Origin of the sequence: Caballeronia sp. NCF2, assembly GCF_023631205.1 — a bacterium.
In the GTDB taxonomy this organism is placed as follows: Bacteria; Pseudomonadota; Gammaproteobacteria; order Burkholderiales; family Burkholderiaceae; genus Caballeronia; species Caballeronia zhejiangensis.
The window spans coordinates 1-56962 of the sequence record NZ_JALQDN010000062.1 but is presented as its reverse complement, the minus strand read 5'-3'; the positions used below and the strand labels follow the sequence as shown (position 1 = coordinate 56962).

54 protein-coding genes and 1 pseudogene (1 of these 55 cut by a window edge) are annotated in these 56962 nt (G+C 62.8%); 38 read left to right on the top strand and 17 right to left on the bottom strand.

The features are described from left to right. The 5 genes in view from rbsK to NCS02_RS21120 are tightly spaced (at most 52 nt apart) and all read left to right on the top strand, a layout consistent with a single transcriptional unit that may run on beyond the window. Window positions 1–86: the 3' end of a ribokinase gene (gene rbsK / locus NCS02_RS21140; protein ID WP_250503256.1), read on the top strand. The gene continues 847 nt to the left of window position 1, outside the view; the window shows 86 of its 933 coding nt (coding positions 848–933); its start codon lies off the left edge, out of view; its stop codon occupies window positions 84–86. Continuing rightward, the gene (locus NCS02_RS21135) at window positions 83–1126 is read left to right on the top strand and encodes an ABC transporter permease (RefSeq protein WP_008348180.1); all 1044 of its coding nucleotides are present in this window, start codon (window positions 83–85) and stop codon (window positions 1124–1126) included. The genes rbsK and NCS02_RS21135 overlap by 4 nt, the downstream gene beginning before the upstream one ends. Window positions 1127–1178: 52 nt before the next feature. Next, window positions 1179–2183 (top strand): substrate-binding domain-containing protein, encoded by a 1005-nt coding sequence (locus tag NCS02_RS21130; RefSeq protein WP_250436582.1) that lies wholly within the window; start codon window positions 1179–1181, stop codon window positions 2181–2183. A gap of 47 nt (window positions 2184–2230) precedes the next feature. Then, window positions 2231–3751, top strand: coding sequence for a sugar ABC transporter ATP-binding protein (locus tag NCS02_RS21125; protein WP_250503255.1), 1521 nt, complete (start codon window positions 2231–2233; stop codon window positions 3749–3751). Between the two features lie 38 nt (window positions 3752–3789). Then, complete coding sequence (locus tag NCS02_RS21120) at window positions 3790–4809, top strand: ABC transporter permease (RefSeq protein WP_250503331.1); 1020 nt, start codon at window positions 3790–3792, stop codon at window positions 4807–4809. Window positions 4810–4883: 74 nt separating this feature from the next. Here the strand turns inward: NCS02_RS21120 and NCS02_RS21115 are convergent, their stop codons facing one another. Both NCS02_RS21115 and NCS02_RS21110 read right to left on the bottom strand, forming a co-directional pair. Further along, window positions 4884–5606, bottom strand: coding sequence for a DeoR/GlpR family DNA-binding transcription regulator (locus NCS02_RS21115; RefSeq protein WP_008348173.1), 723 nt, complete (start codon window positions 5604–5606; stop codon window positions 4884–4886). A 112-nt stretch (window positions 5607–5718) separates the two neighbouring features. Then, window positions 5719–6399 carry a dihydrofolate reductase family protein gene (locus NCS02_RS21110; protein ID WP_250503254.1) on the bottom strand — a complete coding sequence of 227 codons (681 nt, stop codon included), beginning with the start codon at window positions 6397–6399 and terminating at the stop codon, window positions 5719–5721. A gap of 125 nt (window positions 6400–6524) precedes the next feature. Here NCS02_RS21110 and NCS02_RS21105 point away from each other — a divergent pair, with 125 nt between their 5' ends. The 5 genes from NCS02_RS21105 to NCS02_RS21085 all read left to right on the top strand — a co-directional run bounded on the left by NCS02_RS21105 (window position 6525) and on the right by NCS02_RS21085 (window position 10538). Next, window positions 6525–7739 (top strand): YeeE/YedE family protein, encoded by a 1215-nt coding sequence (locus NCS02_RS21105; protein ID WP_250503253.1) that lies wholly within the window; start codon window positions 6525–6527, stop codon window positions 7737–7739. A gap of 79 nt (window positions 7740–7818) precedes the next feature. Further along, window positions 7819–8070 carry a hypothetical protein gene (locus tag NCS02_RS21100; RefSeq protein WP_250440998.1) on the top strand — a complete coding sequence of 84 codons (252 nt, stop codon included), beginning with the start codon at window positions 7819–7821 and terminating at the stop codon, window positions 8068–8070. A gap of 262 nt (window positions 8071–8332) precedes the next feature. Further along, on the top strand, window positions 8333–8620 hold the full coding sequence (locus NCS02_RS21095; protein ID WP_175980978.1) for a DUF3649 domain-containing protein: 288 nt from the start codon (window positions 8333–8335) through the stop codon (window positions 8618–8620). Further along, window positions 8587–10245 carry a PepSY-associated TM helix domain-containing protein gene (locus tag NCS02_RS21090; RefSeq protein ID WP_502800891.1) on the top strand — a complete coding sequence of 553 codons (1659 nt, stop codon included), beginning with the start codon at window positions 8587–8589 and terminating at the stop codon, window positions 10243–10245. Before NCS02_RS21095 ends, NCS02_RS21090 begins: the two co-directional genes overlap by 34 nt. Further along, a complete protein-coding gene (locus NCS02_RS21085; protein ID WP_034470898.1) occupies window positions 10242–10538 on the top strand; it encodes a DUF3325 domain-containing protein in 297 nt (98 codons plus the stop codon). Before NCS02_RS21090 ends, NCS02_RS21085 begins: the two co-directional genes overlap by 4 nt. Here the strand turns inward: NCS02_RS21085 and NCS02_RS21080 are convergent. Together NCS02_RS21080 and NCS02_RS21075 are read right to left on the bottom strand one after the other, a co-directional pair. Further along, window positions 10526–11650, bottom strand: coding sequence for a DSD1 family PLP-dependent enzyme (locus NCS02_RS21080; RefSeq protein WP_250503251.1), 1125 nt, complete (start codon window positions 11648–11650; stop codon window positions 10526–10528). The two genes, NCS02_RS21085 and NCS02_RS21080, sit on opposite strands and share 13 nt — an antisense overlap. Window positions 11651–11672: 22 nt before the next feature. Further along, a complete protein-coding gene (locus NCS02_RS21075; protein ID WP_250503250.1) occupies window positions 11673–11969 on the bottom strand; it encodes a hypothetical protein in 297 nt (98 codons plus the stop codon). 166 nt (window positions 11970–12135) lie between these two features. Between NCS02_RS21075 and NCS02_RS21070 the strand changes: the two genes are divergently transcribed. From NCS02_RS21070 to NCS02_RS21010, 13 genes are all read left to right on the top strand, one after another. Beyond that, on the top strand, window positions 12136–12441 hold the full coding sequence (locus NCS02_RS21070) for a non-heme iron oxygenase ferredoxin subunit (RefSeq protein WP_250440994.1): 306 nt from the start codon (window positions 12136–12138) through the stop codon (window positions 12439–12441). 14 nt (window positions 12442–12455) lie between these two features. Then, a complete protein-coding gene (locus NCS02_RS21065) occupies window positions 12456–13700 on the top strand; it encodes an NAD(P)/FAD-dependent oxidoreductase (protein WP_250503249.1) in 1245 nt (414 codons plus the stop codon). Next, a complete protein-coding gene (locus NCS02_RS21060) occupies window positions 13687–14979 on the top strand; it encodes an aromatic ring-hydroxylating dioxygenase subunit alpha (RefSeq protein ID WP_034470908.1) in 1293 nt (430 codons plus the stop codon). Before NCS02_RS21065 ends, NCS02_RS21060 begins: the two co-directional genes overlap by 14 nt. Further along, window positions 14980–15489 carry an aromatic-ring-hydroxylating dioxygenase subunit beta gene (locus NCS02_RS21055; protein ID WP_034470910.1) on the top strand — a complete coding sequence of 170 codons (510 nt, stop codon included), beginning with the start codon at window positions 14980–14982 and terminating at the stop codon, window positions 15487–15489. Window positions 15490–15509: 20 nt separating this feature from the next. Continuing rightward, complete coding sequence (locus NCS02_RS21050; RefSeq protein WP_250503248.1) at window positions 15510–17915, top strand: xanthine dehydrogenase family protein molybdopterin-binding subunit; 2406 nt, start codon at window positions 15510–15512, stop codon at window positions 17913–17915. Next, entirely contained in the window at window positions 17912–18748 is an 837-nt protein-coding gene (locus NCS02_RS21045; protein ID WP_250503247.1) for an FAD binding domain-containing protein, read from the top strand. Before NCS02_RS21050 ends, NCS02_RS21045 begins: the two co-directional genes overlap by 4 nt. A 10-nt stretch (window positions 18749–18758) precedes the next feature. After that, window positions 18759–19949 carry a xanthine dehydrogenase family Fe-S subunit gene (locus NCS02_RS21040; RefSeq protein ID WP_250503246.1) on the top strand — a complete coding sequence of 397 codons (1191 nt, stop codon included), beginning with the start codon at window positions 18759–18761 and terminating at the stop codon, window positions 19947–19949. Window positions 19950–20020: 71 nt separating this feature from the next. Next, complete coding sequence (locus NCS02_RS21035; protein WP_250503245.1) at window positions 20021–20986, top strand: amidohydrolase family protein; 966 nt, start codon at window positions 20021–20023, stop codon at window positions 20984–20986. Between the two features lie 34 nt (window positions 20987–21020). Beyond that, window positions 21021–21773 (top strand): maleate cis-trans isomerase family protein, encoded by a 753-nt coding sequence (locus NCS02_RS21030; RefSeq protein ID WP_034471022.1) that lies wholly within the window; start codon window positions 21021–21023, stop codon window positions 21771–21773. Between the two features lie 11 nt (window positions 21774–21784). Then, window positions 21785–22633, top strand: coding sequence for an alpha/beta fold hydrolase (locus NCS02_RS21025; RefSeq protein ID WP_034470923.1), 849 nt, complete (start codon window positions 21785–21787; stop codon window positions 22631–22633). Further along, a complete protein-coding gene (locus tag NCS02_RS21020) occupies window positions 22620–23654 on the top strand; it encodes a 2,5-dihydroxypyridine 5,6-dioxygenase NicX family protein (RefSeq protein WP_250503244.1) in 1035 nt (344 codons plus the stop codon). The genes NCS02_RS21025 and NCS02_RS21020 overlap by 14 nt, the downstream gene beginning before the upstream one ends. An 18-nt stretch (window positions 23655–23672) precedes the next feature. Further along, a complete protein-coding gene (locus NCS02_RS21015) occupies window positions 23673–24296 on the top strand; it encodes an N-carbamoylsarcosine amidohydrolase (RefSeq protein WP_008348163.1) in 624 nt (207 codons plus the stop codon). 47 nt (window positions 24297–24343) lie between these two features. Then, window positions 24344–25939, top strand: a complete 1596-nt coding sequence (locus NCS02_RS21010; RefSeq protein WP_250503243.1) for an MFS transporter — start codon at window positions 24344–24346, stop codon at window positions 25937–25939. On the opposite strand, the gene NCS02_RS21005 is transcribed toward NCS02_RS21010, so the two are convergent. Further along, on the bottom strand, window positions 25940–26446 hold the full coding sequence (locus tag NCS02_RS21005; RefSeq protein WP_200889168.1) for a MarR family winged helix-turn-helix transcriptional regulator: 507 nt from the start codon (window positions 26444–26446) through the stop codon (window positions 25940–25942). Window positions 26447–26736: 290 nt separating this feature from the next. Between NCS02_RS21005 and NCS02_RS21000 the strand changes: the two genes are divergently transcribed. Beyond that, window positions 26737–28059 (top strand): MFS transporter, encoded by a 1323-nt coding sequence (locus tag NCS02_RS21000; protein ID WP_239294831.1) that lies wholly within the window; start codon window positions 26737–26739, stop codon window positions 28057–28059. A 75-nt stretch (window positions 28060–28134) separates the two neighbouring features. Then, window positions 28135–29343, top strand: coding sequence for a benzoate/H(+) symporter BenE family transporter (locus NCS02_RS20995; protein ID WP_250503242.1), 1209 nt, complete (start codon window positions 28135–28137; stop codon window positions 29341–29343). A 1-nt stretch (window position 29344) separates the two neighbouring features. Here the strand turns inward: NCS02_RS20995 and ptsG are convergent, their stop codons facing one another. Next, on the bottom strand, window positions 29345–31129 hold the full coding sequence (ptsG, locus tag NCS02_RS20990; RefSeq protein ID WP_250503241.1) for a PTS glucose transporter subunit IIBC: 1785 nt from the start codon (window positions 31127–31129) through the stop codon (window positions 29345–29347). A gap of 23 nt (window positions 31130–31152) precedes the next feature. Further along, window positions 31153–33684 carry a phosphoenolpyruvate--protein phosphotransferase gene (ptsP, locus tag NCS02_RS20985; RefSeq protein WP_250519961.1) on the bottom strand — a complete coding sequence of 844 codons (2532 nt, stop codon included), beginning with the start codon at window positions 33682–33684 and terminating at the stop codon, window positions 31153–31155. Between the two features lie 320 nt (window positions 33685–34004). Here ptsP and NCS02_RS20980 point away from each other — a divergent pair, with 320 nt between their 5' ends. Then, entirely contained in the window at window positions 34005–34217 is a 213-nt protein-coding gene (locus NCS02_RS20980) for a DUF6900 domain-containing protein (protein ID WP_250519960.1), read from the top strand. Window positions 34218–34369: 152 nt separating this feature from the next. Beyond that, on the top strand, window positions 34370–35281 hold the full coding sequence (locus NCS02_RS20975; protein WP_008348147.1) for a LysR family transcriptional regulator: 912 nt from the start codon (window positions 34370–34372) through the stop codon (window positions 35279–35281). Window positions 35282–35290: 9 nt separating this feature from the next. Here NCS02_RS20975 and NCS02_RS20970 read toward each other — a convergent pair whose 3' ends face one another. Both NCS02_RS20970 and NCS02_RS20965 read right to left on the bottom strand, forming a co-directional pair. Next, window positions 35291–36595 (bottom strand): MFS transporter, encoded by a 1305-nt coding sequence (locus NCS02_RS20970; protein ID WP_175980928.1) that lies wholly within the window; start codon window positions 36593–36595, stop codon window positions 35291–35293. 100 nt (window positions 36596–36695) lie between these two features. Beyond that, window positions 36696–37505, bottom strand: a complete 810-nt coding sequence (locus NCS02_RS20965; protein WP_250503240.1) for a class II aldolase/adducin family protein — start codon at window positions 37503–37505, stop codon at window positions 36696–36698. Between the two features lie 337 nt (window positions 37506–37842). On the opposite strand from NCS02_RS20965, the gene NCS02_RS20960 reads away from it, so the two are divergent. The 10 genes from NCS02_RS20960 (at window position 37843) to NCS02_RS20915 (ending at window position 47788) form a co-directional block, all read left to right on the top strand. After that, window positions 37843–39075 carry an urea ABC transporter substrate-binding protein gene (locus NCS02_RS20960; protein WP_008348141.1) on the top strand — a complete coding sequence of 411 codons (1233 nt, stop codon included), beginning with the start codon at window positions 37843–37845 and terminating at the stop codon, window positions 39073–39075. 72 nt (window positions 39076–39147) lie between these two features. Further along, window positions 39148–40017 (top strand): ABC transporter permease subunit, encoded by an 870-nt coding sequence (locus NCS02_RS20955; protein ID WP_008348139.1) that lies wholly within the window; start codon window positions 39148–39150, stop codon window positions 40015–40017. 8 nt (window positions 40018–40025) lie between these two features. Continuing rightward, a complete protein-coding gene (locus NCS02_RS20950) occupies window positions 40026–41108 on the top strand; it encodes an ABC transporter permease subunit (protein WP_250519959.1) in 1083 nt (360 codons plus the stop codon). Next, a complete protein-coding gene (locus tag NCS02_RS20945; protein ID WP_008348134.1) occupies window positions 41105–41815 on the top strand; it encodes an ABC transporter ATP-binding protein in 711 nt (236 codons plus the stop codon). Before NCS02_RS20950 ends, NCS02_RS20945 begins: the two co-directional genes overlap by 4 nt. After that, window positions 41812–42519 (top strand): ABC transporter ATP-binding protein, encoded by a 708-nt coding sequence (locus NCS02_RS20940; protein ID WP_250503238.1) that lies wholly within the window; start codon window positions 41812–41814, stop codon window positions 42517–42519. Before NCS02_RS20945 ends, NCS02_RS20940 begins: the two co-directional genes overlap by 4 nt. 12 nt (window positions 42520–42531) lie before the next feature. Continuing rightward, window positions 42532–43518, top strand: coding sequence for an acetamidase/formamidase family protein (locus tag NCS02_RS20935; RefSeq protein WP_008348131.1), 987 nt, complete (start codon window positions 42532–42534; stop codon window positions 43516–43518). A gap of 81 nt (window positions 43519–43599) precedes the next feature. Next, a complete protein-coding gene (locus NCS02_RS20930) occupies window positions 43600–44754 on the top strand; it encodes a transporter substrate-binding domain-containing protein (RefSeq protein WP_008348129.1) in 1155 nt (384 codons plus the stop codon). 1 nt (window position 44755) lies between these two features. After that, entirely contained in the window at window positions 44756–45406 is a 651-nt protein-coding gene (locus tag NCS02_RS20925) for an ANTAR domain-containing response regulator (RefSeq protein WP_008348127.1), read from the top strand. Between the two features lie 46 nt (window positions 45407–45452). Continuing rightward, window positions 45453–46217 carry an SDR family NAD(P)-dependent oxidoreductase gene (locus NCS02_RS20920; RefSeq protein WP_008348126.1) on the top strand — a complete coding sequence of 255 codons (765 nt, stop codon included), beginning with the start codon at window positions 45453–45455 and terminating at the stop codon, window positions 46215–46217. 29 nt (window positions 46218–46246) lie between these two features. Then, window positions 46247–47788, top strand: a complete 1542-nt coding sequence (locus NCS02_RS20915) for an amidase (RefSeq protein ID WP_250503237.1) — start codon at window positions 46247–46249, stop codon at window positions 47786–47788. 63 nt (window positions 47789–47851) lie between these two features. Here NCS02_RS20915 and NCS02_RS20910 read toward each other — a convergent pair whose 3' ends face one another. Further along, complete coding sequence (locus tag NCS02_RS20910; protein ID WP_250503236.1) at window positions 47852–48724, bottom strand: DMT family transporter; 873 nt, start codon at window positions 48722–48724, stop codon at window positions 47852–47854. A gap of 134 nt (window positions 48725–48858) precedes the next feature. On the opposite strand from NCS02_RS20910, the gene NCS02_RS20905 reads away from it, so the two are divergent. Next, complete coding sequence (locus NCS02_RS20905) at window positions 48859–49710, top strand: LysR family transcriptional regulator (RefSeq protein WP_250523279.1); 852 nt, start codon at window positions 48859–48861, stop codon at window positions 49708–49710. Between the two features lie 21 nt (window positions 49711–49731). On the opposite strand, the gene oxlT is transcribed toward NCS02_RS20905, so the two are convergent. The 7 genes and pseudogenes from oxlT to NCS02_RS20870 form a co-directional block, all read right to left on the bottom strand. Next, complete coding sequence (gene oxlT, locus NCS02_RS20900; RefSeq protein WP_175980912.1) at window positions 49732–51012, bottom strand: oxalate/formate MFS antiporter; 1281 nt, start codon at window positions 51010–51012, stop codon at window positions 49732–49734. A 101-nt stretch (window positions 51013–51113) separates the two neighbouring features. Next, window positions 51114–52733, bottom strand: a complete 1620-nt coding sequence (locus NCS02_RS20895) for a gamma-glutamyltransferase family protein (RefSeq protein ID WP_250523278.1) — start codon at window positions 52731–52733, stop codon at window positions 51114–51116. A gap of 134 nt (window positions 52734–52867) precedes the next feature. Then, window positions 52868–53626 (bottom strand): GntR family transcriptional regulator, encoded by a 759-nt coding sequence (locus NCS02_RS20890; RefSeq protein WP_250503233.1) that lies wholly within the window; start codon window positions 53624–53626, stop codon window positions 52868–52870. Window positions 53627–53753: 127 nt separating this feature from the next. Further along, window positions 53754–54209: a RidA family protein gene (locus NCS02_RS20885; RefSeq protein WP_008348110.1), complete on the bottom strand. Its 456-nt coding sequence runs from the start codon at window positions 54207–54209 to the stop codon at window positions 53754–53756. Between the two features lie 105 nt (window positions 54210–54314). Continuing rightward, window positions 54315–55445, bottom strand: coding sequence for an SMP-30/gluconolactonase/LRE family protein (locus NCS02_RS20880; protein ID WP_034470935.1), 1131 nt, complete (start codon window positions 55443–55445; stop codon window positions 54315–54317). A 43-nt stretch (window positions 55446–55488) separates the two neighbouring features. Further along, window positions 55489–56661, bottom strand: a complete 1173-nt coding sequence (locus NCS02_RS20875) for a zinc-dependent alcohol dehydrogenase (protein ID WP_250523277.1) — start codon at window positions 56659–56661, stop codon at window positions 55489–55491. Window positions 56662–56672: 11 nt separating this feature from the next. Next, window positions 56673–56962 (bottom strand): annotated as a pseudogene (locus NCS02_RS20870) (SRPBCC family protein); the annotation flags it as partial.

Sequence of the window (56962 nt, the reverse complement as noted above, 5' to 3'; positions counted from 1 at the left end):
CGGTGACGCGTCCGGGCACCGCGCCGTCGATGCCGCGTCTCGACGAAATCAACGCGCTGCTAGCGGAAAGGAGCGTCACGCAATGAAAGCGTCGAAGTGGCTCGCGGATCGCCAGTTCAACTTTCTGATCGGCGTGAACGTGCTCGTGGTGATCGTCGCAACGTGGATGTCGCACGGCCAGTTCCTCGACATCGACAATCTTCAGTCGATGGGCGGCCAGTTGCCCGAGCTCGGCCTGCTTGCGCTCGGCATCATGCTGTCGATGGTGTCGGGCAACGGCGGCATCGATCTGTCGGGCGTGGGCCTTGCGAATCTCTCCGGCATGGTCGCCGCGATGATGCTGCCGCATATGGTCTCCGCCGACGATTCGCCCGCGCTCTATACCGCGGTATTCGTATGCATCGTCATGGTGATGGGTGCGCTCGGCGGCTTGCTCAATGGCGTCGTCATCGCGAAGCTGAAGCTCACGCCGATTCTCTGCACGCTCGGCACGCAGTTGCTCTTCACCGGCATCGCGGTGGTGTTGAGCAACGGCGCATCCGTGCGCGTGGAATACGTCGATCCGCTGTCGAACATCGGCAACGGCACCTTCCTGCAAGTGCCCATTTCACTGTGGATCTTCATCGCCGCGGTTCTGCTGCTCGGCTGGATTCTGAAGCGTACGCCGTTCGGCCTGCGTCTCTATCTGATGGGCACGAACCCGAAGGCCGCGTTCTACGCGGGCATTCCGCGCGCGCGCATGCTGATTCTCACGTATGGGATGTGCGGCGTGCTCGCCTCGCTCGCGGGTCTCATCAGCGCAACGCATACGTCGAGCGCGAAGTGGGACTACGGCAATTCGTATCTGCTGATCGCGATCCTGATCGCGGTGATGGGCGGCGTGAATCCGGCGGGCGGTTATGGACGCATCGTCTGCGTGTTTCTCGCCGCGACCGTGTTGCAATTTCTGTCGAGCCTCTTCAATCTGCTCGGCGTATCGCAGTTTTTCGGCGATTGCGCTTGGGGCTTCCTGCTGCTCGCATCGCTTGCATTCGCGGGCGGCGATCGCGTGCGCGCGATCTTCGGCATCGGCGGAGCCGCGCCCAAGAGCAATGTTCCACCGCCGCCCGCATCGACCGGACGTTAGTGTTGCGTGTGATGTTCAAAGAGACCAATGGATAGATAAAGGAGACAACGCAATGAAGCTGAGCAAACTGGGCACCGCACTCACCGCGATCGCACTCGCGGCGGGCGCGATCGCAGCGGCGCAGGCCGCGACCAACGAAACCATCGTGACGGTCGTGAAAGTGACCGGCATCAACTGGTTCAATCGCATGGACGAAGGCGTGAAGGAGTTCGGCAAGGAGAATCCGAACATCAACGCATATCAGACGGGTCCGGGCCGCGCCGACGCCGCGCAGCAACTCAAGATCATCGAGGATCTGATCGCGAAGAAGGTCACGGCAATTGCGGTAGTGCCCTACGATCCGCCGACGCTCGAACCCGCCCTCAAGAAAGCGATGGATCGGGGCATCAAGGTTGTCACGCATGAAGCGGACAACGCGAAGAACACGATGGTCGACATCGAAGCCTTCGACAACACCGCATACGGCGCGGGCCTGAACGAGCGTCTCGCGAAGTGCATGAACAATCAGGGCAAGTGGGCGGTGCTGGTCGGCTCGCTCGGCTCGCGCTCGCAGGTGCAATGGGCCGATGGCGGCATCGGCAATGCGAAGGCCAAGTATCCGAAGATGGATCTGGTCGAACCGAAGCTCGAAACGAATAACGATGGCGAGCGCGCGTATCAGGTCGCGAAGGAAGTGCTGCGCAAGCATCCGGATCTGACGGGCTTCCAGGGTTCGTCGTCGCTCGACGTCATCGGTATCGGCCGCGCGGTCGAAGAGGCCGGCAAGGTCGGGAAGATCTGCGTGTACGGCACCGGCTTGCCGACGGAAGCGGCCAAGTTCCTCGAAAGCGGCGCGATCAACGGCATCGCGTTCTGGGATCCGAAGCTCGCCGGTCTCGCGATGAACAAGGTCGCGCAGATGCTCGTCGACGGCAAGGAAGTGCAGAACGGCGCAGACCTCGGCATCACCGGCTATAACAAGGTGACGGTCACGAAGGGCCCGGGCAAGGGCGTGATCGTGCGCGGCACCGGCTGGGTCGATGTCGACAAGTCGAACTACAAGCAATACAACTTCTGATGCCATTCGCGAGGCGCACTGCGGTGTGCCTCGCTCGACTACACGATATGACACCGCTCCTCGAAGTCGTCGATATCCATAAACGTTTCACCGGCGTCTATGCGCTGCGTGGCGTAAGCCTCTCGTTCGAGCGCGGCCAGATCTATCACTTGCTCGGCGAGAACGGTTGCGGCAAGAGCACGCTCATCAAGATCATCTCGGGCGCGCAACCGCCCGATGAAGGCGAGCTCGTGATCGAAGGCGCGCGTCACAAGAAGCTTTCGCCGCTCGAATCGCTTTCAGCGGGCATCGAAACCGTTTATCAGGACTTGTCGCTGCTGCCGAACATGAGCGTCGCGGAGAACGTCGCGCTGACATCCGAACTCGCGGAACATGCGGGCAAGCTCGCGCGCACGTTCGATCGCAAAGCGCTCGCACAAACCGCCGCGCGTGCGCTAGAAGCCGTCGGACTGCCGGGCGACGCGGATTTCCAGAAGACGCTCATCGAGCAACTGCCGCTCGCGACGCGCCAGCTCGTTGCGATCGCGCGCGCCATTGCGAGCGAAGCGAAGTTCGTCATCATGGACGAGCCGACGACATCGCTCACGCAGAAAGAAGTCGATAACCTCATCGCCGTGCTTGCGCGTTTGCGCGCGGATGGCGTCGCCGTGCTGTTCGTGAGTCACAAGCTCGACGAGTGCTATGCGATCGGCGGCGAAGTGATCGTGCTGCGCGACGGCCAGAAGATGGCGCAAGGTCCGATCGAAAACTATACGAAGGCGCAGATCAGCGAGCTCATGACGGGCAAGCATCTGTCGACGGAACGCTATCGCGCGGAAGATGACGGAGCCGCGTCGCAGATCGTGCTCGACGTGCAAGGTCTCGGCCGCAAGGGCCAGTTCGCCGATGTGTCGTTCAAGCTGCACAAGGGCGAGATTCTCGGCGTGACGGGGCTGCTCGATTCGGGCCGCAACGAACTTGCGCGTGCGCTTGCGGGCGTCGCGCCTGCGGACACGGGCACGGTGACGCTCGACGGCATGCGCGTGCGTCTGCATTCGCCCGCGGATGCGAAGGCGCAACGTATCGGCTATGTGCCCGAAGACCGCCTGAACGAAGGGCTTTTTCTCGACAAGCCGATTCGCGACAACGTCGTCACCGCGATGATCGCGAGCCTGCGCGACCGCTTCGGTCAGATCGATCGCAAGCGTGCGCAAGAGCTTGCCGAGCGCACCGTGAAGGACTTGCAGATCGCGACGCCCGATGTTGACAAGCCGGTGCAATCGCTTTCGGGCGGCAACCAGCAGCGCGTGCTGATCGGCCGCTGGCTCGCGATCGATCCGCGCGTGCTGATCCTGCATGGTCCGACCGTGGGCGTCGATGTGGGATCGAAGGACATCATTTATCGCATCATGCAGCGGCTGTCGAAGGAGGGCATCGGCATCATATTGATCAGCGACGACCTGCCCGAACTGCTGCAGAACTGCGACCGTATTCTGATGATGAAGAAAGGCCGCGTCGCGAACGAATATCGCGCGGACCGCTTGAACGAGGCCGATCTTTATCACGCGCTACTTTCAGAGGCAGCATGAGCATGAGCGAATCCATCCGCCGCACGGGAAGCGAGACGATGCCGCAACACGCGGCCCAGGTCGCGCCGCGCGTGCGCAAGGGCAATCTGTATGCGCAACTGATGCGCAATCCGGAGTGGTTCACGGTCGGGCTGATCGTGGTGACGTGTCTCGTCGTGGGCAGCATCAATCCGCGCTTCTTCCAGTTCGCGACACTGTTCGACATGCTCCATTCCGCGACGACGGTCTCGCTCTTCGCGCTCGGCACGCTCGTCGTGCTGGCGTCGGGCGGCATCGACGTGTCGTTCACGGCAATCGCCGCGTTGACGATGTATTCGATCACGAAGGCTGTCTTCGCTTGGTGGCCGGAGTGCCCGTTCGTGCTGATTCTGCTTGCGGGCGCAATCGGCGGCGTGATTCTCGGCGTCATCAACGGCATGCTCGTGCATCGATTGAAAGCGCCTTCGCTGATCGTCACCATCGGCACGCAATATTTGTATCGCGGATTGTTGCTGACGTTCGTCGGCACGCAGTTCTTCATGAACATTCCGCACAGCATGGATACGTTCGGGCGCCTGCCGCTGTTTTTCTATCACACGCCGGATGGCTTGCGCGCGGTTTTGCCGGTGTCCGTGCTCGCGCTCGTGATCGCGGCGATCGTGACCTGGTGGCTGCTCAATCGCACGATGATGGGCCGCGGCGTCTATGCGATGGGCGGCTCGCTCGCCATTGCAGAACGTCTCGGTTATGACTTGCGCGCCATTCATCTTTTCGTGTTCGGCTATACCGGCTTGCTGGCGGGCGTGGCGGGCATCCTGCACGTGTCGACGAACCGGCTTGCGAACCCGTTCGATCTCGTCGGCACGGAACTCGATGTGATCGCGGCGGTGATTCTCGGCGGTGCCCGCATCACGGGCGGTACGGGAACGGTGGTGGGTACGCTTTTGGGCGTCGTGCTGGTGACGCTCATCAATAGCGTGCTGATTCTCATCGGCGTGCCGAGCACCTGGCAGAAGGTCATCATCGGCGCGTTCATTCTCGTTGCGGGGACGTTGTTCGCGCTGGGACGCAGACAGTAACGCCCTTCGAAAAGCGGAACAAAAAAGGCTCGTTCGAAACCTGAACGAGCCTTGCTGATTTTTATCGGAACGATTCAGACGCGTTTGCGGAGCTTCTGACCTTCCTCGGTAATCACCGAATCGAACTCGGAAAGCTGCGAGAAGCGCACGGCCTTGACCTTGCCGAACTTGCTCGCATCGACGACGAGATGACGTTCCACCGAACTCGCCATCGCGGCTTGCTTGATGGCGACTTCATGAAAGTTCCAGCACGTCACGCCGCGCGCTTCATCGACGCCGCCCGCCGACATGAACGCCTTGTTGATGCCCATGCGCCGCAAGGTTTCGACGCTCTCGTCGCTGGCGAACGATTCCGATGACGGCACATAGACGCCGCCGAGCAGGATCATCCGCACGTTGGGCTTGCGCCGCAAAATTTCCGCGACATTGAGCGAATAGCACACGACAGTGAGATGCATCTCCGTGGGAATCTGCCGCGCGAGCGTGGTCAGCGTCGTGCCGCAATCGATGAAGATGGTTTCGCTATCCGCGAGCAGACGCGCCGCGTGATTCGAAGCGACGGCCTTCGCTTGCGCGAAATGGTCTTTCTCTTCCTCGATCGTGTAGCCCGCGTTGGGGACATCGGCGGCGCTGACGATATAGCCGCCGAGATAGGTGAACTGGCCGGGATGCGCGGCGATATCGCGGCGCACCGTCATCTCCGAAACGCCGAGCAGCGCGGCCGCATCGCGCAGACGCATCACGTTCTGTTTTTCGAGCGCGCCGGAAAGGGCACGCAGGCGGTCGTTCTTGGCCATCGGAGCGGCGCGAGGAATGATGTTAGCTTTTATTCGCGGGATGAAAGAATTATAACAATGCAAGCCGCATTTTTAACGGCTTGCATGCGGTGGCGCGGGTAAATCCCGAGGTTCAGGACTTGCGCGTATAGCGCAGCCACACGACGTCGTGTTCCAGTTTTTCGATGGAATCCAGCTTGAGGTAGGCGGGCGTTTTCCACTTGTCCATCGCGACTTCGAACGACGACGTATGCGCTTTGCGTCCATCGACGAGCGGCATGATCAGCACGCTGACTTCATCGGCAAGCTGCGCATTGACGAACGCGCCCGACACATGTCCGCCGCCTTCGACGATCAGCTTCTTGATCTTCAACTCGCGTTCGAGCGTTTCGACGACGCGCTTCAGTTCGATATCGTCCTTGCCGCCGAACACATACGATGCGTCGATCGATTGCAGATACGCGAGGTAATCGTCATCGACGCTCTCGCTCAGCACTTCGACGATATGCGATTCGAGCGCCGTATTGCTCTTCCAGGCGACACGTCCCTTCGGATCGATGGAAATCGCGTACTGGCTCGCGTCGCGTTTCGCGAAATGATCGGTGCGTGGAATCGGACCCTTCGCGAGCCCGCGCGGATAGTCGCGGTCCTTGCCATGCGAGATTTCCTGCATCGTGACGCGGCCGCATACCCACGCATCGGCGTTGAAGCGCGCGGCGGTGTCTTCGTAGGTGGGCGACGCGAAATCGAGGTTCCAGTTGTCGGTGAGACTGCGGCCGTCGATCGACGACATCATGTGACAGACGATATGCATCTTCTTCTCCGTGCAGGAAAGGGCTTCGATGCATCGGCCGATGCAAGCGCTGTGCCGCCTGCGAAGATCAGCCAAACGCGAGAAAATAAGTAGCTCTTCCGCATTTTTTCGAAACGCTTATCGTCATGTCAGATCTCGCTACTCCTCTTGCACGCCGCGCGGATATCGATCCGAAGCCGCTCGGCATCGCCGCGTTGCTGATCGTGCTCGGCGCGGTGTATCTCGGGCAAACCGTCGGCGCGCGCCAGGCTGCGCTTTACGTGGTCGGCGCGCTGCTCGGCGTCTCGCTTTATCACGCGGCGTTCGGTTTCACGTCGGCGTGGCGCGTGTTCATCTCCGATGGCCGCGGCGCCGGGCTGCGCGCGCAAATGCTGATGCTCGCGGTCGGCGTCGCGCTGTTCTTTCCCGCGCTCGCGGCAGGGACGCTGTTCGGTACGCCCGTGACCGGGCTCGTGTCGCCGGTAGGGACGTCGGTGGTCGTGGGCGCGTTCATCTTCGGTATCGGCATGCAACTGGGCGGCGGCTGTGCGTCGGGCACGTTGTACACCGTCGGCGGCGGCAGCACGCGAATGATCGTGACGCTCGCTGCGTTCATCGCGGGTTCCGTCATCGCGACCGCGCACATGCCGTTCTGGACCGCATTGCCGCAAATGCAACCGGTATCGCTCGTGAAGACGCTCGGCGCGGGGCCCGCGCTCGCCGTCAACTGGATCGTGTTCGCGCTGATCGCGGCGGTCACGGTCGTCATCGAGAAGCGCCGTCATGGCAAGCTCGTCGCCGCGCACGTGCAGCCGGCGCATACATCGCCATGGCTGCATGGACCGTGGCCGCTCGTGGCAGGCGGCATCGCCCTCGCCGTGCTCAACTTCGCGACGCTCGCACTGTCCGGGCGTCCGTGGGGCATCACGTCCGCGTTCGCGTTGTGGGGCGCGAAAGCGGCGGCCCTGTTCGGCGTCGATACCGCGAGCTGGCCATACTGGATGAGCAAGGCCAACGCGGCCGCGCTCGCCGCGCCGATTTCTCACGACGTTACATCCGTGATGGATATCGGCATCGTGCTCGGCGCGATGCTCGCCGCCGCGCTCGCGGGCCGCTATGCGCCCGTCTGGCGCGTGCCGATGCGCTCGCTGATCGCGGCGATCGTCGGCGGCTTGCTGCTCGGTTATGGCGCGCGGCTCGCGTACGGCTGCAACATCGGTGCGTATTTCAGCGGCATCGTATCGGGCAGCCTGCATGGCTGGCTGTGGCTCGTCGCGGCCTTCTTCGGCAATGTAGTCGGCACGCGACTGCGTCCGTTTTTCGGACTCGAAGTCGAGCGCGTGCGGCCGACGGCTTGCTGAGAGTTACACCGCGCGTGACACGTTCGTTCCGTTTTTTTGCGGAACGGAGCGGTCCGCGCGATATGCGAAAATCGCCGGCATGAAAAAGACTACCTTGCTCATCGTTCCGGCCTTGCTGATCGCGCTCGGCCCGTTGGCACATGCGAGCGTCGAATCGGGCGCCCATCAGTTCAAGGAAGACGTGAAATCGGCCGGGCGCCAGACCGGACGTGCGGCGCGGGATGCGGCGCACGCCATCGGCGACGGCGCGAAATCGGCCGGACATGCCATCGCCGATACGTCGAAGCGCGGCTATCACGCGACGAAAAAGTGGGTCACGGGCAAAGAATAAACGCCGCCAGTTCGTCCATTTTGTGCTCGCCGATGCGCCACACGCGGATCGCATTCTGTTCGCGCGATCACGCCACAGCGTTCCACTTTTAAGCGTTGCTTGACAAGCTTGCGGAGCGTTATTGATAATTATTATCATTTACGCCGCGCAACGCGCACCTCAACGCGCCTGATTCCGTCTCGTCGTTGCAGACGTGCATCCGGCCAATCTTTCGCATAAGAACGCCTTGAAAGCCTATGACGCGCCGACGCGTACACGACCAATGAGCGCGCTCGTCCGGCACGGCCCGCTCGTCTCTCGCATCGTGGCCGCGATATTCGGCGGATACGCGCTCGCCGCGCTCGCGAGCGTCGCGGCACTCGCCCTGCCGATGAGCAAGCCACAAGCCGTGCTCGCCGGCATGCTCGTGAGCTTCGTCGTCTACGTGTGCGCGGTGATCTGGGTGTTCGCGGTTCGCAGCGCGCGTCGGGCATGGAGCGGGCTCGCGTTCATCGCCGTGCCGCTGTTGATGGCCGCATGGACGGTATGGCCGGGAGGACACGTCTCGTGAGAAGCGCGCGCGATTCCAAAGCGAAAGGCCGCGGCATTCGCCAGAGCATGTCCGATCTGCATACGTGGGCGGGCCTGCTCGCAGGCTGGATTCTCTACGCGATGTTCCTTACCGGGACCGTCAGCTACTTCAAGGACGAAACGTCGCAATGGATGCGGCCCGAGCAAGCGCAGCAGCGCGACATGCCGGATGCGGCGCTCGTCGCGCAACGCGTCGTCGAGACGCTCGGCAAGATCGCGGCGGGCAGTACGCAGTGGAGCTTCGCATTGCCGGACGAACGCACGAGCGTCATCGATTCGTTCTGGCGCACGCCGGGCGCATCCAAGGGCAAGCGCGCATTCGAATCAGCCCGTTTCGATCCGGTCACGGGCGAGCGCACAACCGCGCGCGAGACCCTCGGCGGTGAATTTTTCTATCGCTTTCATTTCCAGTTTTATTACATGCCGGTGTTATGGGGGCGCTGGCTCGCGGGCCTGTGCGCCATGTTCATGCTCGTCGCGATCGTGAGCGGCGTCATTACGCACAAGAAAATTTTCGTCGACTTTTTCACTTTTCGATGGGGCAAGGGTCAGCGTTCTTGGCTCGACGCGCATAACGCGCTGTCGGTATTCGGTCTGCCATTTCACGCGATGATCACCTACACCGGCCTCGTCACGTTGATGGCGATGTACATGCCGTGGGGCGCGCAGACCGCCTTCAGGACACCCGCCGAACGCGCCGCGATGACTTCGCAACTCAGCGCGTTCATTCAGCCTCGCGAGTCTTCCGGACAGAACGCGCCGCTTGCACGCGTCGATGCGATGGTGCGCGAAGCGCAAGCGCGCTGGGGCCGCGACAAGGTCGGTCGCGTGACGATCACCAATCCCGGCGACAGCACCGCGCGCGTGGCTGTTTCGCGAGGTGAGGCGTCGCGCGTGTCGATGAGTCCGCAGTACATGCTCTTCGATGGCGTGACGGGCAAGCTCATCGAAGTGAAGGACAGCGTCGGCGGCGCGGCCGAAACGCGCGGCGTGCTGTATGCGCTGCATCTCGGACGCTTCAGCGATATGCAACTGCGCTGGCTGTACTTCATCGTCAGTCTCGCGGGCACGGCGATGGTCGGCACGGGGCTTGTCATGTGGACGGTCAAGCGCCGTCAGAAGCTGGCCGACCCGGCGCGGCCGTACGTCGGCTTCTGGCTCGTCGAACGTTTGAATATCGCGAGCATCGCGGGACTTTCCATCGCGATGACGAGCTTTCTGTGGGGCAATCGGCTGCTGCCGCTCGGCATCGCCGCGCGTGACGATGCCGAGGTCAATGTTTTCTTCGCGATGTGGGGCGCGACGCTGCTATATGCGTTCGTGCGTCCCGCAAGGCGCGCGTGGATCGAACTGCTTTGGCTCGCCACGACGATGCTCGCGCTCGTGCCGGCGCTCAATGCGCTGACCACGAACCGGCCCTTGTGGCGCAGCATCGCGCAAGGCGATTGGGTGTTCGCCGGCTTCGATCTGATGATGTGGGCATTCGCCCTGCTGCATGCGGCATTGGCGATACGCGTGACACGCCATCGTCCGCGCGCGAAGCCCGTTGGCAAGCGCATCGCGGCGCGTGCCGTCATGCCCGAGCGCGAAAAGGAAAGCGCATGACGCATCTCTTGAGCATCGTTTTCTGCCTGATGGCCTTCGCTTGCCTCGCGGTCTCGATGGATCGTCATCAGATGATGCTATTCGGCCGCGCGCTTCGCGCAGGGCAAACGCGCGGCTTTCGAATAGCAGGATGGTGCGGTCTCGTGCTCGCGCTGCGCTTCATCGTCGACTATCAAGGATGGGCGCTCGGCCTCGTCAGCTATAGCGGCTGCACGAGTGTTTCGGCGGGAATCGTGTTTGGCGGTCTCATCGTTTATGAGCGGCTTTCCGCTCGTCGATCTCACCAGCCGTGAAAGCGCGGCCATGCGATGGTGCTGCCGTCGGCGGCTAACGCCTGGTACTCGGGGTATTGCGCGCCCGTCGCGCATGCATGATTCGGCAGGATGCGCAGCTTCATGCCGATGGGAAACCGCTTCGTGATCTCATCGCCACATTCGACGGCGAGAATGCCGTGCTCCTGATTCGCACCGACGAGTTCGCAGCCTTCGAGAGGCGTACCGTCGAGCGCGCATGCAAGTCCATAACCGTAATCGTGCGTCTGCTTCGACGTGCCGCGGTCGCGGCTCATCGCCATCCATCCCGCATCGACGATGACCCAGCCCTTGTCGGGTTGATGACCGATGACGCTCGTGAGCACGCTCAACGCGACATCGTTTGCATCGCAAACACCGACGTTCGCCATCACGAGATCGAAGAACACATAAACGCCGGCGCGCACTTCGGTGACGCCTTCCAGATGCTTCGCGGCGAGCGCGGTCGGCGTCGAGCCGACGCTCACGGTCCTGCATGCGATGCCCGCAGCGCGAAGCCGTTCGGCCGCGCGCACGCATCCCGCGCGCTCCTGTTCCGCGAGCGCGGCGAGCGCTTCTTGATCGTTCAATTCGTAGCTGGAGCCAGCGTGCGTCATCACGCCGCCGACTTCGATGCCGCGTTCCTGAAGCACGCGGCCGATCTCGATGAGCGCGTCGTCATCGGGCGCGAGGCCTGAACGATGACCATCCGTATCGATTTCGAGCCACACTTCGAATATGTCGTTCGCGTGCTTGCAATACGCGACGATCGCCGATGCCGCCGCCGCGTTGTCGGCGATGATCTTCAGATCGCAGCCTTTTTGCTTGAGGGCCATCGCGCGCGGCAACTTCGCGGGCACGATACCCACCGCGTAGAGAATGTCGTCGATGCCCGCCGCGAAGAATGCTTCCGCTTCTTTCAGCGTGGATACGGTGATGCCTTGCGCGCCTGCTGCAATCTGCGCGCGCACGACGCCGGCGCATTTCGTCGTCTTCACATGCGGCCGGAACTTCACGCCGAGCGCGTTCATGCGCGTCTGCATCCGGTCGATGTTGTGCTGCATTCGCGCGATATCGATGATCGCGGCGGGCGTGTCGAGTGCTTCGAGATTCATGATGTCCTTGGTCGAGCGATGATCAGGCGATCGGTCCCGTCGGCAGCGCTATCGCCGTTGCGTGGCAGCGCCAGGTCTGTCCCCTGAAGCCGAGCCGCTTCACGCGATCGATCAGCGAGCGCTGGCCGACAGCGCACATCGCCACGGGCGGAATCAGGCCGAACAACATGCAAAAGAACGTGAGCTCGTTGGCGGGATAGCGCAGCGCGATGGCTTTCGCGAGCGGATCGACAATTGCGAGGCACAGCATCGATGCAAGGATGAAGCCAATGCTCGCGAGCGGCAGCGGGTTCGTGCGCGTGACGGCGGTGGAAGGCATGACGCTGATCGATGGGACGAATCTTCGAATCATCGCACGAACGCGTTCTTGCCGGATTCTCTACGGGAAAGCCATTATTTTTGATCGGTTGACTCGGCGAAAAGTCCTGCTAGCATACGAACAACAGATTCATCAGCATACTGATCGATTTTCGAAGGGGCGACGAATGGCACTCAAGTTCGCGGCGAAGCTCGCCGATCTAGTGGAAGACGAACCGTTCGGCGTGACGATCGGCGAAGAGCGCATCGCGCTCTATTTGCTCGACGGAGAAGTCCATGCCACGCACAACGTTTGCACGCACCAGTTCGCGCTCTTGAGCGACGGCTATATGGAAGACGGCTGCATCGAATGTCCGCTGCATCAGGGGCGTTTCGATATCCGCACGGGCGCTGCCCTTTGCGCGCCAGTCACGCAACCGATTCGCGTATACGGCGTGCAGGTGGAAGGCGGCGAGATCTACGTCGATCTTTGATGCACGCGCAAATCATGACTCGGACTGCATTGATCATCGGAGCGGGGCAGGCTGGCGCGCGCGCGGCAGAAGCGTTGCGCACACATGGTTATGAAGGGCGCATCGTGCTGGTCGGCGATGAGCGTCATGCGCCGTATGAAAGGCCGCCGCTGTCAAAGGATGTCCTCATCGCGAAGGACGATGACGATTGCTTCAACGGCTGGGTGCATGCCGTCGAGCGATACGGCGATGCGCGCATCGAATGGCTCAACGATCGAGTGCTGCGGCTCGATACGCAATCGTGCGTCGCGACGCTCGAACGTAATGGCGAACTGCGCTACGACCATTGCATCCTGACGACGGGTGGTCGTGCGCGGCAGTTGCCGGGCGCGCCGGAAGGTCCGCATACGTTCTATCTGCGCACGCTCGACGATGCGATGCGCTTGCGTGCGCGGCTCGCAACGGCGCAATCGGTGGCTGTGATCGGCGCTGGATTTCTAGGGTTGGAATTCGCGGCGAGCGCAAGAACGCGCGGCCTCGACGTGAGCGTGTTCGAAACGGCATCGGGCTTGCTGAGCCGCGCGCTGCCGCCCATGTTCGCCGAACGTCTGCGCATGAAGCACGAAACTCACGGCGTGCGCTTCATATTCGACGTGAAGCATCTGCAAGTCACGGAGCACGCGGACGGCGTGCAAGTCGATGCAACGCCGTTCGACTTGGGCGTGATCGCTATCGGCCAGGAGCCGAACGACGAACTCGCCAAAGCTGCGGGCATGGCGACGAACAACGGCATCGTCGTCGATCGGCATTGCCGCACGTCCGGCGAGAATGTCTATGCGGCAGGCGATTGCGCCAACTTCCCATACGGCGCAAACGGTCGCGCGACGCGTCTCGAATCGTGGCAGAACGCGCAGGAACAGGCGATCGTGGCGGCGCGCAACATCGCCGGAGAAGAGATTGCTTATGCACCGACGCCGTGGTTCTGGACCGACCAATACGACTGGAACATCCAGATGCTCGGCCTGCCCGATGGCGAGATCGATCAGTGGATCGAACGCGCGGGCGTCGATGACAAGACCGTGCTGATGGGTCTGCGCGGCGGCGTCATCGCGCATGTGCTCGCGATCAATCAAGGCGGCGAGTTGCGCGCCATCAGAAGGCTCGTCGAAGAAGGCGTTGCGGTCGATCCCCGCATGCTCGCCGACCCCACGATCAAGCTGCGCCAGCTCGACAAGCTGGTTCGCTCAACACACTCGGGAGATCAAGGTGTACTCGTCTGAAACGATCATCGGCATTCATACGCCTCAATCGAAAAACCCGCCGATAGAAGGGCTCGTTTGGCCCGAAGAAGGGCTGCAATGCATCCCGGACTGGGTGTACACGAGCGAGGCGGTCTATACGCGCGAAGTCGAACGGATCTTCCACGGGCGCACCTGGAACTTCGTCGCGCTCGAAGCGGAAGTGCCCAATTCCGGCGATTTCAAGCGCTCTTATGTCGGCCCGACGCCGGTCGTCGTATCGCGCGCGGAGGACGGCTCGATCAACGTGTTCGAAAACCGCTGCGCGCATCGCGGGGCGGAGTTCTGCCGGCATAGCCGCGGCAACAACAAGGAGTTCGTGTGCCCGTATCACCAATGGTCGTATGACCTCAAGGGCAATCTGCAAGGCGTGCCGTTCCGGCGTGGGGTGAACAAGCTGGGCGGCATGCCGAAGGATTTCCGCAACGATGATCACGGTCTTCGCAAACTTGCGGTTGCGACGCGCAATGGGGTCGTGTTCGCATCGTTCGCGCACGACATGGAATCGCTTGAAGACTATCTCACGCCCGAGATACTCGAGGACTTCGACGCGGTGTTCAACGGCAAGCGCCTGCGCGTGCTCGGCTTCTACAAGAACGAGCTGCCGTGCAACTGGAAGATGTATCACGAGAACTTGAAGGATCCGTATCACGCGACGTTGCTGCACTCGTTCCTCGTCGTGTTCGGCCTGCTCGTGGCGGGCAATCGTTCGGCGATGGTCGCGGACAGCAAATACGGCATTCACGGCACGATGGCCTCCGCAAAAAGCGATTCGCTCTACGCCACCATCGATGAAGACAAGAAGAAGGAGATGCGTTCCTTCCACGACGGCATGATCTTGCGTGACGAGCGCTTCCTCGAATTCATCAAGGAGTTCGATTCCGAATGGTCGGTGACGATGCAGACCATCTGGCCGAACCTCATCGTGCAGCGCGAGATGAATACGCTCGGCATTCGGCATATCGTGCCGAACGGACCGAACAGCATGATCATGCTCTGGACGATGTTCGGTTATGAAGACGACACGGAAGACATGGTGCGTCACCGTTTGCGTCAGGGCAATCTGATGGGACCGTCGGGCTTTCTCGGCCTCGAAGACAACGAAGCGATGAAGTTCGTTCAGGAAGGCGTGCGCCGCTCGGTGAGCGACCGCAGCATCATCAAGCTGGATGGCGACAAGATCGGAACGGCCGACAACCTGATCTCCGAAGCCGCCATTCGCGCCATGTACAAGCACTATCGTGAAGTGATGGGGTTCTAGATGCTGCCAGGATTCGAAAAACAGAACATCGCGCACGACAAGGCGCTGATCGCACGCGCGGCGGTCGAAGACTTTCATGCGGAGTATTGCGCGGCGCTCGATGGCGGGGACATCGAGCGCTGGCCTGAATTCTTTACCGAGAACTGTCTTTATCGCGTGACCGAATACGAGAACGCGGCCAATGGATTTCCCGTCGGGCTCGTGTACGCCGAAGGACGCGACATGCTGCGCGATCGTGCGGTCGCGATTGCACGCACGCAGATGTTCGCGCCGCGTCAAATGCTGCACTTCGTTTCCAACGTGCGTATCTTGAACGCGACCGACGAGGAAATCGTCGCGCAGAGCAACTACATGCTGCTGCAAACGCTCGTCGAAGGCGCGACTACGCTGCATCAGGCGGGCAGGCTTTTTGACCGCTTCGCGCGCAATGGTAACGTTCTTCTGCTGAAGGAAAGACAGGCTGTCTACGACACCGCGATGATCGCGAACGATCTCGCCTACCCTGTCTGAACATCGTTGGGAGAGAGCGCATGAGTGACACGGAACACATGGAAGCGCCAGCCGAAAGCGGTGGCGTCGGCGTGCGCGTGAGGCGGCGCGAAGACGAGCGGCATCTTCATGGCAAGGGCAAGTTCGTCGCCGACTACACGTTTCCCGATCTGCAGGAGGTCGCGTTCTTGCGCAGTCCGGTTGCGCATGCGCGTATCGTGCATATCGGCAAGCCGGCGAGTCATGCGGCACAGGTGATCGTGCGCGACGACATGCACGACGCCACGGATATCGTCGCCGATTCGAGCCTGCCGACGTACAAGCCTTCGTCGCATCCGCCGCTCGCATCGGGCAAGGTGCGCTTCGTCGGCGAGCCGGTCGCGATGTGCTTCGCGAAGACCCGCGCGCAAGCCGAAGATATCGCCGAGGAAATCGAGCTCGATCTCGACGAGCTGCCAGCCTTCGCCAGCGCGTTCACCGCTCGCGAACGCACCGACGTGCGCGTGCACGATCACTGGACGGACAATCTCTTTCTGGACCTCAAGGCGGACATCGACTTCGACGAGCGTTCAAAGGACGCGCCCGTTGTCGTCAAGCAGAGGGTCGATCTCGCGCGTCAATGCATGGTGCCGATGGAAGGCAAGGCCGTGCTCGCGTATTGGGACCATACGCATTCGCAACTCGTGGTCATCACCTCGACGCAAGTGCCGCATATGATTCGCACGGTGCTGTCGCAATGTCTCGGCATCGATCATGCGCAGGTGCGCGTCATTTCACCCGATGTCGGCGGCGCGTTCGGCTACAAGTGCGTGTTGCAGCAGGAAGAGCTGTGCATTGCGTGGCTCGCGCTGACGTACAAGAAGCCTTTTCGTTTCATCGAGGATCGGCGCGAGCATTTGATCGCGGGCGCGAACTCGCGTCAGCACCACTACGAACTCACTGCGTATGCCGATACAAACGGCCGTCTGCTCGCGCTCGATGCGGAGCTTTTGATCGACGGCGGGGCGTACTCCGCATGGCCCTTTACGATCGGTCTTGAAACAGGGCAGGCGCTCGGCAACCTTCCGGGGCCTTACGATTTCAGCGGCTATCGCTGCCGTACGCAATGCGCCGCGACCAACAAGCCGGGCTTTCTGCCGTATCGCGGCGTAGCGCGCACGGGCGTGTGCTTCGCAATCGAACTCACGATGGATGCGATCGCGCGCGCGGTCGGACGCGAAGCGTGGGAAGTGCGCCATGACAATCTCGTGCGTGGCGCGGACATGCCTTATACCAATGTCGTGAAGAAACACTACGACAGCGGCGACTTCCAGGAGAGCCTGCGACGCGCAGTGGCGCAACTCGATGTGCCGAAGTGGCGCGCACGGCAGAAAGAGGGCGAGAAGGATGGGCGTCTCGTCGGCATCGGATTCGCGACGTTCACCGAGCAATCGGCGCATGGCACGGCCGTGTTCGCATCATGGGGCTTGCCGGTCGTGCCGGGATACGATCTCGCGACCGTGCGTATCACGGCCGATGGAGGACTCGAACTGCGCGCGGGCATCCACTCGCACGGACAAGGCATGGAGACGACGCTCGCGCAGATCGCGAACGAAGTGCTCGGCGTGCCGCTGCAAAAGATCAAGGTCGTGCATGGCGATACCGCCCTTACGCCGTATTCGACAGGCACGTATGCATCGCGCAGCATCGTCATGGCTGGCGGCGCAGTGGCCGCGACGTGCCGCGAACTCGTGCCGCGCCTGCTCTTCATCGGTGCTCATCTGCTTGGGGAAGAACAGGAGGTGGTGCGCTTCGAGAACGGTGAAGTGATCGGCTTAACGGGCCGCGTGACGATTCAGGAGATCGCGGCTGCATGGTATCTCCGTCCCGAGCGCTTGCCTGCGGGCGTGAATCTCGCGGGTCTCGAAGCGACGCAAGGCTTCAAGCCGAAGGTCGATACCGGCGCGTTCAGCTATGCGACGCACGCGGCGGCAGTCGCCGTCGATCCGAAGACAGGCGACGTCGAGATTCTCGACTATGTGATCGTCGAAGATTGCGGTCGCATGATCAATCCGATGGTCGTCGAAGGGCAGACAATCGGTGGCACGGCGCAAGGCATCGGCACCGCGTTCTATGAGGAAACGCTCTACGACGACAACGCGCAACCGCTCACGTCGACACTCGCCGACTACATGTTGCCGGGACCGACCGAGTTGCCGTCGCTGACGATCATCCATATGGAAACGCCGTCGCCTTATACGGAATTCGGCGCGAAGGGCGTGGGCGAGGGCGGAGCGATCGCGCCGCCGGCTGCACTCTTCAATGCAGTGAACGATGCGCTCACGCCCATCGGCGCGCTCGTGTCGGAAACGCCGTTGACGCCGCGCCGTTTGCTGGCCGCGATCGAGGCCGCGAAGGCTCGCAAGGCGGCGCGCAAGGAAGAACTCAGTCAGGAGGTGGCGGGATGAAAGCCGCTGCGTTCGAGTATGTAAGGGCGATGTCATTGCCCGACGCGCTCAAGGAGTTGACTCGCGCAAAGCCGATATCGGGCAGTCAGTCGATGGGCCCGATGCTTAACTTGCGGCTTGCACGGCCTGGCCGCGTAGTGGATGTATCGCGCATCGCGGACCTGCGCAGTGTCTCCGACGCGGGCGATCACGTGCGTATCGGCGCGGCGGTCACGCATGCGGAGATCGAAGACGGCAAGCACGCACTGCTGCGTCATCCGTACATGCAGCATGTGGCGGGCGGCATCGCGTATCGTGCGATTCGCAATCGCGGGACCATCGGCGGCAGTCTTGCTCATGCCGATCCCGCCGCCGACTGGCCGCTTGCATTGTCCGCTGTCGATGCCCGTCTGGAGCTATCGAAAGCAGGCGGCGCGCGGCAAGTCCGCGTGAGCGAATTCATGCTGGGTGCGTTCACGACGTTGCTCGTTGACGGCGAGATCATTACCGCCGTGTTGCTGCCGAAGCTCGGTCCGACGCTTCGCTGGGGTTATTACAAGCTGTGCCGCAAGACCGGCGAATTCGCACATGCAAGCGCAGCGGCTGCATTCGATGCACGCACGGGACTCGCGCGCATCGTGCTCGGCGCGCTCGATGCCCCGCCGGCCGCACTCGATGATCTCGCACGGCAGATCGCGCAACGCGGCCCGTCTGCCGCCAACGGCGAAGCGCTCGCGCAAGCCGTGACGAGTGCGATGCCGAACGCGGACGGCATCGATCGGCAGATTCATACCGCAGCGCTCGAACGTTGTCTTCTGCAGGCGTTCGGCGTGTCCAACGCGAATACGGTTTAAAGAGACTGCCATGTCCGTCATCGAACTTACTATCAACGATCGATCCGTGCGCGAGGATGTCGAATCGCGCGTGCATCTCGGCGACTTTCTTCGCGATGCACACAACTTGACCGGCACGCACCTCGGTTGCGAGCACGGCGTGTGCGGCGCCTGCACCGTGCTCGTCGATGGCGAGCCGGTGCGCTCGTGCATCACATTCGCCGTCGGTTGCGATCAGCAGAAAATACGCACCATCGAAGGCTTCGAGGACGACGAACTGATGAAGCGTCTGCGTCGTGCGTTCTCGATCCATCACGGCCTGCAATGCGGTTATTGCACGCCCGGCATGCTGATCACCGCGCGGGATATCGTGCGCCGCTTTCCCGATGCGGACGAAGCACGCATCCGGCTCGAACTGTCGGGCAATCTGTGCCGCTGCACAGGCTATATGGGCATCGTCGCTGCGATCAAGGCGGTTCTCGCCGATCTGAAAGCGGAACCGATTGCGGATGCGCCTATCGCACGCGCAATAGTTAGCGATGCAACTATTTCGGCGCCAGCGTTTCAGACGTTCGCCGCTACACCGGTTGCCGCGCCGCAGGCACCCGTGGCCGCGAGCACTGCATCGACGGATCAACCCGCCGCGCAACGCAAAGGGTGGACCGCAATAGACGACAGCTTCGTCGTTCCCTTCGCGCTCGACAAGGTGTGGGCGTTCATGGGCGATCTGCCTTCGGTCACGTCGTGTCTTCCGGGCGCGGAACTCGTGGAGCACGACGGCGAAAGCGTGAAGGGCAAGATCGCGATCAAGTTCGGACCGATGTCGGCGAACTTCGCTGGCGCGGCGCGCCTGGAACGCGACGATGCCGCGCATCGCGCGGTCATGCGTGGAGCGGGGCAGGACAACATCAGCCGTTCGCGAGCGAATGGCGATGTGACATATGCATTGACGAGCGAAGGCGGGGGCGCGCAAACGCGGGTCGCGGTCACGCTCGAATACATGTTGCAAGGACCGCTCGCGCAGTTCTCGCGTTCGGGCCTCGTGAAGGATTTCGTGCGCAGGATGATCGCGGATTTCGGCGCGCGCATCACGGCGCAGCTCGGCGGTAACGCGGCGCCCGAGGCGGCGCTGTCCTCAGCGTCCGCGAAGTTCAATGCGGGCAGCCTCGTGTGGAGCGTCATCTGGGCGCGCATCAAACAGCTTTTCGGAAAGGGCGATTGAGCACGCGAGATGAGCCGGTCCCGGCTCGTCGCACGACCATATCGTCAGCCTACTGATCAAATGGAGTTCAAATGAACAAGCGGATTCGCAAGATCGCCCTGGAAGAGCATTTCGGCACGCCCGGTTTCCAGAGCTATTCGAAGAGCTTCACGCAGCACATCGCGCCTGAAGTCCTGCGCGATCTCGCCGCGCGCCTGACCGATTTCGACGAACAGCGCATCGTCGAAATGGATCGCGCGGGCATCGACTACACGATACTTTCGCAAACGGGCCCGAGCGTGCAGGGCGAGCCGGATGCGGCGCTCGCGATCAGCCGCGCGAAGGCGAGCAACGACTTTCTCGCGCAGCAGATCGCGCGTCATCCGTTGCGCTTCGGCGGCTTTGCGACGTTGCCGATGCATACCGCGAAGGCCGCATCCGATGAACTGACGCGCGCCGTGCGCGAACTCGGCTTCAAGGGCGCGCTCGTCAATGGTCACACACTCGGCACCTACTACGACGACCGCGCTTACGATCCCTTCTGGGCGACGATGCAGGAACTCGACGTACCTTTATATCTGCATCCGACGGATGCATTCGTGACCCCGCGCGTGCTCGACGGTCATCCCGAACTCACCGGCGCGACTTGGGGCTGGGGCATCGAAACCGGCAGCCACGCATTGCGCCTGCTGTTCAGCGGCGTGTTCGATCGCTTCCCCAATCTGAAGATCATTCTCGGGCACATGGGCGAAGGTCTGCCGTTCTTGCGCTGGCGCTTCGACAGCCGTTTCGCGGTTTATTCGCATGGCCTGAGTCTTGAACGGGCGCCTTCGGATTACATCGGCACCAACATCCTGATCACGACCTCGGGCGTGTGCTCGGCCCCGGCGCTCATCGGCGCGATCGGCGAAATGGGCGCGCAAGCGGTGATGTTCTCGGTTGACTATCCGTATGAATCGACGGAGATCGCAGCGGACTTCATAGAACGCGCGCCGCTCGACGACGCCACGCGAGCGCTCGTCTGTCACGGCAATGCGGAACGCCTCTTCCGCCTTTGACCACCCCGAAGAACACAAGCACATGGAGCAGCACATGACCAAGCACTACCGCATCGGCCAGATCGTGCCGAGTTCGAACACGACGATGGAGACCGAGATTCCCGCGATGTTGCTCGCGCGCCAGACGATTCGCCCCGAGCGCTTCACGTTTCATTCGAGCCGCATGCGGATGAAAAAGGTCGTGAAGGAAGAACTCGCCGCGATGGATGCTGAGTCGGACCGCTGCGCAGTTGAACTCTCCGATGCGCGCGTCGATGTGCTCGGCTATGCGTGTCTCGTCGCGATCATGGCGATGGGTCATGGCTATCATCGCGTATCGCAAAAGCGCTTGCACGAGCGCACCGTCGACAACGGCGGCGATGCGCCCGTCATCACGAGCGCGGGCGCGCTGGTCGATGCATTGAAGGTGATCGGCGCGAAGCGCGTGGTCGTCGTCACGCCTTATATGAAGCCGTTGACCGAACTCGTGGTCGACTATATCCGCAATGAGGATTACGACGTGATCGACTATCGCGCGCTCGAGATTCCCGACAATCTCGAAGTCGCGCGTCATGATCCGAGCCGCCTTCCCGAGATCGTCATGTCGATGCGATATGAGGAAGCCGATGCCATCGTGCTGTCGGCATGCGTGCAGATGCCTTCGTTGCCGGTGATCGCGAAGGTCGAGGCAATGACGGGCAAGCCGGTCGTCACCGCGGCCGTCGCGACGACCTATGCGATGCTCAAGCAACTCGGTCTCGAAGCCGTCGTGCCGGGCGCGGGCGCGTTGCTGTCCGGCGCATATTGAGCGAGGGCGACATGTCGACTTATCTGTACGGCGCGAACGTTCAGGCGAATGGCATCCGTCAGCACTATCTGCGTTACGGTGGCGCACGCACGGGACTCGATCCGGTGATCATCGTGCCGGGCATTACGAGTCCTGCGGTGACGTGGGGCTTCGTCGCGGAGCATATTGGCCAAGTGTTCGATACCTATGTGCTCGATGTGCGCGGACGAGGCTTGTCGTCGGCATCGGATTCGCTCGACTACAGCCTCGACGCACAAGCCGCCGATCTGGTTGCGTTCGCAACTACCTTGGGATTCGAGCGCTACAGCGTCGTCGGTCACTCGATGGGCGCGCGCATCGGCATACGCGCTGCGCGTTCGGAGCCCGCAGGCATGACGCGTCTCGCGATGATCGATCCGCCCGTTTCGGGACCGGGACGTCGTGTCTATCCGTCGCAATTGCCGTGGTACATCGATTCGATCCGGCAGTCGCGCGAAGGCATGACGGCCGACGCAATGCGCGCCTTCTGTCCCACATGGACCCATGAACAACTCGCGTTGCGCGCGGAGTGGCTTCATACATGTGACGAACGCGCGATACGCGCGAGCTTTGAAGGCTTCCATACCGACGACATTCACGCCGATCTCGCGCATCTGCGGATTGCCGCGCTGCTCGTCACCGCGGGCAGAGGCGACGTTGTGCGCGACGAAGACGTCGAAGAGATTCGCGCACTCGTGCCGCATCTTCAGCACACGCGCGTGCGTGACGCTGGTCACATGATTCCGTGGGACGACGAAGCCGGCTTTCACGCCGCGCTCGGCGATTTCCTCGGCGCATCCATTCCGACGCTCGTTGAAGGAGGCAATCATGCCAGTCAGTGATTATCAGATGGTCGATGCGTGGACGAAGGTGCTCGAGCTCTCGCGTCTCGAAGCAGGGCAGACCGTCACCATTCTCACGAGCGCGTCGACGCATCCGCAAACGCTATCGACCGCACTGATCGCGACGCAAGCGATGGGCGCAATCGTCAATCGCCTCGACTTGCCGCCGGTGAACGGCGAGAAGGCGTTGAGCCGCGATTCCCTCGCGTATCTCGGCACGACGCCGTTGACCGGCAACCGGGCCGCGATTGCCGCGTTGAAGGAAAGCGATCTCGTGCTCGATCTGATGACCTTGCTGTTCTCGCCCGAGCAACTCGACATACTCAAGGCCGGCACGAAGATCCTGCTCGCGGTCGAGCCACCCGAAGTGCTTACGCGCCTCGTGCCGACACCCGCCGATCGCGAACGCGTGCTCGCCGCACGGGCGCGCATCGCGCGCGCTAAGGAGATGCATATCGTCTCCGCCGCGGGGACGGATTTTCGCTGTCCGCTCGGCGAGTTCGAACCGATCGCCGAATACGGTTTCGTCGATGAACCGGGGCGCTGGGATCACTGGCCAAGCGGATTCGCGCTGACGTTTCCTAACGATGGCAAGGCGCATGGCCGCATCGCGATCGAGCGCGGCGATATTTTGTTGCCGCAGAAAAGCTATGTGCAGGAACGCATCGAACTGACCGTCGAAGGCGGTTATGCAAAGCGCATCGAAGGCGGCATCGACGCGCAATTGCTAAGCGAATACATGGCGACGTTCAACGATCCAGAGGCCTACGCGATTTCGCACATTGGCTGGGGCCTGCAGCCGCGCGCTCACTGGTCGACGCTCGGGCTCTACGATCGCGAGGCGACCATCGGCATGGATGCGCGCGCGTTCGAAGGCAACTTCCTGTTTTCGCTCGGACCGAATAACGAAGCCGGCGGCAGCCGCTCGACGACCTGTCATATCGACATTCCGCTGCGTCATTGCGATGTATTCCTCGATGGCGAAGCCGTCGTGCGCGATGGCGTGGTCCTCGACCGCTAACCCAGGAAAACCCCGCACATGTCCCACGATATCGAAACCTACAAGCGTCAGAGCTTCGGCTCGACGCTCGAACCGAAAGCGCCGGTCGGCCTTTTGATCGTCGATCTGGTGAACGGCTTCGCGAATCCCGAAGTGTTCGGCGGCGGCAATATTCCGCAAGCCATCGAGAACACCGTGCCCTTGCTTGCGCATGCGCGCGAGAAGGGCTGGCCGGTTGCGCATAGCCGTATCGTCTTCGCCGACGATGACTCCGATCACAACGTCTTCACGATGAAAGTGCCGGGCCTGCTCGCGCTGAAGGAAGATTCGCACGACAGCGCGATCGTGCCGCAGCTCACGCCGCGCGCAGGCGAACTCGTCGTGCGCAAAACAGCGCCATCGGCGTTCTTCGGGACGTCGCTCGCGGCATGGCTCACGCAGCATGGCGTGCGAACGCTCGTCGTCGCGGGTGCAGTGACGAGCGGTTGCGTGCGGTCGTCCGTCGTCGATGCGATGCAATACGGATTTCGTCCATTCGTGTTGTCGGATTGCGTCGGTGATCGCGCGATTGCGCCGCACGAGGCGAATCTCTTCGACATGGCGCAGAAATACGCTGCCGTGATGAAGCGTGATGAAGCGCTCGAATTGCTCAAAGATCTTTGATCATCTCGTAGCACGGCTCGCCTGATGCCAGGGCGCATGGGATCGACATGGCCACGTCTCTTTCGGAGCGGTCGCACCGCGCAGTCACGCGTCATGAATTCACGCTAATCGTCGCGTCTTCGTTCGGTGCGTTGCTCGAATGGTATGACTTCTATATCTACGCTGCGCTAGCGGGCACGTTCAGCACGTTGTTCTTTCCGAGCGGCAACGATACGGTGGCGTTTCTCGCGAGTCTCGCGACGTTCGGCGCGGGCTTCCTCGTACGTCCGCTCGGCGCGCTCTTCTTTGGCAGGCTCGGCGATCGCATCGGGCGAAAGTACACGTTCATGGCGACCATCGTGTTGATGGGCGTCGCGACCATCGGCGTGGGCTTGCTGCCGTCGTTCGACAAGATCGGCATGCTGGCGCCTGGCTTGCTCGTTGCGTTGCGGCTCTTGCAAGGCTTCGCGCTCGGCGGCGAAACGGGCGGCGCGGCGACCTATCTCGCGGAACATTCGCCTGTGGATCGGCGCGGCTTTTATACGAGCTCGCTGCAAACGACAGCGACGCTGGGCCTGCTCGCATCGATCGCGGCGGTCAGCATCAGCCGTGCATCGATGGACGAAGCCGCATTCCAGAGTTGGGGCTGGCGCGTGCCGTTCCTCGTGTCGATCGTGTTGCTCGCGATCTCGGTGTATCTGCGCACGAAGCTCGCCGAATCGCCGACCTTTCGTGAGATGAAGCGCGCGAACAGGTTATCGACTTCGCCGATAGGCGAGAGCTTCGGCGAATGGGCGAACCTCAAATACGTGTTGATCATGCTGTTCAGCACGGCATCGGGCGTGGGTGTCGTCTTCGGCACTGGACATTTCTACTCCATGTACTTTCTGCAGAACACGCTGAAAGTCGCGCCCAATACGGTGAACCTGTTCCTCGCGATTGCATTGATCGCGGTATTTCCGTTCTACCTCGTGTTCGGCTGGCTATCGGATCGCATTGGACGAAAGTGGATCATGATGCTCGCGTGCCTGTTGCTCGCCGCGACGACGCAACCGATCTTTCATGCGCTCACGCACTACGCGAATCCTCGGTTGGAAGCGTTTCAGAAGCGCGCACCTGTCACGGTCCACGCGGACGATTGCCGCTTTACGCTGTTCTCCGCGCCAGTGACGGAATGCGATCGCATACGCTCGTTTCTCAGCGCATCGGGTGTTTCGTATGACCGCGCTCCGTTGCAAGCGGGAGAAGCGGCATCGACGCAAATCGGCTCGATCGTCGTTCATGGAAGCGACAAACGCGAACTGGAAAAGGCGTTGATCGCCTCGGGCTGGTCGGCGCATGCGGATGCATCGAAAATCAACGCGCCAATGGTCGTATTTCTGATGTGGCTTCTGCTGCTTTATCTCGCGATGGTCTATGGCCCGATGGCCGCATTCATGGTCGAGCTGTTTCCGGCGCGCATTCGATATACGTCGCTATCGTTGCCGTTCCATCTGGGTTCGGGCTGGTTCGGCGGAATGCTGCCGTTCGTGGTTTCGGCGATGGCTGTGGCGCGCGGCAACGTCTACTTCGGGCTCTGGTATCCGATCGTGATCGCGGTAGTGTCGTTCGCGGTCGGCGCGCTCTTCGTGCCCGAAACGTACCGCCGCGATATCACGCGATAGTCAGTCGAAATGCTTGAGGGAAGTGCGGCCGTACTGATTATTGCCTTCGACGAGCTGCATCATCATTCGCACGAAATGAGCGCGATCTTCGGGGCTCAGCGGGCCAAGGAATCTGACTTGAGCTTCACGCATGCTGCCGTACATGTCCTTCATCGTGCGGCGTCCTTTCGCCGTGATGTTCGCGATCTTGAGGCGCCCGTCGTGCGGACTCGGCTCGCGCTTGACGAGTCCGCGTTCCTCCAGACGGCGCAGCACGTCGGCCATCGTCGTGCGATCGACGCCCACTTCCGCACACAGCGATGTCTGGTCGAGACCGGGCCGCTCGCTCAATGTGGTCAGCAAGCCGTACTGCACGGGCGTGATGGCGAAGTCCTTGCAGCACTCGAAGAAGAGCGCGATATGGATCTGATTGAGCCGCCGGATCAGAAACCCCGGCCGCTGCCACAAGTGTCCGGTCTCGATGCCGCCATCGGAAACAGCAGCTTTTTTATCGGCAACGGTACTCATCCTTAACCCTTTATCGAAGAAGTTTTGCCACGCAGGAATCTAAAGATTGTAGGTGCAATCACAGTTGCGCTCCCAATTTTTTCCGGATACAAATCTATCCGTCAGCGTACTGACGAAATGCTGATGGCTGGAGCGCCGGATGTCAATGATTGAAGTCAATACGCGAAGTCAATAGAACGATGCGTCGCACAGGGTCATGCGCAGGTGAAGAAGGCGCGCATGAATAATCAGCATGCTGATTAAATGGCGAATGCGTTGAACGTCACCTCACTCAGAGTTTGGAGCCAAAGATGAGTTCTACCCCGGTACAGACGGACGACGTCGCCATTCATGGGCGGTCGATGTCACGCAACGATATCAAGACGCTGATGCTGGCGTCGCTAGGCGGCGCGCTGGAGTACTACGACTTCATCGTCGCGGTGTTCTTCACGAAGCTGCTCGCCACCGTGTTCTTTCCGCCGCAGACGCCCGAATGGCTCGCGCAGCTCGAAGTGTTCTGCATCTTCGCAGCGGGTTATCTCGTGCGTCCGATCGGCGGCATCTTCTTCGCGCACTTTGGCGATCGCATCGGCCGCAAGAAGATGTTCGCGCTGAGCCTTTTTCTCATGGCCGCGCCGACGTTGCTCATCGGCTTGTTGCCGAGCTATGCGACGCTCGGCATCGTCGCGCCGTTGCTCTTTCTCTTGTGCCGCGTTTTGCAGGGTCTTTCGGTCGGCGGGGAAGTGCCGGGTGCGTGGATCTTCTGCTCCGAGCATGTGAGGCGCGATCGTATCGGTCTCGCATGCGGTCTTCTGATGTCGGGTCTTTGCACCGGCATTCTGCTCGGCGCGCTGTCGGCGAAGTTCCTCATCGGCAACATGGAGCCGGCGGATCTGAAGAGCTGGGGCTGGCGTCTGCCGTTCATCGCGGGCGGCGCGTTCGGTCTGATCTCCGTTTATTTGCGCCGCTATCTGCAGGAAACGCCGGTGTTCGAAGCGCTGCGTGCGAAGCGTGAAGCGGATGCGCGTCTGCCGCTCGCGGTCGTGCTGAAAGAGCATCGCGGCGCGGTAATCGTCTCGCTGCTGGCGACGTGGGTGTTCTCCGGCATCTTCGTGCTGTACTTCCTCTACACGCCGACGTTCCTGCAATCGCAGTTCCACTTCGCGCCGAAGGATGTCTTCACGAACAACTCGTGGTCGATCTTCGGGCTGATCGTCGGCAGCACCTTCGCTGGATGGGCAGCCGACAAGATCGGCGGCGGGCGCGCGTATGCGATCGGCAGTGTCGCGATGCTGCTCGTCACCGGCGCGTTCTACATGAACCTGAACGCGGGCAGTCAGTCCGTGTGGGCGCTGTATATCCTCGGCGGCTTCCTGATCGGGACGATCACGCTCGGGCCTTACATCATCGTGAAGAGCTTTCCGCCGGAAGTGCGCTTCACCGGTTTCGCGCTCTCGTACAACACGGCGTATGCGATCTTCGGCGGCACCGCGCCCGCAATCGCCTCGTTTCTGGTAGGGCGGCAGGGCATCACGATGGCCCCCGCCTGGTACATTGGCGCGCTTTGCGTGCTCGGCGTGATCATCGGTCTCGCATGGCGTGCGCCCGTACATGCCGAATCGACGGCGCATTGAGGCCGGCCCTTCAATCCGCAGCATTTTCTTGCGTCGATGCCGACGCGAGAAAACGCTTCCGTTCGAGCGAGACACATGTCTGTTGGCGGCGCTTCCGATAGCGGCATCGGCCGGTCATGGCTTTTGTACTTTTCGCTTGCGTTCGCGAGCATGACCTTTTCCGCGACGGGACCGGTCGCGATCATCATCGCCGCGTCGCGCGAGGGCGGCTTGAGCTTCGCGCAGACATCGTCGTGGCTGTTCGCGTCGATCGGAATGAACGGGCTGGCGAGCATCGTCATCAGCTGGAAGACGCGTCAGCCTTTGCTCTTTCTGTGGACGATTCCCGGCGCGATTCTCGCCGCGCCGGTGATCGCGCAATACGGATTCGGCGCAGCCGTGGGCACGTATCTCGTGTGCGCCGCGGTGCTGCTCGTGCTCGGCGTGACGAACCTCGTCGCGCTGCTCGACCGATGGGTGCCCATGGCGATCGTCATGGCGATGATCGCCGGACTCTTCATCAAGTACGTGCTGGCCGTCGTGCATTCGACGATAGCCGCGCCGCTCATAGGCGCCAGCATGTCGATCGCGTTCTTCGGGCTGATGTGGCTCGAGCGACGCAACGCAGCGCCCATGCCGCCGCTCATCGGCGCGATGCTGGCAGGCGCGGCGATTCTCTTCGCAACGGGCTTCCGTTTGCCGAGTCACAGCGGCGGCGCATGGACGGCGACGCCTGCGCTCGTCGCGCCGCGCTTCGATATTCACGCGATCTCGCAACTCTTGTTGCCGATGCTCATCACCGTGATTTTCGTGCAGAACGCGCAGGGAATCGCGGTGACGCGGGCATCGGGATATCGCACGTCGTTGCGGCTCGTGACGATCTATAGCGGCGTACTGAGCGCGATCACCGCGCCGTTCGGCGGCTGTCCTTCGGTGCTTGCGGGGCCGAGCAATGCGATTCTCGTGTCGGGCGGCACGCATGGCCGGCATTACATCGGCGCGTTGATCGCGGGCGTCATATGCGTGGCGATCGGCGTGTTCGCCACGGCATATGTGTTTCTGCTGGCGAATCTGCCCGGCGCGTATATCGCGATTCTCGCCGGGCTCGCGATGATGGGCGTGCTCGAAAAGTCTTTCGTCAGCGCGTTTCGTTCGGCGTTGCCGCTGAGCGCGATGATCGTGTTCGTCGTTACGCTCAGCGACGTGACCTTGCTTGGTATCGGCGCGGCTTTCTGGGGCGTCGTGGCGGGGTGCCTCGCTTACTACGCCGTGGAAAAGCCGCGCTCGGGCGACGTGCCCGCGTGAATCAACGCATCGCGCCCGCAAGGTTCTCCGCTTCGAGTCCAACGATCAGATCGACTTCGCCGTTGGCAAGCGGCTGCGTCGCCGGCACGCCCGCCGCTTTCAGCGCGGCGCCGTCGAGCCGCGACGCATCGCCGAGCGCGACGCGCAAGCGCGTGGCCGCGAGCGGTTCGAGCTTGAGGATATTGGCCGCGCCGCCCAGCGCCGCGCGAATCTTTTCCGCGCGCGCCTTCTGCTGCGCTGCATCCTGCGCGGGCGCCGCAGCCGGGGCGCTCATCGCGTCGGAAGCTGTGGCGGTGGATGCTGCGCCCGCCACTGGCAGATCGGCGTCGCTTCCCGCGGTCTTCAGATAGTCCTGCATGTCGGTCTTCATGTTCTCCGACAGCGGCCCGAAAATCGCCTGCACGCCGTTGCCGACGCGCACGACGCCCGCAGCGCCGAGTGCCTTCAACCTTGCATCATCGACGAGCGACGGATCGTTCACCGTGATCCGCAGGCGCGTGATGCACGCATCGAGGCTCTTGATGTTCGAGCGGCCGCCGAACGCGAGCACGAGATCGCGCGAGCGTCCGCCGACGCCACTGGAACTTACCGCGGCAGTGGCCGCCGTATCGTCCTCACGTCCCGGCGTCTTGAGATTGAAGCGCGTAATCACGAAACGGAACACGACGTAATAGATCGCCGCATAGATCGGCCCGAGGATGAACACGTACCACGCGTGCGTCGCCTTGTTGCCGATCAGGTTGAACATCAAAAAGTCGATCGCGCCTTGCGAGAACGTGAAGCCCATGTGCATGTTCAGCGTATTGGCGACGAATTGCGCCGACGCCGCGAGACACGCGTGAATGAAGTACAGCACGGGCGCGACGAACAGGAACGCGAACTCGATCGGCTCCGTGATGCCGGTGAGGAAGGAAGTCAGCGCTGCCGACACCATCATGCCGCCGACCGCGACCTTCTTTTCGGGTTTGGCGCAATGCCAGATCGCGATCGCGGCGGCGGGCAGGCCGAACATCTTGAACAGGAAGGCGCCCGACAGAATGCCCGCGGTCGGATCGCCGGCGAAGAAACGGTTGATGTCGCCATGAACGATCTTGCCTGTCGTCGGATCGAGGAAGCTGCCCGCCTCGAAAAAAAACGGAACGTTCCAGATGTGATGCAAACCGAACGGAATCAGCAGACGTTCGACAAAACCGTACACGGTCGCCGCGGTGCGGGGATCGGAGACCGCCGCCCATTGCGAGAACGCCTTGATGACACCGCCGATCGGCGGCCACACGACCGACAGCACCGCGCCGAGCACGATCGCACCGATGGCCGTGACGATCGGCACGAAGCGCTTGCCGGCGAAGAAACCGAGATAGGCTGGCAGCGTGATGCGGTAATAGCGGTTGAACATCCACGCCGCGAGACCGCCCGCGAGAATGCCGCCGAACACGCCGGTCTGAATCGACGGAATGCCCATGATCATCGTCGGCTCGACGCCTTCGAGCTTCGCGATGACGCCGAGCGTCGCCGTCATCACGAGATAGCCGATGGTCGCCGCGATTCCCGATACGCCATCGTTTTCCGTGAAGCCGAGCGCCACGCCGATCGCGAAGATCAACGGCAGATTGCCGAAGATCACGTCGCCGGCGTTCTTCATCAGTTCGAGGATGATGGCGGGCACGTAGCCATGAAAATCGGTCGCGCCGAGACCGAGCAAGAGGCCGGCGACGGGCAGCACCGCGACCGGCAGCATCAGCGACTTGCCGACCTTCTGCACCACGCCGAATGCGTTTTTGAACATTTTTTTGTCTCCGCTTGTTCCGCTTATTCCGCGTACGGGGCGAGCAGGGCGCGCACTTCGGCGGCCGTGCCCAACGTGATTACCTTTGCCGCGAGCTGGCGGGCTTCGTCCATCGTGAGGCGCGCGAGTTGCGCCTTGATCGAGCCGACGGCAGGCACGCTGACCGACAGCTCGTCGATGCCGAGGCCGACGAGCACCGGCACCGCCATCGCATCGGACGCGATGCCGCCGCACACGCCGACCCACTTGCCATGCTTGTGCGCGCCATCGACGGTCATGCCGATCAGACGCAGCACCGCCGGATGCAGCGCGTCCGCCTGTTTCGCGAGCTTCGGATGTCCGCGATCCATCGCGACCGTGTACTGCGTCAGATCGTTGGTGCCGATGGAAAAGAAATCGACTTCGCGCGCGAGCGGCTCGGCGATGAGCGCGGCGGACGGCACTTCTATCATCACGCCGACCTTGACGCTGTCGATGCGATCGCCGGCTTCTTCCTGAAGAAGCCGCTTGGCGGCGCGCACTTCCTCGATGGACGCGACCATCGGGAACATGATGTGCAGATTGCCGATCGGCGCGGCCCGCAAAATCGCGCGCAATTGCGTGCGGAACATATCGGGACGATCGAGGCTCACGCGCACGCCGCGCAGCCCGAGGAACGGGTTGTCCTCTTTCGGCAGCGGCAGGTACGACAGCGGTTTGTCGCCGCCGACGTCGAGCGTTCGCACGACGAGCGGACGCTCGCGGCCGAGCGCTTCGGCCACGGCGCAATATTCGGCGGCCTGTTCGTCTTCCGACGGCGCGGTGTCGCGGTTATCGAACAAAAATTCGGAACGCAGCAGTCCGACGCCTTCCGCGCCCGCCGCGACCGCATCGCGCGCTTCCTGCGCATTCCGGATATTTGCAACGACTTCGACGCGATGCCCGTCCGCCGTGACGGCCTGCTTGCTCGCGGCGACTTTCTCTTCCTCGCGCTTTTTCGTCTGACGGTCGATGCGCTCGCGCGCCTTGGCCAGATCGTCCGCACTGGGATTGCGCCGCAGGCTGCCGTGCGAACCGTCGAGCACGACGAGCGTGCCATCGGACAATTGCAGCGCATCTTCGTCGATGCCGCAGATCGCCGGAATGCCGAGCGAGCGCGCCAGAATCGCGACGTGACTCGTCGCGCCGCCGGTCGTCGTGCAGAAACCGAGCACCTTGCTGCGATCGAGCGAGGCCGTGTCCGAGGGCGAAAGCTCCTCGGCGATGAGGATCGATTCGTCCGCCACGTCGATATGCGCCTGCTTTACGCCCGCGAGCAGCGCCAGCACGCGGCGGCCGACATCGCGGATATCGCCCGCACGCTCGCGCAGAAGCGCGTTGTCGACCCTCTCCAGATTGCTCGCCTGCGTCTCGAACGCGGCGCGCCACGCAAAACCCGCGCTCTTGCCGTCGCTGATGCCGGCGATGGCCGCGTCGGTGAGATCGGGATCGTCGAGCAGTTCGAGGTGCGCGTCGAGGATCTGCGCCTTGGACGGATCGGTCAGATTCGCCTTCAGCGCCTCGATTTGCTGACGCGCTTCGTGATGCGCGGCGTCGAGCCGTGCGCGTTCGCGTTGCGGCGATTCGCCCGCCTCGGCCACGTCGATGACTTCGCGGCGGAACTGCACGATCTTGCCGACCGCGAGTCCCGGCGACGCGGAGACGCCCGTGAATTCGTTGGCGTTCGTGGACGGGGCGCGCGCCGGTGCGACCGGTTCGGCCGCGGCAACGGCGGGCGCGGGCGCGTCGCCGGGCTTTTCGCCCGAGCCCGACGCGAGCAGGCGCGCGAGCGCGGCGGCGGCTTCGCCGGCATCGGGGCCGGCGGCCTCGACGCGCAATTTGTCGCCGAAGCTCGTCGCGAGCGCCATCAGCGCGACGACGGATTTCGCGTTCGCGCTGTCGTCGCCGCGCAGGACGCGAATGTCGGATTTGTATTTCTTGGCTTCGGCGGCGAATACCGCAGCGGGCCGCGCGTGCAGGCCTTGCGGATTCGGCAGCGTGATTTCGTCTGACCGGATGGCGCCTGCTGGGCCGCCGCTCGCGTCGTCCGCGGCGGCGCCGACGAATTCGACCGTCAACGCGACGTCCTTGCCCGCCGTGACGAGGCCCGTGGCGGGCACGTAGCGGGTCACGAGCTCACCGTTGGCGATGACCATCTGCGTGAGCAGGCTCACGGCCCGCGCGCCGACGACGACCGGATCGAAGCGGATCAGCGGCTGGCCGGTCGTGACGGTGTCGCCTTCCTTGACGAGCGGCGTGAAGCCTTCCCCGCGCAGCATCACGGTGTCGAGGCCGATGTGGATCAGCACCTGGAGACCGCTTTCGCCGGTGATCGTCGCCGCGTGCGCCGCTCGATGCAGCTGCGTGACTGTCCCCGAGAGCGGGGCGAGCAATTCGTCCGAAGTGGGATCGATCGATACGCCGTCGCCGACCATCTTCTGCGCGAAAACTGGATCGGGCACGGTGTCGAGTTGGACCATCACGCCTGACAACGGCGCTATCAACTCGATTCGTGCCAAACGTTGAGGAGCTTTCATGTGAACGACTCCTTGTCCTTTGACGATGAGCTGGAACCGGCCTGAGATCAATCATAGGCAACGGCTCCATGATTCGCTGACCGAATGGATGTGCGTTCGCAAAAGCGCGCAGTACGTGCCGGAATGCCCACATCGATTCGGATTCTGAAACGCCGCGTTCTGCTTTCAAGAGCAGTGGCGGCAAAAAGCGCGCTATTGTTTCGCGGCGCAATGACGATTTCTAGAGACGACATTCGAATCGCGGCGATCCGTCGCAGGTAACGGGGGCTCGCGCTCCTAATCTTGTTAAGTAACAAATGCAAGAGAAAGGAGCGCAAACAATGACCTACCGCAACAAGACTGAAGCTCATTCAGAGCCGCTGTTGACAATCGCGCGCGACGAGCTAGGCATTCAATCGTTCGATCCGATCGGCAAGCCGAGCGCGGACATCCGCATGTGTCGCGTCGAGGAACTCGGGCGCGCGCTCGAACGCGCTTACGACTTGGGTCTTTTGGTCGGAAACGGCGTGAAGCGCGCGGCGAGCACCGTCTGAAGACGGTTGGCGAGACGGTTTCTGAGGTCGCGAGCCCGTGCTCGAGCCGCTCGAATCGGCCGGGAATCCATACCCGTGCAACTCCCGATATAGAAGTAAGCAGCCGCTGGCTAAGATCGCTGGTTGATCATCGCTTAGGCCGCACCGAGTACATGAAGGACGAACGCCTCGTCGAAATGAGGATTTTCAAGGCCGTCGCGGAAACCGGCGGATTCACCGCTGCGGCGCTCATGCTCAACCTTCAGCAGCCGTATGTCAGCCGCGCGGTCTCGGCGCTCGAAAAGCGCCTCGGCGTCGCGCTGCTCAGGCGCTCGACGCGCAGTCTGCAGGTCACGCAGGAAGGCAACGAATATCTCGCGCTGTGCAAGCGCATTCTCGACGACATCGACACCGGCGAAGCCCAACTCGCGCGCGCGGGTCAGCACATGACCGGCAGTATCCGCGTGACGGTGGCGACTTCGTTCGGCATGGATCAGATCGTGCCGCTCATTCCGGGCTTTCTGGAGCGCTATCCCGGCCTGCGGGTGCGCCTGTCGCTGTCGGATACGCTCGCGGATGTGATCGGCGAAGGATTCGATGTCGCGATCCGCATGGGAAGCCTGCAGGACTCGAATCTCGTCAGCCGCAAGCTGTGTCATCTGCAACGCGTCGTGACCGCGTCGCCTTCGTATATCGCGCGGCACGGCGTGCCTTCGGTGCCGGCGGATCTCGTCAACCACAATTGCCTGATGTGGGAGCCGCCGATGGATCATCTCAACCATTGGCCCTTCATGGTCGATGGCGAGCGCACGTCCATGCTCATCGACGGCAACTTTCAGACGAGCAGCGGCGTGAGCTCGGTGTACATGTGCCTCGCTGGCGTCGGCATCACGCGCATGGCCGAGCATATGGTGCTTCCGTCGATTCGCAGCAACATGCTCGTGCCGCTCTTGACCGACTTCCAGCCGAAGGACGAAACCGCGATTTATGCGCTGTATCCGCGCGACTCGTCGCTGCATCCGCGTGTGCGGGCGTTCATCGACTACGTGACGGAAAGGCTCAAGCGGCCGCCGTGGGCCGCCTGAGCCGGCGTTTCACTTGTCGTCGAGCGTCTTCGGCAGACGCATGGTCATCGCCGCGCCGAGCACGAGAAACGCGGAGATCACGTACATGCCGATTTCCGCGTGACCGACCATCACATTGAGCATGCCGACGAGATAAGGCGATACGAAGCCCGCGATATTCCCGACCGAATTGATGAACGCGAGCGCCGCCGCGACCGATGCGCCGACGAAGAGGCTCGTCGGCAGCGCCCAGAAGAGCGCGACGCACGAATAGACGCCCGCCGCCGCGATCGACAGACATAGCGTCGTCATGATCGGGCCTGCCGAAAGCCACATGCTCGTGGCCAGTCCAACCGCGCCGATCAGCATGAAGAGGGCGAAATGCGCGCGGCGTCCGCCGGTGCGGTCGGCGCTGCGATTCGACACGAACAGCGCGATCGCCGCCACGACGTTCGGCACCGCCGAATACAGGCCGATGGACAACGGATCGGTCACGCCGCTGCGCTTGATGAGCGAGGGCATCCAGAAGCCGAGCGCGTAGAGGCCCATGATGAGGCAGAAGAAGATAGCGCAGAACCACCACAGCTTCCGGTTGGCGAGAAACGCGCGCACGCTCGGATGATCGATCTTGCCAGCGTTCTCCGCGCGAATTTCGGCCAGCACGTTCGAGCGCTCGTCCTCGCTGATCCATCGCGAGCGCGCGGGATCGTCATCGAGAAAGGCAAGCACGACGAACGCGAGCACGACGGCCGGAATCGCTTCGATCAGAAAAAGCCATTGCCACGCAGCCATATGCGCGTTGCCGGAGAACGCATGCAGGATGTAGCCGGAGATCGGACCGCCGACGACGAACGCGAGCGGCGCGCCCATCACGTAGATGGACATCGCGCGGCCGCGATAGCGGGCCGGAAACCACAGCGTGAGCAGATACATGATCGCGGGCGCGAAACCGGCTTCGGCGGCGCCGAGCAGAAAGCGCGCGATGTAGAACTGCATCGGCGTCTGCACGAAGATCATCGCCGCCGAGATGACGCCCCACGTCAGCATGATGCGGGCGATCCACTTACGCGCGCCGACACGGCGCATGATCAGGTTGCTCGGCACCTCGAAGAAGAAGTAGCCCGCGAAGAAGATGCCCGAGCCGAGGCCGTAGATCGCGTCGTCGAAACGCAGTGCGTCGAGCATCTGCAGTTTCGCAAAGCCAACGTTGACGCGGTCGAGATAGGCAACGAGATAACAGATCAGCAATAGCGGCAGCAGCCGCCAGTAGGCTCGGTAGTAAGTGCGGCTCATGTCCGTCTGTCTGACGGCTTCTTCGCCATATAGCGCGTCCATGCGTGTCTCCAATATAGATTTTCTTGAGCGCTCTCGGGCGGCATGCGCGGGCAAGTTGCGACATGGCGCATCCCGCCGCCGTACCTCGCACACCGATGGGTCAGTCGAGGTAATCCGGCTCCTGCTCGTTGATTTCGTAGAGCATGGTCTGGAAATGCAGCCAGCTGATGAACGAATTGCCCAGATGGCGATGCGAATACTCCGCGAACTCCGGATCGATCTCGATCGGGCGCGACTCGGCCGCGTCCATCAGCAGTTGCATCCTGCAGCAATGATCGAGCGCGATGAACGTCCACACGGCATCGTCGATACTGTGACGGCTCGCGGTCAGCAGCCCGTGATTCTGGTGGATGATGGCCTTGTGATCGTTGAAGGCGCGCGCGATCGGATTGCCCGATTCATTCGCGACCGGCACCTTGCCCGCGCCATCGCGCACCACCGTATGGCTGCCGTAGAACATGCACGCGTCCTGCGTCACGTAGTCGAGCGGCTTGCCCATCGCGGCCCAGGCGTCGCCGTTGACGGTATGCGCGTGACACGAGCCGATGATGTCGGGGTTCTCCGAGTGAATCGCCGAATGCAGCACATAGCCCGCGCGATTCACGGCGTACTTGCCTTCGATCACCGTGCCCGAATGATCGACGAGCACCAGTTGCGATGTCTTCGTGCGCGACCACGGCACGCACATCGGATTGGTCCAGAAAAGCTCCGGATGCTCGGGATCGCGCACCGTCAGATGGCCTCCGAAGCCGAAGCTGAAGCCATGACGCGCGAAGATCCGGCACGCGGCCGCGAGATGCTCCTTGCGATAGCGGCGTTCCTCGGCGGAACTCGAAAACGTCGGTTCTTGCGGAAAAATCAGGTCGTCCTGTGTCGGACTGTAGACCGAGTCCTTGGCGTCCATCAACATCGTTTCGTCTCCTCGTGAAGGTATGGAATGCCAGTATAGAAGCGGACTTTCGGCGGATTCAGGGGCTATCCGGAATAGGATTTATGCATATCGTCCGGCCCGCCGCTTCACCGGCGCCTGTGCCGCGCGTGCGATTTCGGCCATCCGGCGATTTTTGTCCACCGTTGACAAGGAAAAATTTGACGCATTAGACTGGGCTCCATACCTCGCGGCCTGACAAAGATGTCCGCCCGAGGATCCGGCACAGAAGCCCCCTGACGAACCCGCGGTTCGTCAGGGGGCTTTTTTTTGTCCGCGTTTTTCCCCCTGTTCTAGCGCTCATTTCTGGAGAATCCGCATGTTGCTGAAGCCGTCGGGCTGGATGCGTCTCGCCCTTACCGCAGGACTTGCACTGACTTCGCTCGCATCGAGTGCCGCCGATCCCGTGAAGATCGGCCTGCTGGAAGATGCCTCGGGAAACTTCGCACTGGCGACCATTCCGAAGATTCACGCCACGCAACTCGCAGTCGATGAGATCAACGCGAAGGGCGGCATCCTCGGACGTCCGGTCTCGCTGATCGCCTACGACACGCAATCCGACAACACCAAGTTCCAGGAACTGGCACGGCGTCTCGTTCAGACGGACAAGCCCGATGTGATCTTCGGCGCATTCTCGAGCGCATCTCGCGAAGCGATTCGGCCGATCATGGACCGCGCGAAACAGCTTTACTGGTACGACAATCAGTACGAAGGCGGCGTGTGCGATACCAACACGTTCGTCACGGGCGCCGTGCCCGAACAGCAATTCTCGACGCTGATCCCGTGGATGATGCAGAAGTACGGCAAGAAGGTGTACACCATCGCCGCCGACTACAACTTCGGGCAGATTTCCGCCGAGTGGGTCCGCAACATCGTCAAGGAGAACGGCGGCACGATGGCCGGCGAGGAATTCATTCCGCTGTCGGTATCGCAGTTCGGACAGACGATCCAGAACATCCAGAAGGCGAAGCCCGACTTCGTGGTGACGTTGCTGGTCGGCGCGAATCAGGCGTCGTACTACGAGCAGCAGGCGTCGGCACATCTGAATCTGCCGATGGCGAGTTCGGTCAACGTCGGTCAGGCGTATGAGCACAAGCGCTTCAAACCGCCTGCGCTGAAGGACATGTACGTGACGGCGAACTACGTCGAAGAAGTCGATACGCCCGCCAGCAACGACTTCAAGAAGCGCTTCCACGCGAAGTTCCCGAACGAGCCGTACATCAATCAGGAGGCAGCGAACGCGTACGACGCCATCTATCTCTACAAGGCCGCCGTCGAAAAAGCCAAGACGACGAATCAGGACGCGGTGCGCAAGGCGCTCGAAAGCGGCATCTGCACGGAAGGCGCGCAGGGCAAGGTGTGCATGGACCCGAAGAGCCATCACGCGAGCCACACCATTTACCTCGTGCATGTGAAGGACGATCACTCGGTCGATATTCCGAAGGTCTGGGACGACGTCCAGCCGTACTGGCTCGGCAAGGTGGGCTGCGATCTGCCCAACAAGCCGGATCATCGCCAGTACACGCCGTCGAACCTGCCCAAGAAGTCCTGATCGTCCTGATCCGGGCCGGCGCGCGCGCCGCACACGACGGGCGCGCGCAGGTCTCTTGAACGTGGAGCATGCATGGCCACCTTTTCGGTTCTCTATTCGCTCGTCTATCAGTTCGGCGACAGCTTCGCCTATCTGGTGCTCGCGGCGCTCGGTCTCGCGGTCATCTTCGGCATGATGGGCGTCATCAATCTCGCGCATGGCGAGTTCATCATGTGCGGCGCCTACGTGACGATCATCGCGGCCAAGCGCGGCTTGCCGCTTCCTCTCGCCATGCTGCTCGGGGCGCTCGCGGCGGCGTTCGCGGGCGTGGTGATCGAGCGGCTCGTGATTCGCCACTTGTACGACCGCTTGTTCGATTCCGTCGTGGCGACGTGGGCAATCAGCCTCATCGTGCAGCAGACCATGCTGCTCGTCGCCGGACCTTCGATAGAAGGCATCGGCACGCCGTTCGGATCGTTCTCGCTCGGCGATTATTCGTTTTCGACGTACCGCGCCGTGCTGCCCGGCATCGCCCTGGCCATCCTGTTCGCGCTCTATCTGCTGTTCTTCAAGACGAACTACGGCGTCTGCGCCCGCGCGACGATCCAGAACGCCAGCATCGCGCAATGTCTCGGCCTGCGCACGGACCGTCTCTATACGCTGACGTTCGCGCTCGGCGCGGGACTCGCGGGCCTGACCGGCGCGCTCTATGCGCCGACCATGACCGCCGTGCCGACGATGGGCAGCAACTTCATCGTGCAGGCGTTCGTGTCGGTGGTCGTCGGCGGCGCGAACGTGATCGCGGGGACGACGCCCGCCGCGGCCGTGCTCGCCGTCATCCAGACCGCGCTCACGGCCTCGTATGGTCAGTTGTTCGGGCAGATCGGCTTGCTGGTGACGGTCATCGTCGTGATCCGGCTGATGCCGCAAGGTCTCGGCAACCTCTTTTCCCGCGCGCGCTAGGAGGCAATGTGAAGCAAACGAAAGAGCCTTCGCGGCTATCTCCCGCGAGCGCCACGACTCGCGCGGCGCACTACGTGCCCTGGCTCGTGGCGCTCACGCTGCCGCTCGTCGTGGATGCCACAACGAGCGGCAATCTCGCGTATTGCCTGTTGTGGGCGTTCGGCGCGGTCGGCCTCGCCGCAATGTGGGGCTATGGCGGCATCCTGTCCTTCGGGCAGACCGCCTTCTTCGGATTGGCGGGCTACAGCTACGGCATCTTCACGCTGAATTACGGCGATGCCTGGTTCGAATCGTGGCTCGGTCTCGGCGCGGGACTGGTGGTGAGCATCGTCGCGGCGGCGCTGATCGGCTACATGATCTTCTATGGCCGCATCAAGGGCGTGTTCATCGGCATCGTCACGTTGTCGGTGACGCTCGTGCTCGAAACGTTCATGTCGCAGACGGCCGGTCCGCAATGGGCGATCGGCGAAGCGCGCCTGAACGGCTACAACGGCATGGGCGGCATGCCGCCGCTCACGGTTCCCTGGCCGGGCGGACCGCTCACGCTGGAAAACGCGAGCTTCTACTACCTCGTGCTGATTCTGCTGATCGTCGTCTATGCCGCGATGCGCAAGCTGCTCGACGGCACGTTCGGCCTCACGCTCATCGCCATTCGCGAGAATCCGCAGCGCGCCGAGATGCTGGGCGTCGATATCCGCCGGCATCAGTTGCTCGTGTTCGTGCTCGGCTGCGCGCTCGGCGGATTGTCGGGCGCCCTGTACACGATCTGGGGCTCCTACATCACGCCCTCGACGATGGGCCTCACGTCCGCCGCCATGCCTGTGATCTGGGTGGCGACGTCGGGCAGAAAGAGCATCGGCGGGACCATTCTCGGCACGGCGCTCCTCGTGTGGCTTTCGCAGAATCTCGCGGTGTACGGCAGCCAGTACGCGCTGATCCTGCTCGGCGCGATCCTGTTGATCGTCGTGCTCGCGGCGCCGGAAGGTCTGCTGCCGTTCGTCGCGCGGCATCTGCGGCGTATGCAGGGCCGCGCGGGTCAGGATGCGCCTCGCGGCGGCGCATGTCTCAAACGGGAGGAGGGCAAGTCATGACCACGCTGCTGGAAACGCGCGGACTCAAGAAGCACTTCGGCGGCGCGCACGTCATCAACGGCATCGACTTCCGCATCGATGCAGGCGAGATTCGCTGCGTGATCGGGCCGAACGGCGCGGGCAAGAGCACGTTCTTCAAGCTCATCACGGGGGAGCACCGGCCGTCGGAAGGCAGCGTGATGTTTCTCGGCCAGGACATGAGTCATGTGCTGCCGCACGAACGCATTCGCATGGGCATGAGCATCAAGTTCCAGATTCCCGGCGTGTTCCCGGACCTGAGCGTGCGTCAGCACTTGCAACTGTCGCTGCATCGCGCGAAGGACGATCGCCCCGAAAGCCTCGATGAACTCTTGCAGCGCTTCATGCTGGAAAACGAGGAACATGTGCTCGCGCGCAATCTGTCGCACGGCAAGAAGCAATGGCTCGAAATCGCGATGGCCGTATCGCTGCGTCCGAAGCTGCTCTTTCTCGATGAACCCGTCGCCGGCATGTCCGTCGAGGAAACCCATGCGACCGGCGAGCTCATCAAGCGTCTGTCGGCTGCGGGTCTCACGATGATGGTGGTCGAGCACGACATGACCTTCGTCAAGCAGATCGCGTCGCGCGTGACGGTGTTGCACGGAGGAAGCCTGCTCGCCGATGGCCCGCTCGACGAGATCCTCGCACGCGACGATGTCGCGGAAGTCTATCTGGGGAAGAAGAAATGAGCGCGTTGCTTCAAGTGTCGGGCGTGGAAGCGGGATACGGCGGCGGACGCGTGCTCAACGGCGTGTCGTTGAGCGTCGGGGCGGGCGAAGTGCTGGCGCTCATCGGGCGCAACGGCGTCGGCAAGACGACGCTGATGCGCGCGTTGATCGGGCTGATCGATCTCGATGCGGGGAGCATCGAACTCGATGGCGAATCCATCGGCCACGAAAAGCCGTATGTTCGCGCGCAGAAGGGCATGGGCTACGTGCCGCAAGGCCGCGAGATTTTCGGCGCGTTGACTGTCGCGGAAAACATGCAGGTCGGCGCGCAGGCGAATCGCGCGCAGGCGGCGCAGATGAAGGACAAGGTGGTCGGCTATTTTCCGATTCTGAAGAAGCGCTACCAGCAGAAGGCCGGAACCATGAGCGGCGGCGAACAGCAGCAGCTCGCGATCGCGCGGGCGCTCATCAGTTCGCCGAAAGTGGTATTGCTCGATGAGCCGTCCGAAGGCATCCAGCCATCGATCGTCGATCTGATCGGCGAGACGCTTCAGCAGATCGCGCGTGAAACGGGCATCGGCGTGGTGCTGGTCGAGCAGGACATGGGGATGGTCGAACGCATCGCGACGCGCTGCTGCGTGATGGACAAGGGCCGCATCGTCGAGACGCTGAGCCCCGCGCAGCTCGCGGACGAACAACTGATTCGCCAGTATCTGGCACTGTGACGGAGACGAAACATGAAATGGCTTGAAGACTCGATCATGATGAAGCGTGGCGTCGGCGCCGATCGCGAGCCGGTGGAGCACCATCTGACCGAGGAAATGCAGAAGACGTATCACTACACGATCGGCCCGTACTCGCAGCCGGTCTTGCATGTGAAGCCCGGCGATCGCGTCGTCGTGGAAACGCGCGACGCGTTCGAAGGCAAGATCAGGGAGGAGACGGACAAGCCGTCGCAAGTGCTGCAGGTGCCGTTCCTCAATCCGCAGAACGGGCCGATCATGATCGAGGGCGCGGAGAAGGGCGATGTGGTCGCCGTCTACATCGAAAAGATGGCGCCGCGCGGCGACGATCCGCACGGCTTCTGCTGCATGATCCCGAACTTCGGCGGATTGACGGGCACGGACTACACCGCGCTCCTGAACGAGCCGCTGCCCGAAGTGGTGCGCAAGATCAAGATCGACGAAGAAAACGTGTACTGGAGCAAACGCAACACGCTGCCGTACAAGCCGCATATCGGCACGCTGAGTCTTTCACCCGAAATCGATTCGATCAATTCGCTCACCCCCGACAATCACGGCGGCAACATGGACGTGCCCGACATGGGGCCGGGCAGCATCACGTACTTGCCGGTGCGCTCGCCGGGCGGACGGCTGTTCATCGGCGATGCACACGCCTGTCAGGGCGACGGCGAAGTCTGCGGCACGGCTGTCGAATATCAGAGCACGACGACCGTGCGCGTCGATCTCATCAAGAAGTGGCAGATCGACTGGCCGCGCCTCGAAAACGAAGATGCGCTGATGAGCATCGGCAGCGCGCGGCCGCTGGAAGACGCGACGCGCATCGCGTACCGTGAACTCGTGCTGTGGATGGCCGCGGAGTACGGCTTCGACAAGTGGGACGCGTACATGATGCTGAGTCAGGTCGGCAAGGTTCGACTGGGCAATTTTGTCGATCCAAAATATACCGTTGGCGCAATGGTCGCCAAGCACTACCTCAAATAACGCGTCAGTCAGACGAATCCAGAGCAGTTGGTATCACGCGCGGGGCCGCCGTTCCGCGCGCATTCGAGAGCGTGTCACGAAATGGCTTTGTCCGATCCCATCCGAGTGGGCCTGTTGTGCTCGACGAGCGGCTCGACCGCGTTGCTCGAGCAGTCTCAATGGCGTGGTGCGCGCCTCGCCGTCGAAGAGATCAATGCGCGCGGCGGCATAGGCGGGCGCGAGCTCGTCGCCGTCCACTACGATCCCGCGTCCGATCCGGCTGCGTTCCGCGAGCTTGCGGAGCGTCTGATCGTGAAGGACGGCGTCAATACGATTTTCGGCGGATACACATCGACGAGCCGCAAGGCGATGCTGCCCGTCGTCGAAAAGCACAACCGTCTGCTGATTTACGCGCAGATGTACGAGGGCTTCGAGTATTCGGACAACATCATCTACAGCGGCGCGTCGCCCAATCAGAACGGCGTGCAACTCGCGGACTTCATGACGGAGACGTTCGGCGCGCGCGTGTATTTCGTCGGTTCGAGCTATGTCTATCCGTACGAATGCAACCGCACCATGCAGGAGCTGCTGCTTCAGCATCCGGAAGGCGCGATCCTCGGCGAACGCTATCTTTCGCTCGACGCCACGCGCGAGCAGTTCGAACAGGTCGTCGCGGACATCCGGCGCAAGTCGCCGGACTGGATCTTCAGCACGGTCATCGGCGCGACCGTGCCGTATCTCTACGATGCCTACGCGCACGCGGACTTCGATCCGTCGCGCATGCCGATCGGCAGCCTGAACACATCGGAGACGGAAATCCACGCGATGCAGCGTGGCATCGCGGCGGGGCACATCACGGCGGCGCCGTATTTTCAGAGCATCGACACGGAAGAGAATCATCGCGCGGTGGCGCATCATCAGTCGCGCTACGGCTCCGATACCCCGACCGACATGAACTGGGAGGCCGCGTACTATCAGATGCACATGTTCGCCGAAGCCTACGCGCGCTCGGGCTCCGACGAGATCGGCGCGATCATGCCGCATCTGCTCGGCTCGGAATACGCTGCGCCGCAAGGCCGCGTGCGTATCGATCCGGTCAATCATCACATGGCGCTCTATCCGCGCATCGGCCGCGCGAATGCCGACGGCCAGTTCACGATCCTGCGCGAGTCCAAGTTCGCCGTCGGCCCCGATCCGTACATGACGCGTCAGACGCTCGGGGACTGGGTCACGAAGCTGAGCACGCGAGAGTACTGACGTGAGCGCGCGAACAGACAGAGGCCAGCGAAGCCTGACGGGTTCGATTCTCGAGCGCAATGCGCGCGTCGTCGTGTTTCATCCCGATGACGATGACGGACTGACGCTCACGAATCATCTGAGGCGCATGGGCTTTCAGGTGGAGCGATGCTGGCCGCCCACGGACACGCTGCCCGAGAAGACCGATCTGGTGTTTCGCGCGTTGCTGCCCGAAGAGCGTGCGCCGAAGGGCGAGTGGAGCGGTCCGGATGCGCCGCCCGTCATCTGCGTGGTGGCGTATGAGAACCCGACGTTCATCGATCAGGCCATCAAGCTGGGATCGGACGGCATCGTCACGACGCCCATTCGCGCCTCCGGTCTCTTGTCCACCGTGGTGATGGCGCTCTATCACGCGAGGCGCGCGCGTCAGCATACGCAACGCATCGCGAGGCTCGAACAGAAGCTGCTCGACAGCCGGCATCTGCAGGAAGCCAAGAACATTTTGATGATCATGCATCGCGTGAGCGAGCGCGAAGCGTACGACATGTTGCGCGCGCAGGCGATGGAAAAGCGCGTGACCATCGACGATATCTGCCACTCCGTCATTCAGGCGGGCGAAGTCCTGCAGATCGCGCGCGGACTTTCAACGGAGGACGGGCGCGACCGGGAGTGAGCGCGTCGTGCCGCCATTTTCATCGACGTACAAAGGAGCGACGAACATGGACCTGCAACTGAAGGGCTTGAAGGCGATCGTCACCGGCGGAACCAAGGGCATCGGTCTCGCGATTGCGCGGACGCTGGCTGCCGAGGGCGCCGACGTGGCCATTTGCGCACGCGACGCGGCCAGCGTCGCGGCGACTGCGAGCGCGCTGTCCGAACTGAGCGGCGCTCGGGCATCGGGCGCGGCCGTCGATGTGTCGGATGGCGCGGCGCTCAAGGCCTGGGTCGAGCGCGTGGGTGCCGAGTGGGGCGGGCTCGATATCCTCGTGGCCAACGTGAGCGCGCTTGCTATCGGCAACGACATCGAATCGTGGCGCAAGGAGTTCGAGACCGATCTGCTCGGCACGGTCAATCTCGTCGATGCCGCCATGCCGTATCTCACCGCGAGCAAGGCTGCTTCGATCGTCGCGATTTCGAGCGTATCGGGACGCGAGATCGACTTCGCTGCGGGACCTTATGGCGTCTTCAAGGCCGCGCTCGTGCATTACATGCAGGGGCTCGCGAATCAACTCGCATCGAAGGGAATTCGCGCGAACACGGTTTCGCCGGGCAACGTGTACTTCGAAGGCGGCGTGTGGGACTGGATCGAGCACAACGATCCGGCGCTGTTCGAACGCGCGCTGGCGCTCAATCCGACCGGCCGCATGGGCAAGCCGCAGGAGATCGCGAATGCGGTGGCGTTCGTTGCGAGTCCGGCGGCGAGCTTCGTGAGCGGCGCGAACATCGTCGTCGATGGTGCGCTTACGCGCGGCGTTCAACTCTGACAAACCGGGCAACTCAACGGGGGCATCGAATGGAAACACGCAGTGCGATCGACATCGATCTCGTCAACCTCACGGTCGAGAGCGTGCAGGACGGATTCAAGCGCGGCAAGTTCACGGCCGAGCAACTGGCGCGGGCCTGCTTCGACTGGATCGAGCGCCATAACGGCACCTATAACGCGCTGATCTTTCTGAATCCGGCGGCGCTCGACGATGCCCGCAGCATCGACGAACGGCGCGCGGCCGGTGAAGCATTGGGGCCGCTCGCGGGCGTGCCGGTCGTCATCAAGGACCCGATGGACATGGTCGGCTTCCCGACCACCGCGGGATGGTCGAAGCTGTACAGCAAGACGGGCGGCGTCGATCTGATGCCCGAGCGCGATGCGCCGGTCGTCGCGCGCATGCGTCGTGCGGGCGCGATTCTGCTCGGCAAGACGAACGTGCCGATCCTGAGCCACACCGGCTCGCACGCCAACGATAGCTGGGCGGGCCCCACGATCAATGTCCTAATGCGCGACCGCGTACCGGGCGGCAGCAGCGCGGGCACGGCGTCGGCGGTGGCATCGGGCATGGCGGTGCTGGGGCTCGCCGAGGAAACCGGCGGATCGATCCAGAATCCCGCATCGGCGCAGGATCTCGTGGGCATCAAACCGACCATCGGTCTGGTGCCGAATGCGGGCGTGGTGCCGTTGTCGGGCAACCGCGATGTCGTCGGGCCGATCGCGCGCAACGTGAGAGACGCCGCGCTGTGTCTCGACGTGCTCGCCGGCTACACGAGCGAAGACCCGAAGACGCTCGCGAGCGTGGGCCGGCAACCGGAAGGCGGCTATGCGGCCGCGCTGGACGGCAACGCGCTGCGGGGCAAACGCATCGGGCTCTACGGTCCCGGGTGGCGCAATCAGCCGCTTTCCGACGAAGCCGCCGCGTTGTACGAGCGCGCGAAGGGCGAACTGGTATCGCTCGGCGCGACGCTGATCGACGATCCGTTTCAAGGCTCGGGCTTCGCCGATTTGCGCAAGACGACGGCGCCGCTGGCCAATTTCGATGCGCGCGGTCTCGAATCCATTCCCTACGATGTCGAGAAGTATCTCGAACGGCTCGGCAAGGGCGCGGCGCTGAACACCTTCGCGGAGTTCGCGCAGGCCACGCAGGACGAAGACGCATTCGGTCCGGACGGCGTGTTGAACTTCATGCATAACCTGGCGGATTTCAAGGCCGCGCTGGCGAATCCGTCGCTGCCGCCGGAGATGCCCGAATTCGTCGCACTGAAGGCGCGCTATCTGCGTATCTTCGACAAGGTGTTCGACGAGCAACGACTCGATGCCCTCGTCTTCCCGCAGATGCGTTGCGAGCTTCCGCCGCTACACGGCAAGGACACCATTCAGGAAACGACCGTGGGCGAGATCAATATCGCGGGTCTGCCGGGCGTCGCGGTGCCGGCGGGTTATTACGCGTCGGGCTCGCCGTTCGGCCTCATCTTCGTGGGGCGCCAGTGGGACGAAGGCGCCTTGCTCGCGTTGGCCTATGCGTATGAGCAAGGCGCGGGCAAGCGGAAGGCGCCTGTGCTCGCCTGACGCGGGTTGCACGCGCGTGCGTCGAATGGCTCGCCTTTGCGGGCGGGCCGCACGAATCCCGCGCTAGCCGCCATCGGCGCTGCTGCGATTGACGACAAGAAGTATTCCCGCGCCGGATATCACCGTGCCGAGAGCCATCAGCCACGATAGCGGCTCGCGAAACATCGCCCATGCCCAGATCAGCGTGACGGGCGGGCTGAGGAACAGAACGCTCGTCACGCGAGCAGACGATGTCCGCCGCAGACACGCCCAGTAAAGACCGCATCCGCCGAGCGTCGCGAAGATGACGCTCCACGCGACGCTCGCCGCGAAACCGGCGGACAGCATCGGTGCAATGCGGCCTTGAGATGCTTGCAACGCGAGAAAGATCGGGCACGACACCAAGCTCTGCAGCCAGAGCATGCCGAGCGGACTCAGGGTGCCGCAGTGCGAAGAACGTTGCTGCCAGACGGTGCCCGCCGCGAGCGATAGCATCCCCGCGACCGGCAGTCCATAGGCCCATGCGGGCGCGCTGCCGAGAGAAAGGGCATCGCGACAGACGATCAGCGTCCCGGCAAGACCGAGCCCTAATCCGGCCCACACGACAGCCGGGCTGCGCTGGCGAAAGAGACACGTGGTAATCAGCACCACGCCGACAGGCAACAAGTCCGCGATGAGGGCCGCGAGACCGGCGGGCACGCCAAGCTGCACGCCACCCGCGACGCCCGCAAGATAGCCGGCCATCGCCAATGCGCCGATGCATGATTGCCGGATCAGAACAGACTTGGGCGCATGCCGCATCTCCCGCGCCACAAACGGAAACAAGCCGATGGACAGCGCGATGAACCGCCACAACGTCACCAGGTAGACCGGCGCATAGTCCGCCGAGAACCGCATTCCGATGAAGCCCGAACTCCAGGTGAGCACCATTGCCGCTTCGAGAAAAGGCAGCGGCATGGGGCTCCGTCCCGGCACGGGCTGGTCTGTGTATGTTCTCGCCATGCACCCACACTAGCGCGCCGCCGTGGATTCGAAAATCAAAATATACTGATCCGGTCGTTCAACAACGCTAAACCACCCGGGATCACACGATGAGCACAGTGCTAGACATCGAACTGCTGCGGACCTTTCACGCGATAGCGCGGCTGGGGCGCTTCCGGGCGGCGGCCGAGCACGTCAAGCGAAGTCCGGCGGCGGTGAGCCTTCACATTCAGCGTCTGGAAGCCGCTGCGGGCGGCAGATTGCTGGAGCGGGACAATCAGTCGGTCACGCTGACCGTGTTGGGCAAACGGTTGCTGGCGAGCACGGGCGAGTTGCTGGCGGCTCACGACCGGATAATCGACGAGATCAAGGGCAAACGGCTGGCGGGCCGCGTCGTGCTCGGCATCCCCGACGAATACGCTGCTCATGTGATTCATGACATCCTGCCGGACTTCGCGACGAGTTGGCCCGACGTGGTGCTCGAAGTGAAGACCGCGCCGAGCTTCAAGCTGCGGGATCAGATCGCGCGCGGCAAGCTCGACTTGGCGATCTTCGTTCAGCCCGCGCACCGAAGCAGATCGGCGAACGTACTGCCGCTGACGACGCCCGTCTGGGTCGGCAGTCCGACGTTCGCGCTCGACGAGTCACGTCCGGTTCCATTGGCGCTGTACGCCGAGCCGTGTCCCTATCGTTTGGCGATGACAGACGCACTGGAAGCCGCGGGGCGCAAGTGGCGAGTCGTCCTCGACAGCGCATCGACGCAGGTCATCAAGGCGTGCGTCGAATCAGGGCTCGCGGTGACGCTGCTCGACCGGGCAAGAGTCACCGCGGACATGCGCGTGATCGACGGTCTTGCGCATGTAGCCGATCACGAGGTGGTGTTGATGCGCGGTGACACCGGACGCGCAACCGAGGCCATCGATCTGCTCGCAACGGCGCTGCGGCAGCAGTTCCGGCTTTAGCGCCGCGCGCGATTCGAGCATTCAAGCGCCGGCTCTTTGGAGAAACTTCGCCCGCATCGGCTTCAGCACGAACATCGCGAGCACGGCCGTCACGATGTCGAGCGTGATCCCGACGCTGAACACCGGCACCCAGCTTCCCGCGTGCTGATGCAAGAGCGCCGCGAGCGGACCGCCGAAGATCGAACCGATGCCCTGCGAGATATACAGCCAGCCATAGTTTTCGGTGGCGTGGCGCGTGCCGAAGGTATCCGTCAAGGTGGACGGGAAGAGCGAGAAGATTTCGCCCCAACCGAAGAAGACGACGCCCGAGAGCAGCACGAACAAGACGGCGTTGTCACGCGTCAGGAGCCACAGCGCCATCGCCACGCCTTCGAGCGCGAAGGCGAAGAACATCGTGTTTTCACGGCCGAATTTGTCGGAGACCCAGCCGAACAGCGGGCGCGTGAGTCCGTTGGTGAAGCGGTCGATGGTCAGCGCGAGCGGCAGCGCGGCCATGCCGAACACGACGACCTTCGTGATGCCGAAGTCCGCCGCGAAGGTCGCCATCTGCGATGTGACCATGAGGCCCGAGGTGGACATCATCGTCATCATGGCGAACATGAGCCAGAAGAGCGGCGACTTCATCATTTGCGAAGGACGCAGATTCGGCACGTTCGATACCGCCACCGCCGATGCCTTCGCCGGCGCTTCGTCACGCGGCACGCGCAAGCCTTGCGATGCGACGAAGCCCACGACCGCGAACGCGATGCCGTAGATCCACAGCGTCGCATCGAGACCGCGCGCCGCCAGCGATGCCGAGATCGGGAACGTCGTCACGATTGCGCCCATGCCGTAGCCCGCGGCCACCGCGCCCGCCGCGAAGCCGCGCCGGTCGGGGAACCAGCGCACCATCAGCCCGACCACGCCGACATACACGATGCCCGTGCCGAGCCCGCCCACGAGACCGTAGGTGAGATACAGCATCGATGTGCTCGCGGCCATCGACGAGAGCACCCAGCTCAGGCCCGACATGACGGTGCCGAGCGAAATCAGCAGGCGCGGACCGAAGCGGTCGATCAGCTTGCCCTGAAACGGCGAGAAGAACGTCTGCAGGATGATGAGCAGCGAGAACGTGACCTGCAACTCGGGCAGCGGCACGCCGAGCTTCGCCGACAGCGGTTTGGTCAGCAGCGTCCACACGTATTGCGGGCTGGAAATCGACATCATGCAGAGCAGGCCGAGACCGAGTTGCAGCCAGCGGTTGTGAGCGGCGATCGCGGGCGCGGCCGCATCGTCGTGCAGTGTCTGGATGCGTGTGTTCATAGGCGTTCCCCGGTTGATGTGCGGATAAAAAAGGATGAGTCGTGCCCTCCGGTTCGACGAGCGCGGAACCGGATCACTTCGAAGCAAGAGCGTGTTGAGCGTTACCAGCCGGCGGCTGAACCGTCGCTGCGTGGATCGTGACCGGCTTCGAATAATCCATCGGGATACCGAACGATTGCGCCGGCGTGCCCCATCGCTTCGTCGTAGGCGGCGAGCACTTCGACGTCGTGACCGAGCGCGCGCAATGCGTCGATGGTCTCGTCGGGAAAGCGCGCTTCCAGCTTGAGCGAGTCGGTCGACTGGCCCCACGTGCGGCCAAGCAGCCAGCGCGGCGCATCGATCGCGGCCTGCGGATTCCAGCCGAATCGCGCGATGCGCGAGAACACCGCACTCTGCGATTGCGGCTGGCCGTCGCCGCCCATGTTGCCGTAGACCATCGTGCGGCCATCGGCGAAACGGGCGAGCGCGGGATTGAGCGTGTGGAACGGACGGCGGCCCGGCATCAGCGGATTGAGCGACGACGGATCGAGCGAAAAGCTGCAACCCCGGTTCTGCCAGTTGATGCCCGACTGCGGCAGGACGATGCCGCTGCCGAACTCGTGATAAATGCTCTGGATGAAGCTGACGGCAACGCCATCGCCATCGATGACGCCCATCCAGACCGTATCGCCGGGACCGCGGCCACGGCCCCAGAGCGCGGCGCGCGACATCGACACTTGCCGGGCCATCGCATCGAGCGCGGCGGGATCGAGTTGCGTGACGGCATCGATGCGCATGTGGTCCGGATCGGTCACGTGTTCGTCGCGCACCTTGAAGGCGAGCTTCGTCGCTTCGACGCATGCATGGACGAACTCGGGGCCGAGCGGGTCCATGTCGTCGGTCAGCACGCGGTCCAGCACGCCGAGAATCAGCAGCGACACGAGACCTTGCGTCGGCGGCGGCATGTTGTAGGCGGTGCCCAGCGTATGCGTGAGCGCGAGCGGCGTACGTTCGCGAGCCGTGTGCCGTTCGAGATCGGCGAGGGCGATGAGCGTTTCCAGCGACGACAGGTCGTGCGCGATGCTGCGCGCCAGATCGCCGCGATAGAAGTCGTCGAGACCGGCATCGGCGAGCTGTTGCAGCGTTGCGGCGAGACGCGCGTTGACGAAGCGCTCGCCGGTGCGCGGCACGCGGGCATCGGGCATGAAGGTTTGCGCGAAGCCCGGCACGTTTCCGAGTTCGCCGCACTTGCCCGCCATGCAGTCGGACTGACTGCGCGTGACGGGAATGCCCGCCTTCGCATAATGAATCGCGTCTTCCAGCAGACGCGCAACGGGTAGGCGTCCGCCGAGCGTGTTCTTCGAGAAGCGCTGCGCGAAGTCCCAACCGGAGACGGTGCCCGCGACGGTGTTGGCCGCGAGCGGGCCGCGTGCAGGAATGGCGTCGAGGCCCAGCGCGCGATACGTGCCGATGTCGGCGCGCATCGCTGCCGCACCGCACGCCTCGATGCCGATCGGCGCGTGACCCGGACGCGAGATCAGCCAGAAGCCGTCTCCGCCGATGCTGTTCATGTGCGGATAAACCACCGCGACGGTGGCGGCGGCCGCGATCATCGCTTCGACGGCGTTGCCGCCTTCTCGAAGGACGGCGAGCGCACTTTGCGATGGAAGCGCATGCGGCGCCACGGCCATGCCGCGCGAGCCGCGTGTGGGATTGAGTGCAGCAGAGACTTCCAGAGACATCGACGTTTCCTTGTATACAACGAAATCGTCAATGCGAGTTCCGTGCCAGGCGTCCGTGAAAACCCTATGGAGCCTTGCTGGCTATTCCTTGCAGCGTGGTTTGCCGCATGTTTGAAGGAAGTGCGGCGATGCCGTCAGATGGTGCGCCGCGGTCGCGCCGGTGCGTGCGCGACGCTCGAACGCCCCGCTTCGGTGCGGGCGGCGAGCAGGCGCTGCATCGTGAGGCCGCTCACGCTTGCCTGGCTGCCGCTGATATGACGCGACACCAGTTCGACGCTCGATGCGCTGTCGCCGCGACGAATGGCATCGAGAATGGCGGCATGCTCTTCATACGTCTCCGCGATGAGATCGCCCTTCACGAGATCGAGCCGGCGCACCACGCGGATACGGTCGGTGACGCGCTGCATCGTCGCGGTGAGTTCATCGTTGCCCGCGGCCGCTACCAGCGCGTGATGCAGCGATTCGTCCAGTTCGACGAGCTTTCGTCCATCGACGACCCGGCGCGCACGGCCAACGCGCCAGATGCGATCGAGCGCATCGAGCAGCAAGTGAAGATCGGCTTGCGGCGTTTCGCCATTGCAGAGCTTGCGCACGGCGAAGACCTCGATCATCTGACGCATCTCGTAGAGGTCGTCGAAACGCTTGTTGTCGATGGGCACCACTTCCCAGCCGCCGCGCACATAGCCTTGCATCAGGCCATCGCTTTGCAGGCGTTGCAGCGCTTCGCGTGCAGGCGTACGCGATACGCCGAAGCGTTCCGCAATGGCGCCTTCCGTCAGCCGGTCGCCGGGCAGGATCCGCATGTCGAAGATTTCCTCGCGCAGCGTGTAATAAACATGATCCGCGCGGGACAGCGCGGCGTCGTGCGCGTTGACAAGGCTTGCGTCGGCCATAACGGTGAGCGGGGTAGCGTGCATGGACGGGAAGCTTATCAAAGGGCTGCGCGTCGCCAGAATTGCCGGACGGCAAAAATCGCTTTGTGGATAAATGGCGCGTTCGCCAGCGAAGCTGCCACGCGATTTATCGCTTCAATTCGAAGATGCTGTCGATCTCGACCGGGATGCCCATCGGCAACGTATGCACGCCGAGCGCGCTTCGAGCGGGAAGCCTGTCTTGTCCGAACAATGTCAGCAAGAGGTCGCTGGCGCCGTTGGCCACTTGCGGATGTTGCGTGAACGACTGTTCGGCGCGCACGTAGACCGTCAGCCGGCTGCATCGCTCGATGTTGTCCAGACCGCAGGCTTGATCGACGCAAGCCAGGATCATCAGCATCGTCAGATGCGCCGCGTGGCGCGCCGTTTCGACAGACATGTCGCCGCCGACCATTCCGACGATTGGCTTGCCGTTTTCGAAAGGCCCGAGACCGGAAACATAGACCTGACTGCCCGCAATCGACACCGTTCGATAGGAGCCGAGCGGCGCGATGGGCGCCGGCAGTTCGATCCCCGCTTGTGCAAGGCGTTCGGATACGTTCATGTTCGGCTCACCGTGATGTGATCAAAACACTAGCGTAACCCGGTCAATATCCTCGGCTATCGCGATCGCGATTTGTATTTCCAGAAGAGCGGCCCGTCCTGCGCGTCACTGCTTCGCTCCGATCCCCTCGATGCGCCACAACTGCGTCTCGAGGCGGGGGCCTGTCTCGGGCTTGAACCAGCTCATGTCCTGGATGTGGGAACTCGTAACGTAGAGGGTCCCGTCGGGGCCCTCGGAGAACGTATCGGGCCAGCGCAGCCGCTTGTCCTGCACGAGGGTCGTGATGCGATCCCCGTCACGGACTCTGACTGCGTCCTGCTCGATCGCGCTCAGATAAAGCCGCCCGCGCTCATCGATCCAAAGACCGTCGGTCGGCTCCGTCTCGGCGACACGCTCCACGCGCGCTTCGAGGTCCTTCTCCGACAGACGCGGGTTCTGCAATGCGTTTGTCGCGATGCGATAGAGCGTGCGACCGGTCAGTGCTTTCCAGTAGAGCGTGCGCCCATCGCGCGAAAGCGCGAGGCTGTCGGCGGCGAATTCGACTCCGCGTCCGTCGGGTCGGCGTAGCGGCTGCCCGTCGATCCTGACGACCACGTCCTTTTCCGGCTGCGTGCTCGGATGGCCGCCGAGCACGCGCCTGGCCTTGCCGGTCTGCAGATCCACGACCACGAGCGCTCCCTTGGCCCCGGCATCGGTCAGATAGGCATAGTGACCATCCGGCGAAAACCGCACATCGTTCAGATAGCTTCCCTGAGGCGCGACGCTCTCGTCGAAGCGGATCACCTGCGCGACCTGGTTCGCCTTGAGGTCGATCTTGACGAGCTTGGGTCCGCCCGGCACGAGCGATGCCGTGGCTGGCGCGGCCGGATCGACGACCCAAAGATTGCCGTGTGCATCGGTCACGACGCTCTGGACGCACACGAAATGATCTCCGGCGGACATCTGGTTCTTCTTCTCGTTGCGCCATGCATTCCACTCGTCGTCCGGGTAGGGTTTGATCTGGCCGTCGCGCGTCACTTCTGCAACCGAGACCGGCGCATCTTCTGTCCAGCGCGGAAAATTGACGAAGATGCGCCCATCCTTCGAAACGGTCACGCCCGTAACCTGGTGCTCGAATTTTGCGACCTGTTGCAGTTGTGGCGTATCGGATGTAGGCCCCGCGTGCTGCTGTGCGATGGATGCATTGGCGAGAAGCGTCATCGCCACGATGGCGGACGCGGCTGCGATTCGGATCATGGTCGTTTCCTTTGCATGGCGGCACTCGGGATGCGCGGCGAATTCAAGGCGCGAACACGGCGCGGACGCAGCCGTCGGTCTTGCGCTTGAACATGTCGTAGCCGCGTGGCCCGTCCTCCAGCGAGAAGCGGTGAGTGGCGAGGTAAGCAGGGTTCAGCTCGCCTTTCTGCGCGTGCGAGAGCAGCCGATCCATATAGGCTTGCCCGTGCTGCTGCGCGCTGCGCACCGTCATGCCCTTGTTCATGATGGCGCCCATCGGGAACTTGTCGATCAGCCCGTAGACGCCGAGCACCGACAGCGTGCCGCCTTTGCGGCAGGCCATCACGGCCTCGCGCAGCGCCTGGCCGCGGTCCGTCTCCAGGCGCAGCGCCTGTTTGACGCGGTCATACGCGTATTGCGGCCCGGTGCCGTGCGCTTCCATTCCTACCGCGTCGATGCACGCGTCGGGGCCGCGCCCGCCGGTCATCTCCATGAGCGTTTCGAGGACGCTGTCGACCGCCGTATAGTCGATCGTCTCGGAGCCGGCGTGCTCGCGCGCCATCTGCAAGCGCTCGGGAAAGCGGTCGATCGCGATGACGCGCTCCGCGCCCATCAGACGCGCGCTTTGCTGCGCCATCAGCCCTACGCCGCCGCAGCCCCAGACCGCGACCGTGTCGCCCGGCTGGATGTTGCAGAAGTCGGCGCCCATGTAGCCGGTCGGCGCCGCATCGGAGAGGAACAGCGCCGTATCGTCCGCGACGCCGTCAGGGACTTTGAAGCAGTCGTTGTCGGCAAACGGTACGCGCACGTATTGCGCGTGCGCGCCCGCATAGCCGCCGAACGCGTGCGTGTAGCCGTAGATGCCTGCGGTCGTATGTCCGCCCAGAAGCGGTGCCTGTAGCTCGGGCTTGGGATGCGTGTTGTCGCACAACGAGTAGAGGGAGTGCTGGCAATACCAGCATTGCCCGCAAACGATGAATGAAGGAACCACGACGCGGTCGCCCTTTGCGAGGCGCTTCACCTCGGGGCCGATCTCCTCGATCACGCCCATGAACTCGTGGCCGATGACATCGCCCGACTTCATCGTCGGGATGTAGCCGTCGATGAAGTGAAGATCCGAGCCGCAAGTCGTCGACAGACTGACGCGCAGGATCGCGTCGCGGGGATTGATGATCTCCGGGTCTTTCACAGTCCCGACGCGCAGGTCGTTTACCCCGTTCCAGTACAGTGCTCGCATGCTCACTCTCCTTAACGCGTGGTTGCGCGAGCAGCGGGCTGCCGCTCAGTGGTGGGAATCTCGCCGGTCTCGACGAGGCTCTTGAAGCGCCGCAGCGCGTTGTCCGCGACCAGATTCAGCGGCGTGGTCCCGAGAAGTTGCAGCAGGCCTTCACCGAGCGCGCCGCCGGGCGGGTCGAACCGGACGTGCAGCGTCGCCACGGTGCCGCGGTCGTTCGGGGCGGGGTCGAAGCGGACGGATCCCTCGTTCGGAATGGCGGCGCCAGGCAGCGAGCGCCAGCCGACGCCTCCGCCGGGGCCGT

Bases quoted from the DNA above. Each gene is read 5' to 3' on its own strand.
- NCS02_RS21100 (WP_250440998.1), top strand. From the start codon at position 7,819: ATGAAAAAGACTACCTTGCTCATCGTTCCGGCCTTGCTGATCGCGCTC.
- NCS02_RS21020 (WP_250503244.1), top strand. From the start codon at position 22,620: ATGCCAGTCAGTGATTATCAGATGGTCGATGCGTGGACGAAGGTGCTC.
- NCS02_RS20960 (WP_008348141.1), top strand. From the start codon at position 37,843: ATGTTGCTGAAGCCGTCGGGCTGGATGCGTCTCGCCCTTACCGCAGGA.
- NCS02_RS20875 (WP_250523277.1), bottom strand. From the start codon at position 56,661: ATGCGAGCACTGTACTGGAACGGGGTAAACGACCTGCGCGTCGGGACT.
- NCS02_RS21075 (WP_250503250.1), bottom strand. From the start codon at position 11,969: ATGCCTTCCACCGCCGTCACGCGCACGAACCCGCTGCCGCTCGCGAGC.
- NCS02_RS21090 (WP_502800891.1), top strand. From the start codon at position 8,587: ATGGACGGTATGGCCGGGAGGACACGTCTCGTGAGAAGCGCGCGCGAT.
- NCS02_RS21050 (WP_250503248.1), top strand. From the start codon at position 15,510: ATGAGTGACACGGAACACATGGAAGCGCCAGCCGAAAGCGGTGGCGTC.
- NCS02_RS21045 (WP_250503247.1), top strand. From the start codon at position 17,912: ATGAAAGCCGCTGCGTTCGAGTATGTAAGGGCGATGTCATTGCCCGAC.
- NCS02_RS21095 (WP_175980978.1), top strand. From the start codon at position 8,333: ATGAGCGCGCTCGTCCGGCACGGCCCGCTCGTCTCTCGCATCGTGGCC.
- NCS02_RS21070 (WP_250440994.1), top strand. From the start codon at position 12,136: ATGGCACTCAAGTTCGCGGCGAAGCTCGCCGATCTAGTGGAAGACGAA.
- NCS02_RS20910 (WP_250503236.1), bottom strand. From the start codon at position 48,724: ATGCCGCTGCCTTTTCTCGAAGCGGCAATGGTGCTCACCTGGAGTTCG.
- oxlT (WP_175980912.1), bottom strand. From the start codon at position 51,012: ATGAACACACGCATCCAGACACTGCACGACGATGCGGCCGCGCCCGCG.
- NCS02_RS21065 (WP_250503249.1), top strand. From the start codon at position 12,456: ATGACTCGGACTGCATTGATCATCGGAGCGGGGCAGGCTGGCGCGCGC.
- NCS02_RS21105 (WP_250503253.1), top strand. From the start codon at position 6,525: ATGTCAGATCTCGCTACTCCTCTTGCACGCCGCGCGGATATCGATCCG.
- NCS02_RS20965 (WP_250503240.1), bottom strand. From the start codon at position 37,505: ATGTTGATGGACGCCAAGGACTCGGTCTACAGTCCGACACAGGACGAC.
- NCS02_RS21085 (WP_034470898.1), top strand. From the start codon at position 10,242: ATGACGCATCTCTTGAGCATCGTTTTCTGCCTGATGGCCTTCGCTTGC.
- NCS02_RS20945 (WP_008348134.1), top strand. From the start codon at position 41,105: ATGACCACGCTGCTGGAAACGCGCGGACTCAAGAAGCACTTCGGCGGC.
- NCS02_RS21040 (WP_250503246.1), top strand. From the start codon at position 18,759: ATGTCCGTCATCGAACTTACTATCAACGATCGATCCGTGCGCGAGGAT.
- NCS02_RS20905 (WP_250523279.1), top strand. From the start codon at position 48,859: ATGAGCACAGTGCTAGACATCGAACTGCTGCGGACCTTTCACGCGATA.
- NCS02_RS20930 (WP_008348129.1), top strand. From the start codon at position 43,600: ATGGCTTTGTCCGATCCCATCCGAGTGGGCCTGTTGTGCTCGACGAGC.
- NCS02_RS21010 (WP_250503243.1), top strand. From the start codon at position 24,344: ATGGCCACGTCTCTTTCGGAGCGGTCGCACCGCGCAGTCACGCGTCAT.
- NCS02_RS20975 (WP_008348147.1), top strand. From the start codon at position 34,370: ATGAAGGACGAACGCCTCGTCGAAATGAGGATTTTCAAGGCCGTCGCG.
- NCS02_RS21035 (WP_250503245.1), top strand. From the start codon at position 20,021: ATGAACAAGCGGATTCGCAAGATCGCCCTGGAAGAGCATTTCGGCACG.
- NCS02_RS21115 (WP_008348173.1), bottom strand. From the start codon at position 5,606: ATGGCCAAGAACGACCGCCTGCGTGCCCTTTCCGGCGCGCTCGAAAAA.
- ptsG (WP_250503241.1), bottom strand. From the start codon at position 31,129: ATGTTCAAAAACGCATTCGGCGTGGTGCAGAAGGTCGGCAAGTCGCTG.
- NCS02_RS21135 (WP_008348180.1), top strand. From the start codon at position 83: ATGAAAGCGTCGAAGTGGCTCGCGGATCGCCAGTTCAACTTTCTGATC.
- NCS02_RS21025 (WP_034470923.1), top strand. From the start codon at position 21,785: ATGTCGACTTATCTGTACGGCGCGAACGTTCAGGCGAATGGCATCCGT.
- NCS02_RS20885 (WP_008348110.1), bottom strand. From the start codon at position 54,209: ATGAACGTATCCGAACGCCTTGCACAAGCGGGGATCGAACTGCCGGCG.
- NCS02_RS21055 (WP_034470910.1), top strand. From the start codon at position 14,980: ATGCTGCCAGGATTCGAAAAACAGAACATCGCGCACGACAAGGCGCTG.
- NCS02_RS20895 (WP_250523278.1), bottom strand. From the start codon at position 52,733: ATGTCTCTGGAAGTCTCTGCTGCACTCAATCCCACACGCGGCTCGCGC.
- NCS02_RS20920 (WP_008348126.1), top strand. From the start codon at position 45,453: ATGGACCTGCAACTGAAGGGCTTGAAGGCGATCGTCACCGGCGGAACC.
- NCS02_RS21125 (WP_250503255.1), top strand. From the start codon at position 2,231: ATGACACCGCTCCTCGAAGTCGTCGATATCCATAAACGTTTCACCGGC.
- NCS02_RS20880 (WP_034470935.1), bottom strand. From the start codon at position 55,445: ATGATCCGAATCGCAGCCGCGTCCGCCATCGTGGCGATGACGCTTCTC.
- NCS02_RS21080 (WP_250503251.1), bottom strand. From the start codon at position 11,650: ATGAATCTCGAAGCACTCGACACGCCCGCCGCGATCATCGATATCGCG.
- NCS02_RS21000 (WP_239294831.1), top strand. From the start codon at position 26,737: ATGAGTTCTACCCCGGTACAGACGGACGACGTCGCCATTCATGGGCGG.
- NCS02_RS20915 (WP_250503237.1), top strand. From the start codon at position 46,247: ATGGAAACACGCAGTGCGATCGACATCGATCTCGTCAACCTCACGGTC.
- NCS02_RS20890 (WP_250503233.1), bottom strand. From the start codon at position 53,626: ATGGCCGACGCAAGCCTTGTCAACGCGCACGACGCCGCGCTGTCCCGC.
- NCS02_RS21030 (WP_034471022.1), top strand. From the start codon at position 21,021: ATGACCAAGCACTACCGCATCGGCCAGATCGTGCCGAGTTCGAACACG.
- NCS02_RS21005 (WP_200889168.1), bottom strand. From the start codon at position 26,446: ATGAGTACCGTTGCCGATAAAAAAGCTGCTGTTTCCGATGGCGGCATC.
- NCS02_RS21120 (WP_250503331.1), top strand. From the start codon at position 3,790: ATGCCGCAACACGCGGCCCAGGTCGCGCCGCGCGTGCGCAAGGGCAAT.
- ptsP (WP_250519961.1), bottom strand. From the start codon at position 33,684: ATGAAAGCTCCTCAACGTTTGGCACGAATCGAGTTGATAGCGCCGTTG.
- NCS02_RS20980 (WP_250519960.1), top strand. From the start codon at position 34,005: ATGACCTACCGCAACAAGACTGAAGCTCATTCAGAGCCGCTGTTGACA.
- NCS02_RS21110 (WP_250503254.1), bottom strand. From the start codon at position 6,399: ATGCATATCGTCTGTCACATGATGTCGTCGATCGACGGCCGCAGTCTC.
- NCS02_RS21130 (WP_250436582.1), top strand. From the start codon at position 1,179: ATGAAGCTGAGCAAACTGGGCACCGCACTCACCGCGATCGCACTCGCG.
- NCS02_RS20940 (WP_250503238.1), top strand. From the start codon at position 41,812: ATGAGCGCGTTGCTTCAAGTGTCGGGCGTGGAAGCGGGATACGGCGGC.
- NCS02_RS20995 (WP_250503242.1), top strand. From the start codon at position 28,135: ATGTCTGTTGGCGGCGCTTCCGATAGCGGCATCGGCCGGTCATGGCTT.
- NCS02_RS20970 (WP_175980928.1), bottom strand. From the start codon at position 36,595: ATGGACGCGCTATATGGCGAAGAAGCCGTCAGACAGACGGACATGAGC.
- NCS02_RS21015 (WP_008348163.1), top strand. From the start codon at position 23,673: ATGTCCCACGATATCGAAACCTACAAGCGTCAGAGCTTCGGCTCGACG.
- NCS02_RS20955 (WP_008348139.1), top strand. From the start codon at position 39,148: ATGGCCACCTTTTCGGTTCTCTATTCGCTCGTCTATCAGTTCGGCGAC.
- NCS02_RS20935 (WP_008348131.1), top strand. From the start codon at position 42,532: ATGAAATGGCTTGAAGACTCGATCATGATGAAGCGTGGCGTCGGCGCC.